General features: G+C 73.4%; 57 protein-coding genes (2 of these 57 only partly in view). 25 read left to right on the top strand and 32 right to left on the bottom strand.

What is annotated here, in order from left to right; all coding sequences use genetic code 11:
- Window positions 1–257, top strand: the 3' end of a protein-coding gene (locus OHS58_RS19530; protein ID WP_328649335.1) for a LysR family transcriptional regulator. 634 nt of this gene lie to the left of the window's left edge; the window shows 257 of its 891 coding nt (coding positions 635–891); its start codon lies off the left edge, out of view; the stop codon is at window positions 255–257.
- Window positions 258–285: 28 nt separating this feature from the next.
- Here the strand turns inward: OHS58_RS19530 and OHS58_RS19525 are convergent, their stop codons facing one another.
- On the bottom strand, window positions 286–1,062 hold the full coding sequence (locus OHS58_RS19525; RefSeq protein WP_328649334.1) for an SDR family oxidoreductase: 777 nt from the start codon (window positions 1,060–1,062) through the stop codon (window positions 286–288).
- A gap of 170 nt (window positions 1,063–1,232) precedes the next feature.
- Here OHS58_RS19525 and OHS58_RS19520 point away from each other — a divergent pair, with 170 nt between their 5' ends.
- Window positions 1,233–1,946, top strand: coding sequence for a VOC family protein (locus OHS58_RS19520; RefSeq protein ID WP_328649333.1), 714 nt, complete (start codon window positions 1,233–1,235; stop codon window positions 1,944–1,946).
- Here the strand turns inward: OHS58_RS19520 and OHS58_RS19515 are convergent.
- Window positions 1,924–2,682 (bottom strand): SDR family oxidoreductase, encoded by a 759-nt coding sequence (locus tag OHS58_RS19515; RefSeq protein WP_328649332.1) that lies wholly within the window; start codon window positions 2,680–2,682, stop codon window positions 1,924–1,926. The genes OHS58_RS19520 and OHS58_RS19515 overlap by 23 nt on opposite strands.
- Window positions 2,683–2,830: 148 nt before the next feature.
- Between OHS58_RS19515 and OHS58_RS19510 the strand changes: the two genes are divergently transcribed.
- Together OHS58_RS19510 and OHS58_RS19505 are read left to right on the top strand one after the other, a co-directional pair.
- Window positions 2,831–4,066, top strand: a complete 1,236-nt coding sequence (locus OHS58_RS19510) for an NAD(P)/FAD-dependent oxidoreductase (protein WP_328649331.1) — start codon at window positions 2,831–2,833, stop codon at window positions 4,064–4,066.
- Between the two features lie 77 nt (window positions 4,067–4,143).
- Window positions 4,144–7,005 (top strand): AfsR/SARP family transcriptional regulator, encoded by a 2,862-nt coding sequence (locus tag OHS58_RS19505; protein ID WP_328649330.1) that lies wholly within the window; start codon window positions 4,144–4,146, stop codon window positions 7,003–7,005.
- On the opposite strand, the gene OHS58_RS19500 is transcribed toward OHS58_RS19505, so the two are convergent.
- Together OHS58_RS19500 and OHS58_RS19495 are read right to left on the bottom strand one after the other, a co-directional pair.
- A complete protein-coding gene (locus OHS58_RS19500) occupies window positions 6,985–7,617 on the bottom strand; it encodes a dihydrofolate reductase family protein (protein ID WP_328649329.1) in 633 nt (210 codons plus the stop codon). The genes OHS58_RS19505 and OHS58_RS19500 overlap by 21 nt on opposite strands.
- A 64-nt stretch (window positions 7,618–7,681) precedes the next feature.
- Entirely contained in the window at window positions 7,682–8,512 is an 831-nt protein-coding gene (locus tag OHS58_RS19495) for a helix-turn-helix domain-containing protein (RefSeq protein WP_328649328.1), read from the bottom strand.
- Between the two features lie 48 nt (window positions 8,513–8,560).
- Between OHS58_RS19495 and OHS58_RS19490 the strand changes: the two genes are divergently transcribed.
- On the top strand, window positions 8,561–9,073 hold the full coding sequence (locus tag OHS58_RS19490; protein ID WP_328649327.1) for a GNAT family N-acetyltransferase: 513 nt from the start codon (window positions 8,561–8,563) through the stop codon (window positions 9,071–9,073).
- Here OHS58_RS19490 and OHS58_RS19485 read toward each other — a convergent pair.
- Window positions 9,054–10,181, bottom strand: coding sequence for an ROK family transcriptional regulator (locus OHS58_RS19485; protein ID WP_328649326.1), 1,128 nt, complete (start codon window positions 10,179–10,181; stop codon window positions 9,054–9,056). The two genes, OHS58_RS19490 and OHS58_RS19485, sit on opposite strands and share 20 nt — an antisense overlap.
- 59 nt (window positions 10,182–10,240) lie before the next feature.
- On the opposite strand from OHS58_RS19485, the gene OHS58_RS19480 reads away from it, so the two are divergent.
- Together OHS58_RS19480 and OHS58_RS19475 are read left to right on the top strand one after the other, a co-directional pair.
- Complete coding sequence (locus OHS58_RS19480; RefSeq protein WP_328649325.1) at window positions 10,241–11,485, top strand: MFS transporter; 1,245 nt, start codon at window positions 10,241–10,243, stop codon at window positions 11,483–11,485.
- Complete coding sequence (locus OHS58_RS19475; RefSeq protein WP_328649324.1) at window positions 11,482–11,946, top strand: hypothetical protein; 465 nt, start codon at window positions 11,482–11,484, stop codon at window positions 11,944–11,946. Before OHS58_RS19480 ends, OHS58_RS19475 begins: the two co-directional genes overlap by 4 nt.
- Here the strand turns inward: OHS58_RS19475 and OHS58_RS19470 are convergent.
- Window positions 11,943–12,770, bottom strand: coding sequence for an SGNH/GDSL hydrolase family protein (locus tag OHS58_RS19470; protein WP_328649323.1), 828 nt, complete (start codon window positions 12,768–12,770; stop codon window positions 11,943–11,945). The genes OHS58_RS19475 and OHS58_RS19470 overlap by 4 nt on opposite strands.
- Entirely contained in the window at window positions 12,767–14,101 is a 1,335-nt protein-coding gene (locus OHS58_RS19465) for an MFS transporter (RefSeq protein ID WP_328649322.1), read from the bottom strand. Before OHS58_RS19465 ends, OHS58_RS19470 begins: the two co-directional genes overlap by 4 nt.
- Window positions 14,102–14,213: 112 nt before the next feature.
- On the opposite strand from OHS58_RS19465, the gene OHS58_RS19460 reads away from it, so the two are divergent.
- Window positions 14,214–14,870, top strand: coding sequence for a TetR/AcrR family transcriptional regulator (locus tag OHS58_RS19460; RefSeq protein WP_328649321.1), 657 nt, complete (start codon window positions 14,214–14,216; stop codon window positions 14,868–14,870).
- A 30-nt stretch (window positions 14,871–14,900) separates the two neighbouring features.
- Here the strand turns inward: OHS58_RS19460 and OHS58_RS19455 are convergent, their stop codons facing one another.
- Together OHS58_RS19455 and OHS58_RS19450 are read right to left on the bottom strand one after the other, a co-directional pair.
- Window positions 14,901–15,293 (bottom strand): hypothetical protein, encoded by a 393-nt coding sequence (locus OHS58_RS19455; RefSeq protein WP_326948384.1) that lies wholly within the window; start codon window positions 15,291–15,293, stop codon window positions 14,901–14,903.
- Window positions 15,294–15,378: 85 nt separating this feature from the next.
- Window positions 15,379–16,284, bottom strand: a complete 906-nt coding sequence (locus OHS58_RS19450; protein ID WP_328649320.1) for an aldo/keto reductase — start codon at window positions 16,282–16,284, stop codon at window positions 15,379–15,381.
- Window positions 16,285–16,362: 78 nt separating this feature from the next.
- Between OHS58_RS19450 and OHS58_RS19445 the strand changes: the two genes are divergently transcribed.
- The 5 genes from OHS58_RS19445 (at window position 16,363) to OHS58_RS19425 (ending at window position 19,507) form a co-directional block, all read left to right on the top strand.
- A complete protein-coding gene (locus OHS58_RS19445; protein WP_326948386.1) occupies window positions 16,363–16,944 on the top strand; it encodes a TetR/AcrR family transcriptional regulator in 582 nt (193 codons plus the stop codon).
- Between the two features lie 97 nt (window positions 16,945–17,041).
- A complete protein-coding gene (locus tag OHS58_RS19440) occupies window positions 17,042–17,446 on the top strand; it encodes a DUF6069 family protein (RefSeq protein WP_326948387.1) in 405 nt (134 codons plus the stop codon).
- Between the two features lie 20 nt (window positions 17,447–17,466).
- The gene (locus OHS58_RS19435; RefSeq protein ID WP_328649319.1) at window positions 17,467–17,937 is read left to right on the top strand and encodes a polyketide cyclase; all 471 of its coding nucleotides are present in this window, start codon (window positions 17,467–17,469) and stop codon (window positions 17,935–17,937) included.
- A gap of 10 nt (window positions 17,938–17,947) precedes the next feature.
- Window positions 17,948–18,301 (top strand): YciI family protein, encoded by a 354-nt coding sequence (locus tag OHS58_RS19430; RefSeq protein WP_328649318.1) that lies wholly within the window; start codon window positions 17,948–17,950, stop codon window positions 18,299–18,301.
- Window positions 18,302–18,307: 6 nt separating this feature from the next.
- Window positions 18,308–19,507 carry an RNA polymerase sigma factor gene (locus tag OHS58_RS19425; protein ID WP_328649317.1) on the top strand — a complete coding sequence of 400 codons (1,200 nt, stop codon included), beginning with the start codon at window positions 18,308–18,310 and terminating at the stop codon, window positions 19,505–19,507.
- A 378-nt stretch (window positions 19,508–19,885) separates the two neighbouring features.
- Here OHS58_RS19425 and OHS58_RS19420 read toward each other — a convergent pair whose 3' ends face one another.
- Window positions 19,886–20,758, bottom strand: a complete 873-nt coding sequence (locus tag OHS58_RS19420) for a LysR family transcriptional regulator (protein ID WP_328649316.1) — start codon at window positions 20,756–20,758, stop codon at window positions 19,886–19,888.
- 92 nt (window positions 20,759–20,850) lie between these two features.
- Here OHS58_RS19420 and OHS58_RS19415 point away from each other — a divergent pair, with 92 nt between their 5' ends.
- Both OHS58_RS19415 and OHS58_RS19410 read left to right on the top strand, forming a co-directional pair.
- The gene (locus OHS58_RS19415) at window positions 20,851–21,678 is read left to right on the top strand and encodes a TIGR03620 family F420-dependent LLM class oxidoreductase (protein WP_328649315.1); all 828 of its coding nucleotides are present in this window, start codon (window positions 20,851–20,853) and stop codon (window positions 21,676–21,678) included.
- Window positions 21,679–21,743: 65 nt separating this feature from the next.
- Window positions 21,744–22,238 carry a winged helix-turn-helix domain-containing protein gene (locus OHS58_RS19410; RefSeq protein WP_326954281.1) on the top strand — a complete coding sequence of 165 codons (495 nt, stop codon included), beginning with the start codon at window positions 21,744–21,746 and terminating at the stop codon, window positions 22,236–22,238.
- Here OHS58_RS19410 and OHS58_RS19405 read toward each other — a convergent pair.
- The 13 genes from OHS58_RS19405 to OHS58_RS19345 all read right to left on the bottom strand — a co-directional run bounded on the left by OHS58_RS19405 (window position 22,225) and on the right by OHS58_RS19345 (window position 34,313).
- On the bottom strand, window positions 22,225–24,459 hold the full coding sequence (locus tag OHS58_RS19405) for a molybdopterin-dependent oxidoreductase (RefSeq protein WP_328649314.1): 2,235 nt from the start codon (window positions 24,457–24,459) through the stop codon (window positions 22,225–22,227). The two genes, OHS58_RS19410 and OHS58_RS19405, sit on opposite strands and share 14 nt — an antisense overlap.
- Entirely contained in the window at window positions 24,456–25,520 is a 1,065-nt protein-coding gene (locus OHS58_RS19400; protein WP_328649313.1) for an LLM class flavin-dependent oxidoreductase, read from the bottom strand. The genes OHS58_RS19405 and OHS58_RS19400 overlap by 4 nt, the downstream gene beginning before the upstream one ends.
- Window positions 25,517–25,870 carry a ferredoxin family protein gene (locus tag OHS58_RS19395; RefSeq protein WP_328649312.1) on the bottom strand — a complete coding sequence of 118 codons (354 nt, stop codon included), beginning with the start codon at window positions 25,868–25,870 and terminating at the stop codon, window positions 25,517–25,519. The genes OHS58_RS19400 and OHS58_RS19395 overlap by 4 nt, the downstream gene beginning before the upstream one ends.
- Complete coding sequence (locus OHS58_RS19390) at window positions 25,867–27,357, bottom strand: FAD-binding protein (RefSeq protein ID WP_328649311.1); 1,491 nt, start codon at window positions 27,355–27,357, stop codon at window positions 25,867–25,869. Before OHS58_RS19390 ends, OHS58_RS19395 begins: the two co-directional genes overlap by 4 nt.
- The gene (locus OHS58_RS19385; protein ID WP_328649310.1) at window positions 27,354–28,073 is read right to left on the bottom strand and encodes an ABC transporter ATP-binding protein; all 720 of its coding nucleotides are present in this window, start codon (window positions 28,071–28,073) and stop codon (window positions 27,354–27,356) included. Before OHS58_RS19385 ends, OHS58_RS19390 begins: the two co-directional genes overlap by 4 nt.
- Complete coding sequence (locus tag OHS58_RS19380; protein WP_326948399.1) at window positions 28,070–29,038, bottom strand: NrtA/SsuA/CpmA family ABC transporter substrate-binding protein; 969 nt, start codon at window positions 29,036–29,038, stop codon at window positions 28,070–28,072. The genes OHS58_RS19385 and OHS58_RS19380 overlap by 4 nt, the downstream gene beginning before the upstream one ends.
- Before the next feature lie 10 nt (window positions 29,039–29,048).
- A complete protein-coding gene (locus OHS58_RS19375) occupies window positions 29,049–29,879 on the bottom strand; it encodes an ABC transporter permease subunit (protein WP_328649309.1) in 831 nt (276 codons plus the stop codon).
- Entirely contained in the window at window positions 29,876–30,847 is a 972-nt protein-coding gene (locus tag OHS58_RS19370; RefSeq protein WP_328649308.1) for an ABC transporter substrate-binding protein, read from the bottom strand. The genes OHS58_RS19375 and OHS58_RS19370 overlap by 4 nt, the downstream gene beginning before the upstream one ends.
- Window positions 30,848–30,984: 137 nt before the next feature.
- Window positions 30,985–31,686: a hypothetical protein gene (locus OHS58_RS19365; RefSeq protein WP_328649307.1), complete on the bottom strand. Its 702-nt coding sequence runs from the start codon at window positions 31,684–31,686 to the stop codon at window positions 30,985–30,987.
- A 3-nt stretch (window positions 31,687–31,689) separates the two neighbouring features.
- Window positions 31,690–32,118 (bottom strand): cupin domain-containing protein, encoded by a 429-nt coding sequence (locus OHS58_RS19360; protein WP_326948403.1) that lies wholly within the window; start codon window positions 32,116–32,118, stop codon window positions 31,690–31,692.
- A 10-nt stretch (window positions 32,119–32,128) separates the two neighbouring features.
- Window positions 32,129–32,548, bottom strand: coding sequence for an RrF2 family transcriptional regulator (locus OHS58_RS19355; protein ID WP_326954273.1), 420 nt, complete (start codon window positions 32,546–32,548; stop codon window positions 32,129–32,131).
- An 8-nt stretch (window positions 32,549–32,556) separates the two neighbouring features.
- Window positions 32,557–33,207: an alpha/beta hydrolase gene (locus OHS58_RS19350; protein WP_328649306.1), complete on the bottom strand. Its 651-nt coding sequence runs from the start codon at window positions 33,205–33,207 to the stop codon at window positions 32,557–32,559.
- The gene (locus tag OHS58_RS19345) at window positions 33,204–34,313 is read right to left on the bottom strand and encodes an LLM class flavin-dependent oxidoreductase (protein ID WP_328649305.1); all 1,110 of its coding nucleotides are present in this window, start codon (window positions 34,311–34,313) and stop codon (window positions 33,204–33,206) included. The genes OHS58_RS19350 and OHS58_RS19345 overlap by 4 nt, the downstream gene beginning before the upstream one ends.
- 163 nt (window positions 34,314–34,476) lie before the next feature.
- Here OHS58_RS19345 and OHS58_RS19340 point away from each other — a divergent pair, with 163 nt between their 5' ends.
- The gene (locus tag OHS58_RS19340) at window positions 34,477–35,619 is read left to right on the top strand and encodes an acyl-CoA dehydrogenase family protein (protein ID WP_328649304.1); all 1,143 of its coding nucleotides are present in this window, start codon (window positions 34,477–34,479) and stop codon (window positions 35,617–35,619) included.
- A gap of 39 nt (window positions 35,620–35,658) precedes the next feature.
- Here OHS58_RS19340 and OHS58_RS19335 read toward each other — a convergent pair whose 3' ends face one another.
- A complete protein-coding gene (locus tag OHS58_RS19335) occupies window positions 35,659–36,060 on the bottom strand; it encodes an ATP-binding protein (protein WP_328649303.1) in 402 nt (133 codons plus the stop codon).
- A gap of 94 nt (window positions 36,061–36,154) precedes the next feature.
- On the bottom strand, window positions 36,155–37,102 hold the full coding sequence (locus tag OHS58_RS19330; RefSeq protein WP_328649302.1) for a collagenase: 948 nt from the start codon (window positions 37,100–37,102) through the stop codon (window positions 36,155–36,157).
- A gap of 290 nt (window positions 37,103–37,392) precedes the next feature.
- Between OHS58_RS19330 and OHS58_RS19325 the strand changes: the two genes are divergently transcribed.
- From OHS58_RS19325 to OHS58_RS19305, 5 genes are all read left to right on the top strand, one after another.
- Window positions 37,393–40,053 (top strand): LuxR C-terminal-related transcriptional regulator, encoded by a 2,661-nt coding sequence (locus OHS58_RS19325; protein WP_328649301.1) that lies wholly within the window; start codon window positions 37,393–37,395, stop codon window positions 40,051–40,053.
- Between the two features lie 286 nt (window positions 40,054–40,339).
- Window positions 40,340–41,281, top strand: a complete 942-nt coding sequence (locus OHS58_RS19320; protein WP_442792285.1) for an ABC transporter permease — start codon at window positions 40,340–40,342, stop codon at window positions 41,279–41,281.
- On the top strand, window positions 41,281–42,276 hold the full coding sequence (locus OHS58_RS19315; protein WP_328649300.1) for an ABC transporter permease: 996 nt from the start codon (window positions 41,281–41,283) through the stop codon (window positions 42,274–42,276). The genes OHS58_RS19320 and OHS58_RS19315 overlap by 1 nt, the downstream gene beginning before the upstream one ends.
- Window positions 42,277–42,358: 82 nt before the next feature.
- A complete protein-coding gene (locus tag OHS58_RS19310; protein WP_328649299.1) occupies window positions 42,359–44,032 on the top strand; it encodes an ABC transporter substrate-binding protein in 1,674 nt (557 codons plus the stop codon).
- Window positions 44,029–45,771, top strand: a complete 1,743-nt coding sequence (locus OHS58_RS19305; RefSeq protein ID WP_328649298.1) for an ABC transporter ATP-binding protein — start codon at window positions 44,029–44,031, stop codon at window positions 45,769–45,771. The genes OHS58_RS19310 and OHS58_RS19305 overlap by 4 nt, the downstream gene beginning before the upstream one ends.
- Here OHS58_RS19305 and OHS58_RS19300 read toward each other — a convergent pair.
- The 3 genes from OHS58_RS19300 to OHS58_RS19290 all read right to left on the bottom strand — a co-directional run bounded on the left by OHS58_RS19300 (window position 45,768) and on the right by OHS58_RS19290 (window position 48,802).
- Window positions 45,768–46,481 (bottom strand): DJ-1/PfpI family protein, encoded by a 714-nt coding sequence (locus OHS58_RS19300; protein WP_328649297.1) that lies wholly within the window; start codon window positions 46,479–46,481, stop codon window positions 45,768–45,770. The genes OHS58_RS19305 and OHS58_RS19300 overlap by 4 nt on opposite strands.
- 69 nt (window positions 46,482–46,550) lie before the next feature.
- Window positions 46,551–47,822: an LLM class flavin-dependent oxidoreductase gene (locus tag OHS58_RS19295; RefSeq protein ID WP_328649296.1), complete on the bottom strand. Its 1,272-nt coding sequence runs from the start codon at window positions 47,820–47,822 to the stop codon at window positions 46,551–46,553.
- On the bottom strand, window positions 47,819–48,802 hold the full coding sequence (locus OHS58_RS19290; protein ID WP_328649295.1) for an LLM class flavin-dependent oxidoreductase: 984 nt from the start codon (window positions 48,800–48,802) through the stop codon (window positions 47,819–47,821). Before OHS58_RS19290 ends, OHS58_RS19295 begins: the two co-directional genes overlap by 4 nt.
- A gap of 143 nt (window positions 48,803–48,945) precedes the next feature.
- Here OHS58_RS19290 and OHS58_RS19285 point away from each other — a divergent pair, with 143 nt between their 5' ends.
- Window positions 48,946–49,125 (top strand): hypothetical protein, encoded by a 180-nt coding sequence (locus tag OHS58_RS19285; protein ID WP_326948416.1) that lies wholly within the window; start codon window positions 48,946–48,948, stop codon window positions 49,123–49,125.
- A gap of 32 nt (window positions 49,126–49,157) precedes the next feature.
- Entirely contained in the window at window positions 49,158–50,360 is a 1,203-nt protein-coding gene (locus OHS58_RS19280) for a cytochrome P450 (protein ID WP_328649294.1), read from the top strand.
- Here the strand turns inward: OHS58_RS19280 and OHS58_RS19275 are convergent.
- From OHS58_RS19275 to OHS58_RS19265, 3 genes are read right to left on the bottom strand one after another with little or no spacing between them, the layout of a single operon-like run.
- A complete protein-coding gene (locus tag OHS58_RS19275) occupies window positions 50,350–51,801 on the bottom strand; it encodes an MFS transporter (protein WP_328649293.1) in 1,452 nt (483 codons plus the stop codon). The two genes, OHS58_RS19280 and OHS58_RS19275, sit on opposite strands and share 11 nt — an antisense overlap.
- Window positions 51,798–52,271, bottom strand: a complete 474-nt coding sequence (locus tag OHS58_RS19270) for a MarR family winged helix-turn-helix transcriptional regulator (RefSeq protein ID WP_328649292.1) — start codon at window positions 52,269–52,271, stop codon at window positions 51,798–51,800. The genes OHS58_RS19275 and OHS58_RS19270 overlap by 4 nt, the downstream gene beginning before the upstream one ends.
- A 38-nt stretch (window positions 52,272–52,309) precedes the next feature.
- Window positions 52,310–52,513, bottom strand: a complete 204-nt coding sequence (locus OHS58_RS19265) for a hypothetical protein (RefSeq protein WP_328649291.1) — start codon at window positions 52,511–52,513, stop codon at window positions 52,310–52,312.
- Between the two features lie 108 nt (window positions 52,514–52,621).
- On the opposite strand from OHS58_RS19265, the gene OHS58_RS19260 reads away from it, so the two are divergent.
- Entirely contained in the window at window positions 52,622–53,617 is a 996-nt protein-coding gene (locus OHS58_RS19260) for an iron-containing redox enzyme family protein (protein WP_328649290.1), read from the top strand.
- A 2-nt stretch (window positions 53,618–53,619) separates the two neighbouring features.
- On the opposite strand, the gene OHS58_RS19255 is transcribed toward OHS58_RS19260, so the two are convergent.
- Entirely contained in the window at window positions 53,620–53,820 is a 201-nt protein-coding gene (locus OHS58_RS19255; RefSeq protein WP_328649289.1) for a CDGSH iron-sulfur domain-containing protein, read from the bottom strand.
- Window positions 53,821–53,867: 47 nt separating this feature from the next.
- Here OHS58_RS19255 and OHS58_RS19250 point away from each other — a divergent pair, with 47 nt between their 5' ends.
- Window positions 53,868–54,825, top strand: partial view of a carboxylate-amine ligase gene (locus OHS58_RS19250; RefSeq protein WP_328649288.1) — the 5' portion only. The gene runs 194 nt beyond the window's last position; 958 of the gene's 1,152 nt are visible here — the first part of the coding sequence; the start codon lies at window positions 53,868–53,870; its stop codon lies beyond the right edge, outside the window.

The raw sequence follows: 54,825 nt of genomic DNA, 5'->3' as shown, positions 1-54,825 counted from the left end.
ACGTGACGCCGAGCGCGGTCGCCCGCGTGTCCCAGACGGCGACGGCCGTGCGGTGGGCCGCCGCCGGGCTGGGCGTGACGCTCGTCCCGGCCTCGGCGGTGCCCGAGGGCCACGCGCACCTCGTCCGCCCGGTCTTCCCGGCCGTGACCCAGCCCGTTGTCGCCGTTCTCCGGAAAGGCCCGGGACCGGCGGAAACGGCGTTGCTCGAACTGCTGCGCCGGGAGACCTGGTCGCATTCTTTTGCGCCGGTTTCCTGACGGCCGGGAACAATTCCCCGGAACGGCGTCAGCCCATCGGGAATTCCCCGCCGTCCACGATGAGGTTCCGTCCGGTCAGCCAGCTCGCCCGGTCGGACGCGAGGAACAGCACCGCGTCGGCGATGTCCCCGGGCCGGCCGTCGCGCCCCAGCGGCGTGGTGTCCCCGGCGTTGGTCTCGGCCGGCGCCACGCTCAGGCTCGCCCACTGCTCCCGCGTCGCTTCACCGCCGGGAGTGGCGGTGCGGCCCGGGGAAACGGCGTTGACGCGGATGCCGAGCGGGGCCAGTTCCAGTGCCAGGCCCCGGCTGTAGTTCTCCAGCGCCGCCTTCGCCGCCGTGTAGTGCAGGAACGGCCCGACCGGGGTGAGCACCGCGGCCGAGGAGACGTGCACGATCGTCCCCGCGCGTCGGTCCCGCATTCCCGGCAGCAGCAACGCATCCAGCCGGACCGAAGCCAGGTAGTTCAGGTCCAGCGCGTCCTGCCACTCCTCGTCGGTGATGGCCGACGAGTCCGCGTGCGGTCGCGCCCCGCCCGCGTTGTGGACCAGGACGTCCACCCCGCCGAGCACCTCCTGCGCGGCCGCGGCGAGCGCTTCCGTGCCGGCCCGCGTCCGAACGTCGGCCGCCACAAAGGAAGCTCCGTCCGGCACCGTGCTCGTCGCCGAGCGGGCGGTCGTGAGCACCTCGGCGCCCGCGTCCAGGAACTGCCGCACGACGGCCGCGCCGATGCCGCGAGTGCCACCCGTGACCAGGGCTCGTTTTCCCGCGAGTTCCCGCGGTCCCGATCCGTTTCCGATCGTGGTCATGCCACCGGTCCTTTCTTTCCGTGTTCGTCTTGGTCACGGTAGGTCCGGAAAAGCGCGGGAAGCAAAGACGAATTGTCAGCAGCCGCTATAGGGAACGCCTATGGCGTCATCGCGGGCAACCGGATCGATATTGCCTTGCCCTCGCCTGGGGCGGTGTCTACGTTCCGGTGATGCGTTCGAGACTGCTTGCGGTGACCTTCGAGGCGGACGACCCGGCTGCACCGGCCCGGTTCTGGGCCGGGCTGCTCGGCCGGGAGGTCGTCGAGGATGACGGCGGTGTGCTGCTCCCGGGCAGGGACGCCCAGCTCGGCCTGCGGTTCGTCCCGGGCCGCGCCGGCCGGCTCGGCGCGAACCGGATGCACCTGCACCTGACCAGCGCCGACCTCGACGACCAGCGGCACACGGTGGACACGGCGATCGGGCTCGGTGGCCGTCACGTCGACGTCGGGCAGCGACCCGAGGAGCGGCACGTCGTCCTGGGCGACCCGGCCGGTTACGAGTTCTGCGTGATCGAGCCCGGCGACGATTACCTCGCCGGGTGCGGCCCGCTCGGTGAGCTCACCTGTGCCGGTTCCCGGCAGGTCGGCCGGTTCTGGAGCGAGGCGCTGAGCTGGCCCCTGGTGTGGGACCAGGGCGAGCAGACCGCGATCCAGTCACCGCGCGGTGGCACGAAACTCGCGTGGGACGTGTGGGATGGCACGCCCGAGGAGCCGGACCGGCAGCGCTTCGAGCTGCTCCCGGCGGACGGCGACCAGCGGGCGGCGGTCGACGAGCTGATCTCCCTCGGCGCCGCTCGGCTCGGCGTCCGCGACGACGGCAGCGTCGTGCTGGCGGATCCGGACGGCACCGAGTTCCGCGTGCTCAGTGGGGATCGGTCTGGTTGAGCGTCGCGACGACCTGGTCGTAGTCGCCGCGGGCTTCGCCGTAGCGGAGGAACTTGACGCGCTCGACCTGGATCTCCTTCGCCTCCGGCCGGGTCTCCAGGATCGTCATGACCTCGGTGACGAACTCGTCGAGCGGCATGGCGTGCTCGCTCTCGGCCTGGCCGGGCAGCAAGTCCGTCTGCACCGAAGGCGGCACCAGTTCCAGCACGTCCACGGTGGTGTCGGCCAGCTGCAGCCGCAGGGATTCGCTGAGCATGTGGATCGCCGCCTTGGACGCGTTGTAGCTCGGAGTGACCTTGAGCGGGGTGAAGGCCAGTCCGGACGAGACGGTCACGATGGTGGCGACCGGCCGGCTCCGCAGGTGCTCGACGAACGCGGCGATCAGCCGGATCGGGCCGAGCACGTTGGTCGTCACGACCTCTTCGGCCGACTCCAGGAACGACTCCGGCCGGTGCCAGTCCTCGACGCGCATCACGCCGGCCATGGTGACGAGCACGTTCAGCTCGGGGTAGCGGGCGAGCACGTCCTTCGCGGCGGCCTGGATGCTCGCGGCGTCGGTGGTGTCGATCCGCACGGTGCCGATGCCTGGGTACTCGGCGGCGATCTTCTCCAGCCGGTCGGTGCGCCGGCCGCCGACGATCACGGTGTTGCCCCGCTCCCGGAGGGCGAGCGCGAGCGCCAGCCCGATACCGCTGGTGGCGCCAGGGATGAAGAGGGTGTTTCCGGTGATGTCCATGCTCCGAGCATCACGCACCCGCCCGCGCGGTGGCAGAGAGCGGACATCGGGGGACCGGCGATCCCCGCCTCGCGTGGGTGAGGTTCGCGACCGGCGCGGTTGGACTCGGCCGGGCCGGGAACCCCGCACCGTGACGAAGGGAGCGCGGATGGCCGGGGAATCGGGTGTGATCGTCGTCGGAGGTGGGCTGGCGGGGCTGAGTGCCGCGGCGCGGCTGCACCGGGCCGGGATCGGGACCACCGTGCTGGAGGCGGGCGACGACGTCGGCGGCCGGGTCCGCACCGACGTGGTCGACGGGTTCCGGCTCGACCGCGGGTTCCAGGTGCTACTGCCCGCGTACCCCGCGGTGCGGCGGCTGGTCGACGTGAAAGCGTTGCGGCCCAAGCCGTTCACCCGCGGCACGATCGCCGTGACCGAGACGGGCCGCCGGTGGCTGGCTGGCCCGTGGCACGGGCTGCCCGCGGTGGGCGGGGCCGCCGGGTTCGCCGCCGGCCATCCCGGTGACGCCGCGCGGATGGCGGCCCTGGCCGCCCGGGACCTGCTGGCGCCGGACGCGACCGTCCGGGCCGACGCCGGGCGCAGCACCGCCGAGGAGCTGCGGCGCTGGGGCCTGAGCGCGGCCACGGTCGAGCAGGTGCTGCGGCCGTTCCTCGCGGGGGTGTTCCTCGACCCGTCGTTGCGGACGTCCGCGCGGATGTTCCACCTGCTGTGGCGCAGTTTCCTGCGTGGCGGCGGGGTACTGCCGGCCGAAGGCATGCAGGCCCTGCCGCGTCAGCTGGCCGACGGCCTGCCGCCCGGCACGGTCCGCACCGGCGTCGAGGTCGCCGAGATCACCGCCGACGGCGTCCGCACCGGCGACGGCGAGCACCTGCCCGCGCGAGCCGTGATCGTGGCGACCGACGGTGACACCGCCGCCCGGCTGCTGCCCGGCGTCGAAGCGCCCGCCTGGCACGCGGTGACGACGTTCTACTACCGCGCCGCGGCGACGCCGTTGCGGTCGCCGACGCTGCTGGTCGACGGGCTCGACGAGCTGCTGCTCAACACCGCGGTGCTCAGCGAGGTCGCCCCGGGGTACGCCCCGAGCGGGTCGGCGCTGATCTCCGCGTCCGTGCCCGATCGCGCCGATCCCGGCCTGGAGCCGCAGGTCCGGCGCCGGCTGGCGCGGATCTACGGCACCGAGACCGGCGGCTGGGACCTGCTGGCCGCCTACGCGCTGCCCCGGGCGTTGCCGGTGTTCGGGCCCGGCGCGCCGCTGCGACTTCCGGTGCGGCTCGCCCCCGGCCGCTACGTCTGCGGCGACCACCGCGACACGCCGTCGGTGCAGGGAGCGCTGGTGTCCGGGCAACGCGCGGCGGCCGCGCTGATGGCCGACTTGACCGGCTGACGAACAGGCGGTGCCGAGCCTCTGACTGAGCGTATACGCTGTGTCCGGTTTCCGTGACGCTCGGGGAGGTGAGTGCGGTGCTGCGGTTGTTGGGGGAGGTGGCCGCGTCCGTCGACGGCGTTCCGGTGGACCTCGGGCACCCGCGGCAGCGGTGCGTGCTGGCCGCGCTGGTCGTCGAGCGCGGCCGGGTCGTGTCGACCGACCGGCTCGCCGAGCGGGTGTGGGGCGCCGCGGTGCCGTTGCGCGGCCGCGAAACCGTGCACAGCTACATCTCCCGGCTGCGCCGCGCCGTGAGCGCGGTGCCGGGGGTGAGCCTCGTCCGCCGGTCCGGCGGCTACGCGCTGATCGCCGACGCCACACCGCTCCCGGTCGACTTGTACGTCTTCCAGGACCTCTGCGCGCGGGCCGGTGCGGACAGCGACGACGCGCGCGTGGTCTCGACCCTCACCGAAGCGCTGGCGTTGTGGCAGGGACCGGCGCTGACCGGCCTGACCGGCGACTGGGCCGACGCCGAGCGCGACCGGCTGGAGCGGGCCCGGCTGGCGGCGCAGCTCGACCTGGCCGAGACGCGGCTGCGGCTGGGCGAAGGCACCGAGCTGGTCGCCGGGCTCGCCGCCCTGGCCACCGGGCACCCGTACGACGAGCGCATCGCCGGCCTGTACATGACGGCCCTGCACCGGGCCGGGCGGACGGCCGACGCCCTCCAGCACTACCGGGAGGTCCGCGCCCGGCTGTCCGAAGACCTGGGCATCGACCCGACCGCCGCGTTGACGGACACGCACCGGCGGCTGCTCGGGCGGGATCGCGAAGCGCGTCCGCCTGCCAGTGCAGGAAAGAACCCGGCCCGCCGCAACTGCCTGCCCCGCGATCTCCCGGACTTCACCGGGCGGGCCGCCGAGCTCGCCCGCCTGGTGACGTCGACCGGCGACCGGGCCACCGTCTACTCGGTCGACGGGATGGCCGGGGTCGGCAAGACGGCGTTCGCCGTTCACGCCGGGCACCTGCTGGCCGACCGCTTTCCCGACGGCGTCGTCTTCGTGGACCTGCAGGGGCACAGCGCGGGGAAGACGCCGCTGACCGCGGACGAGGCACTGGACGTGCTGCTGGGCCAGCTGGGCCTCGCGGCGACCGGCGACGCCAAAGCGCAGTGGCGGGCGAAGACCGCGGCGCTGCGGCTGCTGGTCGTGTTCGACAACGCCGTGGACGAGACGCAGGTGGCCGCGCTGCTGCCCGCCGGTCCCGGCCTCGTGATCGTGACGAGCCGGGCCCGGCTGCCGGACCTCGCCGGCGCCCGGCCGATCTCCCTGGCCGTCCTGCCGGAGGAAGAAGCCACGGCGTTCTTCGCCCGGCTGGTGGGCACCGACCGGGCGGCCGCCGAACCCGAGGCCGTGGCGCGCATCGTCCGCCTGTGCGCGGGCCTGCCGCTCGCGCTGCGGCTGTCCGGCGCCCGGCTCGCGCACCGCACCGCCTGGCCGATCGCGTACCTGTCGGCGCAGCTGGCCGACGCGCGCCGGCGGCTGCCGAAGCTGTTCGCCGACCGCGAGGTGGCGCTGGCGTTCCGGATGTCCCACGAGCACCTGCCCCCGGAAGACCAGCAGCTCTTCTACGCGCTGGGCCGCCATCCCGGCGCCGACGCGGACACCGCCGTCCTCGCGGCGATGACCGGCACGCCGGTGGGCCGGGCCGACGACGCCCTGCAGCGGCTGGTCGACGTCCACCTGGCCGAGGAGGCCGTGCCCGGCCGGTACCGCCAGCACGACCTGCTGCGCCAGTACGCCCGCGGGCTCTCCGACGACCCGCGGATGACCGGGAAGATGCTCGACCACTACCTGGCGGCCGTCACCGACGCCGCGGCCAGCTTCGAGGCCGGCGGCCCGGAAGCGGCGGCGGCGCACGCCTGGCTGCTGGCCGAGCGCGGCAACCTCCTGGCCGCGACGCGCTGCGCCGCGGCCGAGGGCTACGGCACCCACGCCTGGCAGCTGGCCATCTCCTTCTGGCACTTCCTGGAGCGCGACCTCGGCGGCGACCCGATCGAGCTGCTGGAGCAGAGCCTGGCCGCGGCGCAGGAGACGGCCGAGGGCGGCGAAGGCCTGCTGAGCACGCTGCTGGCGCTGGCCCACTGGTCCGCCGGCCACACCTCGCGGGCCTTCGACCTGCTGACGGCGTCGGCGAAGCAGCCGGAGAACACCGAGTCCCACGCGCACACCCTCGCCCTGCTCGGCTTGATGCACCTGCAACGCGGCGACCACGAGCCGGCGGCGCGGCACGCGCAGGCGGCGGCCGACGGGCTGGCCGGCCTCGCGCGCCTGTCCCCGCTCGGCATCGACGCGCGGATCATCACGTGCTGGACCCGCGGCGTCGTCCGCTGGCTGAACGGCGACTACGAGCCGGCGCTGGCCTTCCTGCGCACGGCTTACGCGGGCTGCGAAGAGCTGGGCCGGTTCAGCCCCAACGACCACGTGCTCACCGCGCTGGCCCGGTGCCTCATCGCGCTCGGCGACGGCGAAGAGGCTCTCGGCCACCTCCGCCAGGCCTGTGACCTGCGGCAGCGGATCGCCGACCGGGAAGGCGAAGCCGAGGCCCTGGTGCTCATCGGCACGGCCCACCGCGCGGCGGGCCGCGTCCACGACGCCCTGGAGCCGCAGCGCGCCGCGGTGACCATGCTCGACGACGACGTCCGCCTCCAGGCCTACGCCCGGATCGAACTGGGCCGGACCCTTCTCGCGCTGGGCCACGGAACCGAGGCCGTCGAGCAGTTCACGATCGTGGTCCGAGGCGAGCACCTTCACGAACGAGCCCAGGCCCACGCCGAACTCGCCCGCACCGGCGACGACCCGTCAGCGGCGCGGGACCACGAGCGGGCCGCCGCGGACATCGCCGCCCGGCTCGACCTGGACCGGCCGAAGTCGTTGCCCCACCTACGCCCCGCCGGCTGGTGAGCGGCGCACCTTGAACTTCAGGTGCAGCACCCGGTCGCCCTGGATGACGACGTGCGGGTCCTCGAGCAACTGCTGCCCCTCGATGCCGGCGAAGAAGCGTTTGCCCGACCCGAACACCACCGGCACGACGTCCATCGCCACTTCGTCCACCAGACCGGCGGCGAAGATCCGGCTGCCCGCCTCGCCCGCGTTCACCGCGATCGTCCGGTCCCCGGCCAGCTCCTGGGCCTTGGCGATCGCCGCCTTCGCGCCGTCGGCGAAGTGGTAGGACGCCTCGGGGTGCCAGCCCGCCGGCTTGGGCCGGTGGGAGACCACGACCACGTGCTCACCCGCCGGCGGCTTCCCCTCCCAGCCGTTCACCAGGTCGAACAGCGTGCGGCCCATGACGATCACGCCGATGCTCTCCCACATCGCCCGGACGTAGGGCGCCGACGCGCTCGAGACCCGGAAGCCGTCGCCCGTCCCGGAATGGTCGAACTCCTCGTCGGGTGGCGTCTCGGTGATCGGGGTGTCGCCGGAGAAGTACCACTCGTGCAGCGGGCCGACGTCGTCGTGCTCGTCGGCGATGAAGCCGTCCACCGACACCACGTTCTGCATGATCACCGTGCCCACGGGCCCTCCTCGGGTCGTCTCGCCCCGATCTTGGCGTCCCGGGCCGGGCCGCGCTTGTAAAAAATCACTCGGCGGGCATCGGCGGGAACGGCCCTTCGGCGGGGAACCGGCGCCGCAGGGCCAGGAACTCCGTCGGGGTGTGGCCGGTGAAGTCCTTGAACTCCTTGCCGAAGTGCGCCTGGTCGAAGTAGCCGACGCGGTGCGCGAGATCCGCCCAGCCGGCCGGGCCCAGCGCGTCCACCGAGAGGATCAGCCGCGCGAAGCGGTAGATCCGCGCCACCCGTTTCGGGGTGATCCCGACGTGGGCCTTGAACTGCGCGGCCAGGTGGTTGCCGCTCACCCCGGCGGCCTCGGTCAGCGCGCCGACCGGGACCGCGCCGTAGGAGGTCGCCAGCCGTCCGCCGGTGTGCCGGACCAGGTCGAGACCGCGCGCCGGCGCCTCGGCGAGCCGGGCGCGCAGCTCCTCCTCGACCACCCGCAGCGTCTCGCCGGCCGACGCGAGCTCCCCGAGCCGGTCGCGGATCCGGTCGAGGGACCGGTGCCAGACGGCGTCGACCGGCACCCACCGGTCCCGCAGCTCACTGGCCGGCACGCCGACGAACGGCGACAGCCCCCACGGCTTGAAGTGCACCCCCACGAGCCGCACCCGCGCGGGGAACTCGACGCGGAAGCGCCGGGTCCACATCCCCATGAACCACCCGTCGGCGAACACCGCCGGCGGCACCGAAGGGTCGGAGTCGTACAGCCGGACGGGCGCGCCCAGGTTGAGGAACAGGTGCGCCGACGGCATCGGCGGGACGGTCATCAGCCGGTGGCCCGGCACGCCGGTCTGGTAGTAGACGTCGTCGACGAACCGGTCGAGCGGCGGGGCGGGCACCTGGCCGACGTACTCCATGAGCCCAGTGTGGCCGGGCCGGTCCGGCCCGCGCGATAGGTTGCCGCCATGACCGAGCCCGGACCCTGGCCCCCGGCCCCGATCAGGACCGAGCGGCTCGTGCTGCGCGAGTCCGAAGCCCGGGACCGCGCGGCGTTCGTCGAGCTGTTCGCCTCGCCCGAGGTCGGCACCTACATCGGCGGCGCGCAGCCACGCGACGAGCTGGAGCGCACGGTGGCCGCGGTGCCCGGGCGGCGCTTCGGCCTCTTCGTGGCCGACCTCGACGGTGCGATGATCGGCATGATCACGCTCGACCCGCACGACGCGGAGACCGAGCTCGGCTACCTGTTCCTGCCGGACGCGTGGGGCCGTGGGTACGCCACCGAGGCGTGCGCGGCGGCGCTGGACTGGTTCGCCGGCGCTCGTCCCGGTGAAACGGTGGCGCTGCGCACCCAGACCGCCAACGTCGCCTCGATGCGGCTCGCGGCGAAACTGGGGTTCACCGAGGTGGAGACGTACGAGGCGTACGGCGCCCAGCAGTGGCTCGGCCGGTGGTCGCCGGTCAGGCCGGCCGGCCGGTGAGCGGCTGCAGGCCCGCGGGGTCGGGCAGGCCGTAGCGGGTGTTGAGCACCTGCATGGCCGCGCCGGCCGCGACCACGTCGGTGCCCAGCGTCGTCAAGCTGACTTCCACGGTGAGCCAGTCCGCGCCGGGGAGCTGGGTGCGCACCGCGTGCTCGACGGCGTCCCGGTAGACGTCGCCGTGGCGGAGCAGGTCGGCGCCGCCGAGGACGATGTGGCCCAGGTCGAGCGTCTGCAGCAGGTTCACCACGCCGGTCGCGAGCACGGCGGCGGCCGCGGCGGGGTCGGCGGCCCGTTCGTGGACGGCTTCCAGGCAGCCGTGCCGGCCGCACGCGCACCGCGGCCCGTCGAGCTGGACGACCGTGTGGCCGAACTCGCTGGCGTTGGTGTGCGCGCCGCGGTGGGCGGCGCCGCGCAGCCACAGGCCGGCCCCGACCCCGGCGTCGACCACCACCAGGGCGGCGTCGCGGAAGGCGGGGCCGCGGCGCCAGGCTTCGGCGGTGACGCCGGCCGTGACGTCCTTGTCCACCACCACCGGCAGGCCCAGCTCGCGCTCGGCGAGCTCGGCCAGCGGGACGTCGCGCCAGTGCCGCAGCCGGTGCGCGCCGCGGACGGTGCCGCTCGACTGGTCGAGCGGCCCGATCATGCCGACGCCGACACCCGCCAGGATCCGGGCCGGGTCCGCGCCGGCGGCCGGCTCGGGCGCGCTCAGGCGGTGTTCGGCGATCATCGTCGTGACGCCGGCGGCGAGCCGGACCAGCAGCTGCTCCGGGGTGAAGTCGTCCGGCAGCGGGGTCGTGGCGGACGCGCGGACGGTGCCGGCCAGGTCCGTCAGGGCCAGGCGCAGCTCGCGGCGGGTGACCTGCGCGCCGATCGCCCAGCGGCTTTCGGGGACGAGCCGGTAGACCGCGGCCGGCTTGCCCAGCGCCGGCCGCCGCACGCCGGCCGGGGCGAGCAGGCCCTCCTCGACCAGGCGCGCCAGCACCTTCGACACCGCCTGCGGGGTCAGCCCGGTGACCTCGGCGACCGTGCCCCGCTCGAGGGTGGGCAAGGTCCGCGCCAGCGCGATCACCAGGGCCTCGTGGTAGTCCCGCAGGAAAGCCAGGTGCACCGCGTCACCTTACCGCCGGTGTCTGGAACTAACGCAACAGCGTTGCTAAAGTCGCCGGAATGGAGGATCTCACCCGCCGGCGCCGCTGGGCCGCGCTGCTCGCACTGGCCCTCGGCTCGGTCGCGATCGGGCTGACCGAGTTCGTGCCGGCCGGGTTGCTGCCGGACATCGCGCGCAGCGTGCTCGGGGCCGAGTACGCCCGGTCCGAACCGGACGCCGTCGCGCACGCCGGCTGGATGATCACCGCGTACGCGCTGGGCGTGGTCGTCGGCGCGCCGCTGATCGCCACGATCACCGCGCGGCTGGGGCGCAAACGCCTGGTGCTCGGGTTGCTGGTGCTGTTCGTGCTCGGCACCGCGGCGTCCGCGCTGGCCTCGACGTTCGGGCTGGTCCTGGCGGCCCGGTTCGCCGCCGGGCTGCCGCACGGCGCGTACTTCGGGGCGGCCGGGCTGCTGGCGGCGTCGCTGATGGGGCCCGGCAGTGAGGGCCGGGGGTTCGCGGTGGTGCTGAGCGGGCTGACCGTCGCCAACGTGGCCGGCGTCCCGGTGATCACGCGGCTGGGGCAGGCCGTCGGCTGGCGGACGGCGTACCTGGTCATCGCCGGGGTGTTCCTGCTCGCGCTGCTGGCCGTGGCGCTCACGGTGCCGGACGCGCCGGCCTCGGGCGGGTCGCCGGCCGACGAGCTGCGGGCGTTGCGACGGCCCCAGGTGTGGCTGGTCGTGGCGACCGCGTCGATCGGGATCGCCGGGTTCTTCGCGGTGGACAGCTATCTCGCGCCGATCACGACGTCGGTCACCGGGCTGTCGTCCGGGTCGGTCGCCTGGGTCCTGGTCGCCGTCGGGCTGGGCATGACCGTCGGCAACGTCCTGGGCGGCTGGTCCGCCGACCGCAACCTGCACCGGGCCATGGTGGCGGGCTTCGGCGCGGTGATCGTCGCGAACGTCTACTTCGGACTGACCGCCGGCTCGGCGTTCGGGCTGTTCACCGGCGCCTTCCTGATCGGCGGGACGATCCTGTTCCTGGGCCCGGTCCTGCAGGCGCGGCTGATCGCGGTGGCGCCGGGCGCCCAGCTGATGGGGGCGGCGCTCAACCAGTCGGCGTTCAACGCGGCCAACAGCATCGGCGCGGCGCTGGGCAGCGTGGTCATCGCGGTCGGCCTGGGCTACCGCGCGACGGCGTGGGCCGGCGTCGTGGTGAGCGCGATCGGGTTCGCGCTGGCCGTGGTGGGCTTGGCGGTGGAGCGCCGTCGGGCCGCCCGGCCGGCGGCGGTCGCGGAAGGGGACCGGATAGGGTCCGGCGGGTGAAATACCCGGAACTGGAAACGGCGATCCTGAACCTCGTCATCGCGGCGAGCGACGAGAGCGCCGCGGCGTTCGGCGCCGCGACGATCACCCGGCTGCTCCGGGAAGAAGCCGTGGAAGACGCCGTACCGGACGAACTCAGCGAAGACGCCTGGGCCGCGCTGGCCGCCGCCCGCGCGTCGATCCTGACCGTCGACGCCGGTGAGCTGGGGGCCCTGATCGAACGGATCGACGCGGGGATCCTGGTCGACGACGACCTCGACCGCGGGATCGTCGCCGCGCTGACCGCCCTGATGCACTGGAACAGCTACCTCCAGGGCGGCCGGCGCGGCGAGCTCTACGAACTGGCGATCCGCTCGATCGAGGACGTCGACTTCCAGGTCTCCGCCGATCTGGACGACATGCTGGCCACCCCCGAGATGGCCGCGGAGTACGACCGGATCCGCGGCCTGCTCACCTCCTAGCGGGCGACCCCGGCGGCCGCGATGATCGCGGCCGCCGCGGCCATGCCCGCGGCGTTCGGGTGGTACGGGTACGCCGGGGACGCCGGCACCGCGCCTTCCAGCCACCGGGTCGCGGGTGCCGCGCACAAACCGTGCCGGGCACTCGGGTTCCGGATGTCCACATAGGACGCCTTGGTACGGGCCGCCTGGCCGGCCAGCATCACCATCAGCCGGTCGAACGTCGCCTGGATGTAGTTCGCGTCGGCGGCGGTGTACGGGTCGGCCGGGTAGCAGCCACCCGGTTGCCAGTAGGTCAGGTAGCCGACGACCACCACGCGGGCGGCGGGGGAGCGGCGGTGGATCTCGGCCAGCGCGGCGGCAACTTTCGGTGCGGTGGCGGCGATCCGCGCCTGGAACTGGTCGACGCCGCCGGTGGTGTACTGGTCCCGGCACGATGGGACGACGGGCCCGTCCGGGCTCGCGCACGTCACGAACGCCGAGCTGAGGACGATGTCGTTGGCGGCGATCGCGAGCGTGACGAGGTCGGTGTCCCGGCGCAGCGCGTCGAACTGCGGTGCGACGATCCCGGCCTGCCGCCCGCTGAGGTCGGCGGTCGTCGCGCCGGAGCACGTCACGTCGGTGAGCGTCGCGCCCAGCCGGCCGGCCAGGACGTGCGGCCAGTTCCTGTTGGAGCGCAAGCACGTCGCGTCGATCTGGTCCGGGATCAAGGGACCCGCGGCCGACGAGTCGCCGAGCGCCACGTACCGGATCCGCCCGCTCGCCTCCGCCGGTGCGGCGGCCAGGCAGGCCAGCAGCACCAGCACCAGCACCAGCACATACCTCACTGGACCGGCTGCCCTTCGCGCGCCGTGACGGCCCGGTCCTGCACCGCGGCGCGCCGGATCGACATGCCCAGCACCGGCACCAGGGCGACGGCGACGCAGGCCGCGGCGGCGAACACGTAGTAGGGCGCGACGAGGCTGTCCGTGGAGCCTTCGATGAGGCCGTAGACGTACGGCCCGACGAAGCCGCCGGTGATCCCGAGCATGTTGATGAACGCGAGCCCGGCCGCGGCCATCAGGCCGGACAGGCGTGACATCGCGACCGACCAGAACAGCGGCAGCGTGCCGAAGGCGAAGAAGTTCGAGATGAAGAGCAAGCTGATGCTCCACACCGGGTTCCGCGACACGAGGAAGCCCACGAGGACCAGCAGCACGGCGCCGGCGCAGATCCCGATGAGCGTCACCTCGTGGCCGTACCGGCGCTTGAACCAGGGGAAGAACAGCACCCCGGCCAGCCCCGAGATGCCGCCGCTGCCCGCCACGAGGCCGATCAGGAACGGGCTCTGCAGGCCGAGCGACTGGATGTAGGCGGGGAAATTGAAGCCGATCCCGCCGCCGATCGACTGGTTGATCAGGTAGATCGCGCCGAGCAGCAGCACGGTCGGGTGGCCGAACGCCCGGCGCAGGTTCCCGCGCACCCGCGTCGGCGACGCCGCGGTGTCGCCGACGGCCCGCTCCGAGAGCATGGCCGCTTCCTCCGCCGTGAGCCACTTCGCGTCCGTGGGCCGGCTGGGCAGCGCGAACCAGACGACGATGCCGATGAGGACGGTGACCAGGCCTTCGACGAGGAACATCCACTGCCAGCCGCGCAGTCCGGCGACGCCCTGCAGTTCCATCAGCGCGCCGCCGACGGGGGAGCCGATGATGACCGCGACGCAGGGCGCGACGTAGATCAGGCCGACGATCGTGACGCGGTGCTTCTGCGAGAACCACTGCGTGACCATGTACATCATCGCCGGGAACAGGCCCGCCTCGGCGGCGCCGAGCAGCAACCGCAGGATGTAGAACGAGACGTCGTCGCCCACGAACATCATCGCGGCGGAGACGATGCCCCAGGTGATCGCGATGCGCGTGATCCACAGGCGCGCGCCGACGCGGTAGAGGATCAGGTTGCTCGGCACCTCGAGCAGCGCGTAGCTGATGAAGAACAGGCCGGCGCCGAGCCCGTAGGCGGCCGCGCTGAGGCCGATGTCGGCCGCGAGCGAGGTCTTGGCGAGCGCGACGTTCGTCCGGTCCACATAAGACATGAAGTAGGCGAGGCCGAGCACCGGCAGCAGCCGGGTCACGGCCTTCTTGGTGGCGAGTTCGTGCAGGAGGTCTCGTGCGTTCGTCATTGGACGCCTTTCAGGTGACTTCTCACGCTGATACCGTCTGACCTGCAATACTACGGAGTATCACGGTAGGGTTCGGCGCGTGTTGGTGTCAACAGCCCGGGCCGGACATGGGATGATGGGACACCTGAAGAACGAGGAGGACGACCAGGTGAGCGCGAGCCCCGACGTCGAACCCGGTGCGCGGAGCAGGATCCTCGACGCCGCGGCGGAGGCCTTCATGGCGACCGGGTTCGCCAACGCCACGATCGACGACATCGCGCGCGACGTGGGTGCGACCAAAGGCCTGGTGTACTACCACTTCCGGTCGAAGTTCGACATCTTCCTCGCCGTCTACGAGGAGGCGATGGGGCGCGTGCGCGAGCGGATCGAGGTGCTCGCCCACGGCGACGGCACGGGCCGCGACCGGCTCGTGGCGATGTCGGAGGCGCACGTGGTCAACCTGATGCAGGACCTGGCCTACCACCACGTCGTCCACCAGGCGGTGCGCGGCCAGGTGGCGACCGCGCTGAAGGCGCGCCAGGTCGAGGCGCTGCAGGAGCTGAACCAGCTGCGCAGCGACTACGAGCAGCTGTTCCGGAAGGTGGTGGAGGCCGGCCTCGCCGACGGCTCCCTGCGCGCGGTCGACGCGTCACTGGCCACGCGGACCCTGCTGAGCAACCTCAACGCCGTCGACACGTGGTTCCGGCGGATCGAGGGCCAGCCGGCCGAGGAGATCCACGCACTGGCACGCGGCGTCGTGGACCTCCTGATCGGCGGCCTGGCCGGCTGACCCCGGCCACGGCCGCCTACCAGCGCGGGATCAGAACTCGTCCGCTTTGGTCAGCTCGTGCTCGAAGGCGTCCGCCCGGGCGACGAGCGTCTTGAGGGGACGCTCGAACTCGAGCTCGATGCTGAGGTCCTCCAGGGGCAGCGTGTGCTTGAGCAGCGCGACCCCGTCCACGACCGCCGCGCCGCCGGCGGCCGCGGCCCCGGCCAGCTCCAGCAGCTGCCGCAGGTCGATCTTGTCGGCCCAGCCGACCGGCGAGGAGATCTCGACCCACGCGCCGCCGTCCAGCTCGGGCAGGTGGTGCACCGTCGCCTGCTGCGTCCGGTCCTGCGGCCCGGCGAGGCGGAACCGCAGCCAGTCGCCTTGCTCCTCCAGGACTTCGTACCGCGTCCGGACAAAGTTGATCACATCGGTCCAGGTGGTCACCCGCTCCGCCTCTCGCCTAAGGCCTTCCAGCGAGAGGAGCATCTCACGCCGCGGTCGGGCCCGGCACTCCGGACATACCGACGGCTCAGCCGAGCGCCATGTCCTGGGAGCGCGACGGGACGGCGTCGAGGATGGCGAGCGTCGCGTCGTCGAACCCGATCGAACCGGCGGCGACGTTCTCCTCGAGGTGCCCGGCCGTCGCGGTGCCGGGGATGAGGTGGACGTTCGGCGCGTGGTGCAGCAGCCAGGCCAGCCCGATCTGCGACGCCGTGGCGCCGAGGGACTCCGCGACGGTGTGCACGGCCGGCTCGTCGGTCACCTTCGGCAGGCCCGGGAACGCGCCGCCGAGCGGGAAGAACGGCACCCAGGCGATGTCCTCGGCGAGGCAGAGCTCGAGCATGTCCTCGTCCTCGCGGCTCACCAGGCTGTAGGCGTTCTGCACGCAGGCGATGCCCGCCGGGAGCGCCCGGTGCAGGATCTCCAGGGTCACGCTGCTGAGCCCGATCGCGCCGATCTTGCCTTCGTCGCGCAGCGCCGTCATGACCTCGAGCTGGTCGTCGAGGTCGACCAGCTGGTCGCCTTCGGCCTTCAGGCCGGGCCGGGTGTCCAGGCGGCGCAGGTTCACGACGCCGATCTGCTCGGTGCCGAGGGTCCTGAGGTTGTCCTCGACGCTCGCGCGCAGCTCGTGGGGGCGCTGCGCGGGGCGGAGCCGGATCGGCCCGCCGGGGTTGGGGTCGGCGCCGACCTTGCTGACGACCAGCACGTCGTCCCCGGGCCGGAGCGCGTCGCGGATGACGCCGTTGACGAAGGCGTTGCCGTAGAACTCGGCGGTGTCGAGGTGGTTCACGCCGAGGTCGATCGCGTGGCGCAGGAGCGTGACGGCCGCGTCGCGGTCGTCACGCAGGCGTTCGAGCTGCATCGCCCCGTACCCGACGCGGTTGACGGTGCGGCCGGCGAGCGGAGCGGTGGTGGCGATGGGGGGCATGGGCATCCCGTCAGTCGTGCGATGATGGCGAAGCGGAGGAACCTCCGTTAAGTCGACCGTAGCACAACCGGAGGTGCCTCCGTTTTGTCGTCACCCGATCCGGCCGCCGCCGACCGCCCGGTCCGCTCCGACGCGCGCCGCAACCGCGAGAAGCTCGTCGCCGTCGCGCAGGCCGCTTTCGCCGGCGCCGACGGCCCCGTCGCGCTCGAAGCGATCGCCCGCGAGGCCGGCGTCGGGATCGGCACGCTCTACCGGCACTTCCCGACCCGCGAAGCCCTCGTCGAAGCCGTCTACGCCGCCGAGCTCGACGACGTCGCCACCAGCGCCCCGGCGCTGCTCGGCAAGCTCCCGCCCGAGGCCGCCCTGCGCGCCTGGCTGGACCGCTACGCCGCCTTCTTCCAGACCAAGCGCGGCATGGGCGACGTCTTCCGCGCCGGGGTGGCGTCCGGGCGCATCGCCACCCCGGTGACGCGCAAGCGCATCACCGGCGCGATCGGCACGATCCTCACCGCCGGGGCGGCGGCCGGCGTCTTCCGCGCCGACGCCGACCCCGAAGACTTCACGCTGATCGTGCTCGGGATCTTCCTGTCCACGGTGGAGGACCGCGACCCGGAGCGGATCGGGCGGCTGCTCGACCTCGTCGTCGACGCCCTGCGCCCGAAGTAGATTTCTTTTCGCGGCGATGTCGAATGGGGCCGCGGTCGTTCGTCGCCCCAGTGAGAGACCGGCACCGGGCCGGTCGCCCCCACACCGGAGGCCCGCGATGTCCGTCATCACCGTCACTCCCGCGAAGTCCCTGCTCACCGGCGGTCTGACCGCCGTGGCCGCCGCCACCGCGGCGACGTCGCTCCTGGCCGCGGCGGCCGAGTTCGCCGGCATCGGCGCCGTGGTCGCCGGTGCGCCGATCCCGGTGACCGGGTTCGCCGTGCTGACCGCCGTCTTCTCCACGGTGGGCGTGCTGCTCGCCCTGGTGCTGGCCCGCACGGTGCGCCACCCGCGTGCGGTGTTCCTCCGCACCACGCTCGCGCTCACCGCGCTGTCGCTGGTCCCGGACGTGCTCGCGGACGCGCCGGCGAGCACGAAGGTGCTGCTGATGCTGGCCCACGTGGTCGCCGCCGCGATCGTCATCCCGGCCGTCGCCCGCCGCACCCCCGCCGCGCGGGCGTGACCGCCGTGAACCACGAAAGCGTGAGTGCCACCTTGACGATCGCCGAGCCCGCCGCGACGGTGTTCGCCGTGCTGGCGGACCCCGCGGCCCACGCCGCGATCGACGGCACCGGCTGGGTCCGGGAGCCCGTCGAACAGGCGCCGTTGACCGCGGTGGGGCAGATCTTCCGGATGGACATGCACCACTCCGGCCACCCGGACGGCGACTACCAGGTCGTCAACAAGGTCGCGGTGCTCGACGCGCCGCGCGCCATCGGCTGGCTCACCGGGTCCGCCAGGGGCGACGGCGAGGTGGAGTACGGCGGCTGGATCTGGCGCTACGACCTGACGCCGCGCGGCCCGGCCGGCACCGAGGTCACGCTCACCTACGACTGGTCGGGGGTGCCGCGGTTCGTCCGGGAGCGCGGCATCCGGTTCCCGCCGTTCGGTCCCGCACACCTCATCGACTCGCTGCACCACCTGGCCGACCTCGCCCACCGCGTGTCCGTTTAGGAGTTTCGCCATGACGCAGTACCTGCTCGCCGTCCAGCTCGACGAAAGCGTGCCGGAGACCGAAGAAGAGACCCGGACGCAGATGGCGCGGACCGGCCGAGTCGTCGACGACATGAAGGCCGCCGGGGTGTGGGTCTTCGTCGGCGGGCTGAAGCCCTCGCACGCCTCGACCGTCGTCCGCCCCGCCGGCGGCACGACCACGATCACCGACGGCCCGTTCGCCGAGACGAAGGAACAGCTCGGCGGGTTCTGGGTGATCCGGTGCGCCGACCTCGACCAGGCGCTGGCCTGGGCCGGGAAGTGCGCGCTCGCCTGCGGGCAGCCGATCGAGGTGCGCCCGTTCGACGACTTCTCGCAGGACTGAGCGCGGATGGACCTCGACAGCGTCTACCGGGCCGAGTACGGCCGGTGCGTGGCCACGTTGACGCGGCTGCTCGGGGACATCGGGCTCGCCGAGGAGGCCGTCCAGGACGCGTTCGCCGTCGCCGCCGTGAAGTGGGCCGAGGCGCCGCCGGCCAACCCCGGTGCGTGGATCGTGACCACCGCCCGCCACCGCGCGATCGACCGCCTGCGCCGGGAGTCCACCCGGGAGGCCCGCCACGCGCAGGCCCTGCTGCTGCACCAGCCCGACGAGCCGGAGGAGGCCGGACCCGTGCGTGACGACCAGCTCCGCCTGATCTTCACCTGCTGCCACCCGGCGGTGTCGCCGCTCGCGCGGACCGCGCTCACGCTGCGCCTGCTCGGCGGGCTGGAGGTGGCGGAGATCGCGCGGGCCTACCTGGTGCCGGAGGCGACCGTCGCGCAGCGGATCGTGCGAGCCAAGAAGAAGATCCGCGACGCCGGCATCCCGTACCGGGTACCCGGCGCCGCGGAGCTGCCCGAGCGGCTGGGCTCGGTGCTCACCGTGCTGTACCTGGTGTTCAACGAGGGGTACACCTCGACGTCGGGGGAGCTGCTGCGGACGGACCTGTGCCTGGAGGCCGTCCGGCTGACGCGGGCGCTCGCCGGCCTGATGCCGGACGAGCCCGAGGTGATCGGGCTGCTGGCGCTGCTCCTGCTCACCGAAGCCCGCCGGCCGGCGCGGGTGGGGCCGGCGGGGGAGCTGGTGGTGCTCGCGGAGCAGGACCGCTCGCGGTGGAACCACGAGCTGATCGCCGAGGGGCACGACCTGGTGCGCCGGTGCCTGCGCCGTAACCAGCCGGGGCCGTACCAGATCCAGGCCGCGATCAACGCCGTGCACACGGACGGCCCGGCCACCGACTGGACGCAGGTGCTGGCGCTCTACGACCAGCTGCTGCAGCACACGCCGACACCGATCGTGGCGCTCAACCGCGCGGTCGCCGTCGCCGAGGTCCACGGCCCGGCACTGGCCCTCGCCATGATCGACGAGCTGGACCTGCCGGGCTACCACCTGCTGCCCGCCACCCGCGCGGACCTGCTCGCCCGCCTCGGCCGCACGCCGGAGGCGATCGCGGCCTACGACGCGGCGATCTCCTTGGCCACCAACGAAACGGAACGAACCTTCCTGAAGACGCGCCGGGCGCGCGCGGCTGGGGTTGGGATGTCCTGAAGGGCACCCTCAGGGACGTGTGGTCCCTGGGGGTGCCCTTCAGGGCGTTGAGCCCCGGGTCGGGCGATCAGGTACCAGGGATCGTCCGCCAAGCCGGGGCACCGGGCAGCTCGCCGGGTGCGGGCACGGCTACCGGGCGCTGCGACGCGGCCATGCTCCCGGTGTACCGGAACGGGAGTCGGCTGATTCCCCTTGCACCGAAACGTAAGTCGCGATGGAGCCGAGCGCCTTGCCGGTCGAGGCGTTCATGATCACCGCGCCGCCGCGGAGTGGCCGACCAGGACGATCGGGCCGGGGCGGGTGGCCGGGAACGACCGGTGGCCGGCGCCCCGAGGCCGTGACCGGCCCGGCACCCGGACGGCGGCGACGCGAAAGGCGTCAGGTCGTCACCGCGTCGCGGAAGGCCTCGACGTGGGCTGCGGCGCACTCGGTCGGGAGGTCGGCGGGGATGACGACGCTGCCGGTGATCGTCATGGCCGGCTTGAGCGGGATCGCGCTGACGCGGGTCGAGCCGATCTCGGCGACCTGCCCGGCGGGCAGCACCGCCCAGCTGCCCGGGTCGGAGCCGACCTCGACGATCGTGTCCTGGGTCGTGCCCACCGGCCGGCCGAGCCGGGGGCTCACGCCGGCCTCGCGCAGCGCGGCGGTGAGGGCGTCGTGCAGCGGCGGGTCGTGCTGTCGCGACGGGAGCCGCAGGACGCTCTCGGCCAGTTCGGTGATGCCGACGACCGTCCGGTCCGCGGCCGGGTGCTGCCGGGACACGACCGCGAACAGCGGTTCCGTCCAGGTCGGCAGCACCTTGAGCCCGGGGGCCGAGAGCACGCCCCGGGCCAGCGCGACGTCCAGTTCACCCTGCCGCAGCGCGTTCAGGCGGGCGTCGAGCGGCAGGTCGACGAGCACGACGTCGAACGGCGAGCCGGCCTCGCGCAACGCGTCGATGCCGCGTTCCAGCCGCGTCGTGAACCCGGCGGCCGTGCCGATGCGCATCGTGCCCGCGGACGTCGTGGCGGCGAGCCGGACCTGGTCGGCGGCCGCGAGGGCGGCCCGCGCCGCGTCGAGCACGCGGCGGCCGGCCGCGGTGAGCTGGACCCGGCGCGGCGAGCGGTCGAACAGCCGGACGCCCAGCTCGCGTTCCAGCCGGGCGATCTGCTGGCTGACCGCGGGCTGCGCGATGTGCAGCCGCTCGGCGGCCCGGCCGAAGTGCAGCTCGTCGGCGACGGTGACGAAGTACCGCAACGCCCTCAGTTCCACTGGTCCTCCCACCTGCGACGATAAGGCCACCTTATCGCTGCGCGTGCGCACTGGACCTGGTTCGCCGCGGGGCGTGGTGCTGAAGTCGTCCCATGAGTATCGACCTGGGTTTGCTCGGCGCCCACCTGCGCGAGCACGAGGTGTCCCCGGAACGGGCCGCCGAACTGGAGGAGGCCGGTTACGGCACGCTGTGGCTGGACGCGTCGCCGCCGGCCGACCTGAAACTGGTGGAGGAGCTGCTCGACGCGACCACCCGGCTGGCCGTCGGGACGAGCGTGGTGAACGTCTGGACCGCTGACGCGGAGACCGTCGCCGCGTCCTATCACCGGATCGTGGCTCGGCACCCCGACCGGTTCCTGCTCGGCGTGGGCATCGGGCACCGCGAGGTCGACACCGGATACGCGTCGCCATACGAGAAACTGGCGTCCTATGTGGACACCTTGACCGCGGCCGGCGTACCGGCCGACCAGGTGGTGCTGGCCGCGCTCGGCCCGAAGATGCTGCGCCTGGCCGGTGAGCGCGCCGCCGGGACCGTCCCGTGCATGATCACCACCGAGCACACCCGGCGGGCCCGGGCCGCCCTCGGCGCGGGGAAGCTGGTGCTGCCCGGGCACTTCGTGCTGCTGGACGACGACGTCGACCGCGCCCGCGCGACTGCCCGCTCCGCCCCGCCGGGGACGGCGCTGGTGGTCACCAACTACGTCGCCAACCTCCGGCGGCTCGGCTTCACCGACGACGACTTCGCCGGCCACGGCAGCGACCGCCTGATCGACGCGCTCGTCCTGCACGGCGGGCCCGCCACGATCGTCGCGGGCGTGCGCGCGCACCTGGACGCGGGCGCGGACCACGTCGGCATCTACCCCCTCGGCGACGACCCGATCGGCACCCTCCGCGGGGTCGCCGAGGCCGTGTTGGCCTGATCCGTTCGTGTTCCGCTCCCTGGACGCGCTGGCCGGACGCGGGGGCGGGTGTCCAGAATGCCCGCATGACAGCGTGGACGGACGAAGTCCGGACCGACGAAGCCCGGCCGGCGGTCGAGCTGACCGTGGCCGTCCGGATCCGCATCGACCCGGGGCACGCGGCCGGCCTCACCGCGCGGCTGCTGGAGTCCTTTGAGGACACTCTCGGCGTCCGGTTCGACGAGCGCCCGGACGCGCAGGTGGTGGACCTGGCGACGCGCCGCCCGGCCGTCCGGATCGAGGCGGGCTCGCGACGGGTCCTGGTCCGTGGGACAGCGCTGGAGCTGACGCGGCTGGAGTTCGAGCTGCTGCTGTTCCTGGGCCGCCACCCGGACGTGGTGTTCAGCCGCCGCACGCTGCTGACGGAGGTCTGGGGCGCCCCCCACCACGGCGGCGAGCGCACGGTGGACGTCCACGTCCGCAAGCTGCGCCACAAGTTCGAGCCGGAGCCGGCCCCGATCACGACGGTCCGCGGGGTCGGCTACCGCTTCGACAGCTCCGCGGAGGTCATCGTGGTGTGAAGTGTGGTGGCTGCAGCGCCGTGACCTCCGGGACCGGGCCCTCGAACCGCTCGACCTCCACCGCCGCGTGCTGGCCCGCGCAGCCCTGCGACAGCCGGGACGACGGTATGTCCGCCGTCAGGACGTTCGGGTTGCCGTGGGCGCACAACGGGCCCGTGGGGTGGTTCTCGACCGGGTCGAACCACGCTCCTGTCGGGAGCTGGACCACGCCCGGGCGCAGGGCGTCGTCCAGGACCGCGCCCGCCAGGCACGCGCCGCGCTTGTTGAACACCCGGACCACGTCGCCCGTGGCGATGCCGCGCGCCTCGGCGTCGGACGGGTTGAGGCGGATCGCCTCGCGGCCCGCCACCTTGCCCGCGCGGCTGACGTCGCCGCCGTCGAGCTGGCTGTGCAGGCGCGTGCGCGGCTGGTTCGCGATCAAGCACAGCGGCCCGGATTCCCGTGGTGGCAACCAGACCGGGTGCCCGGGGCAGTCGTCGTACCCGAAGCCGGCCACGACGGCCGACGTGATCTCGATCCGGCCGCTGGGGGTCTTCAGCGGGTGGGCGAGCGGGTCGGCGCGGAAGTTCGCCAGCAGCGTGTGGTGCGTCGGCCCCGGCGGGAGCCGCAGTTCGCCGGCCGACCAGAACTCGGCGAACGGCGGCGCACCGGAAGAAAGCCGCCAGCTCTCGTAGAGGTGTTCCAGCCATTCCCGCGGCGAGCGTCCTTCGGTGAAGGAAGCGGCGACGCCGAGCCGGGCCGCGAGACCCGCGAAGATCGCGTAGTCGTCACGCGCTTGCCCGGCGGGCTCGGCGATCCGGTGCATCGCGATCAGGTGCGTGTCCCGGCGCCCGGACCCCAGGTCCTCGCGCTCCAGGGTCGTCGTGACCGGCAGGACGACGTCGGCGTGGCGGGCGGTGGCCGTCCAGAACGGTTCGTGCACCACCACCGTGTCCGGCCGGGTGAACGCGCGCCGCAGCCGGTTGAGGTCCTGGTGGTGGTGGAACGGGTTGCCGCCCGCCCAGTAGACGAGCCGGGTGTCCGGGTACCGCCGGACATCGCCGTTGTAGTCGTAGGCCGCACCGGGGTGCAGCAGCAGGTCCGCGATCCGGGCGACCGGGATGAACTCCTTCACCGGGTTGACGCCCCGGGGCAGGTACGGCGTCCGGACCTCCGGGCCGGTGTCGCCGACGTCGCCCATCGAGCCGTAACCGTGGCCGAACCCGCCGCCCGGCAGGCCGATCTGCCCGAGCATCGCGGCCAGGGTGATCCCCGCCCACACCGGCTGCTCGCCGTGTTCGATGCGCTGCAGCGACCACGTCACCGTGACGAGCGTCCGGTGCGCGGCCATCTCCCGGGCGAGCGCGACGATGTCGGCGGCGGGGATCCCGGTGATCCCGCTCGCCCAGCGCGCGTCCTTGCCGGTGTCCAGCAGGTACCGTTCGAAGGTCGCGTACCCGACGCAGTACCGGGCCAGGAAGTCGCGGTCGTGCAGGCCTTCCACGACCAACGTGTGCGCGAGACCCAGCATCAACGCCGTGTCGGTCGCCGGCCGGACCGGGTACCAGCGGGCGTCCACTGTGGACGGCAGGTCGTCGCGCAACGGGCTCACGAGCGCGACCCGGGCGCCCAGCCGGGCGAGGTGCCCGGGCGTCCCGTGCTCGGTGACGCCGCCGGGCGTGACGAACACGTTCTTCTCCGGAACCCCGCCGAACGCCACGATCAGCTCGGTGTGCTCGGCGATCGTCGGCCAGCTCGACGCCTGGCGCAGCACGGCGTGCGCGTCACCGACGACGTGCGGCAGCAGCACCGTCGACGTCCCGTTGCTGTAGCTCTCGCGGGACGACGTGTAGCCGCCGATCGTGGTGAGGAACCGGTGCAGCTGGCTCTGCGCGTGGTGGAACCGCCCGGCGCTGGCCCAGCCGTACGAGCCGCCGAAGATCGCCTGGTTGCCGTGCTCGCCCCGGACGCGGTCGAGCTCGGCGGCGAGCCGGTCGAGGACCTCGTCCCACGGCACCTCGACGAACTCGTCCCGCCCGCGCCGCTCATCGGGCCCGGGACCGTCCGCCAGCCAGCCGCGGCGCACCGCGGGCCGGGCGACGCGGGTCGGGTGGTCCAGCGCCGCGGCCAGGTTGCCCAGCAGCGGTGACGGCGCCGGGTCGGCCGGGTGCGGGACCACCCGCAGCCGGCCGTTCTCGACGTCGGCGGAGAACGCGCCCCAGTGCGACGTGCTCGGCCTCATGCCCCGACGGTAACGGCGTCGGCGCGCTCGCGGACCAACCGCACGAGCGTGCCGTAGTCCCGCGCGTCGGCCAGTGGCGAGAACCCGCGGATCAGCAGCGTGCCGACGCCGAGGCGGAGGTAGTCCAGCAGCGAGTCCGCGACCTGCTCGTAGCTGCCGACCAGCGCGGTGGAGTTCCCGGCCGCGCCGGTCGTCTTGGCCACCGCCGTCCAGAGCCGTTCGTCGTGGACCTCGCCGGTCGCCGCGGCTTCGAGCAGCCGCTGCGAGCCGACGGCGGCGGTGGAGTCGCGGACGCCCTTGAACTCGCCCACCCGGTCCTGGGTGAGCCGCAGGATGTCGCGGGCCCGGTCCCAGGCCTCGGCTTCGGTCGCCGCCGGGATCGGGCGGAGGCTGACGCTGAACGCCGGGGTGCGCCCGTGCGGCGCGGCGGCGGTCCGCACCTCTTCGATGCGCTGGGCGATCCCGGCCAGGGGCTCGCCCCAGAAGGCGTAGACGTCGGCGTGCTTCGCGCCGACGCGGATGGCGTCGCCCGACGCGCCGCCGAAGTAGACCGGGATGCCGGCGTCCGGGCGGACGTCCGAACGCGCGCCGCGGACCTGGTAGAACTCGCCTTCGTGGTCGAACGGCTCGGCCGAGTCCCACGTCTTCCGCACCACGGACAGGAAGTCGTCGGTGCGGCGGTAGCGGGTGGGCTTGTCGGTGAAGTCGCCGTCGCGGGCCTGGTCGGCGTCGTCGCCGCCGGTGATCACGTGCAGGGCGATCCGGCCGGGGTGGAACGCGTCGAGCGTGGCGAACTTGCGGGCCAGCTGGGTGGGCGCGACGAAGCCGGGCCGGTGGGCCAGCAGCACGCCGAGCCGCTCGGTGGCGGCCAGCACCTGGTCGGCGAGCACGAACCCGTCCGGGCTGCTGGCGGACTGGGCGATCAGCACGCGGTCGAAACCGGCCGCCTCGTGGGCGCGGGCGACCTCGCGCAGGTAGCCGGGCTGGATGATCGGGCCCTCGGGCGCGACGATCTCGCTGGCCTGGCGGCCGGCGGCGTAGCCGATGAATTCGACGCTCACGGGGTCTCCTGTCCTAAGGCGCGGGCGGTGGCGAAGATGTCGCCCATCCGCCAGCTCTCGTTCGGGTGGGTGCGGCGCGCCCGGCCCCAGCCGGAGTCGCGCCGGTACTGGGCGGGCCAGTCCGTGCCCCGGACGGCTTCTTCGTCCGCCGACACCGGCGTCCGGCAGTCGGGGTCGACGAACAGCGCGTCGACCGGGCAGTACAGCTCGCACAGGAAGCACGTCTGGCAGTCGGTCTGGCGGGCGATGACGGGTGGTGCGTCGGGGACGGCGTCGAAGACGTCGGTCGGGCAGACCTGCACGCACTTGTCGCAGTCGATGCACCGGTCGGCGAGGACCAGTTCGATCACGCGACGGCCTCCTTCCAAGCGGGATCGTCGGTGCGCCAGTGCATGCCCCGGGTCTCGGGCCGGCGCAGGGCCGCCTTCTTGACCCAGCGGCCCATGGCCACCAGCGACGCGGTTTCGCGGGCCGTGACGGCGTCGCGGCCGGTTCCGGTCAGGCCGCCCTCGACGATCGTCCACAAGGGATCCAATGTGGACAAAGAGGCACGGAGACCCGGCGCGTCCCGGAACATGTTCTTGTTGTAAGCGTTCAGCTCCTCGCGCACGACGTCGACCACGCCGGCGGTGTCCACGGTGGCCGTCCGGCCGCTCGGGCGGATCCCCGCGCGGCCCACCGCGTGCAGTGGCGCGGAGCCCGCCGACCGGGCGTGCCGGACCGCGGCCCGCCCGGCCCAGGTGCCCGACGACACGGCCCACGCGGAGTTCGGCGAGCCGCCGCCGGAGATCGCGCCGACCACCGGCACCCGGCTCGCGACGTCGCCCGCCGCGAACAGCCCGGGCACGTCGGTGGTGCAGTCCGGGCCGGTGACGACCAGGCCGCCGACGCCGCGGATCGTGCCTTCGCCGAGCAGCGTGACCTCGAACCGGTCGGTGTAGGGGTCGATGCCGCGCCGGGCGAAGGGCAGCAGGAAGTTCGGCTGCACCACCGGCATCTTCCGGCGCACCCACTCCGGCGTCCGGTCCAGCGTCGTGAACACCGGCCCGCGCAGCAGGGCCGCGCCGAGGACGCGGTTGCGGTCCGGGCCCGGCGGCAGCGCGATCTCCGCGCCGTCGACGTCGGTGTAGGTCCCGAAGAGGTACGACATCGACCGCGCCATCGTCGAGTACGCCGGGGCGAGGGTGTAGTAGTTCGAGAACTCCAGACCCGAGAGGCGCGCCCCGGCCTCGACGGCCATCAGGTGCCCGTCGCCGGTGTTGCCGCGCGAGCCGAGCAGGTTCGAGCGGAACGCCGTCCCGCCGGTGGCCAGCACCACCGCGCCCGCGCGGACGCGCCAGGAGCCCCCGGCCTGACGGCGTACCCCGGCCGCGCCGCCCGCCGAGCCGTCCGGGCGCAGCAGCAGTTCCAGCGCCGGGTGGTGGTCGAGGATCCGGACGCCCGCCCGGTGGATCAGCCCGCGCATCGCGCGCAGGTACTCCGGGCCGCGCACGTTGTTGGTCCGGTCGGGCTGCCCGTCGCGCACCGGGAACGGGTAGTACTTGTCCAATGTGGGCAGCCGCTCCCAGGTGGTGCGCAGGACCCGCAACGCCTGTTCGGGATCCGCGAGGCCGCCGGCGTGCGCGTGCCGTTGCGCGACCGCCTCTTCGTGGCGCTCCGGCGGCACGAACCAGTGCGTCACCCCGGCCGTGGCGGTGACGCCGCTGGTGCCGCAGTACCCCTTGTCCGCGAGGACGACGGCCCCGCCGGCCTGGGCCGCGGCCAAGGCGGTCCAGGTCGCGGCGAGGCCCCCGCCGACGACGAGCACGTCGGCGGCGAGATCGAGGTCGCCGCTCATCGCGACTCCGCCAGCTCGGCGTCGGCGGCGACGCCGAGCTCGGCGAGCAGCCGGTAGCGCAGCTGCTCGAACTCGGGGTTGCGGCGGTTGCGTTCGCCGTCGAAGGCGACGCGGTGTTCGGCGGCGAGCCGGCCTTCGCGCAGCGCGACGACGCGGTCGGCCAGCAGGATCGCCTCGTCGACGTCGTGGGTGACCAGCAGGACGGCCGGGCGGTGGTGCTCGACCAGGCGCCGGACCAAGGCGTGCATCTTGATCCGGGTCAGCGCGTCGAGGGCGGCGAACGGCTCGTCGAGCAGCAGCAGGCGCGGCTCGCGGACCAGCGCCCTGGCGAGGGCGACGCGCTGGGCCTCACCGCCGGACAGCGTCGCGGGCCAGGCGTCGGCGTGGCCGGTCAGGCCGACCTCGGCCAGCGCCCGGGTCGCGGCGTCACGCGCCCCGGCGCGGGGGAGGCCGACCGCGACGTTCTGCCACACCGGCCGCCACGGCAGCAGCCGGTGCTCCTGGAACACCACCGCCCGCTCGGGCGGGGCGGCCAGGTCGCCGCCGTCGGGCTCGTCGAGCCCGGCCAGCAGCCGCAGCAACGTCGTCTTGCCGCAGCCGCTTTCGCCGATCAGGGCGACGAACTCGCCGGGCGCGATGTCGAGGTCGAGTCCGTTGAGGACGGTCCGGTCGCCGAAGCTCTTGGTCAGCGCGCGCACGCGCACGGCGGTGCTCACAGCTTCGCCGAGTGGTCGGCGACGGTGATCGGGCCGGTGAGGATCTTGCGCTGGGTCAGCCAGTCCGCGCCGCGCTGCAGCTGCGCGATGCCGTCGTCGTCGACGAACTTCAGCTTCGTCTGGACGTTGTGCGACGCCATCTTGTCCAGCACCGCCTGCGGATAGTGGGAGACGGCGTTGCCGATGTCCAGGGACTGCTTGTAGTTCTGGTTCTGCCAGTCCTGGTCGGCTTGGAACGCCTTGATCACCTTGCGGATGGTGTCGGCGTTCTGCTCGGCGTACTCGCGGCGGACGAGGTAGCTGGTGAAGTCGATCTGGAAGTCCAGCTCGTCGCCGTCGACGAAGATGGCCTTGGCGCCGTACTGCACCTCGGCGATCTCGCGGAAGCCCTGCCAGATGGCCCAGGCGTCGATCTTCCCGGCGCCGAACGCGGCGGACGCCTCGGGTGGGTTGAGGTAGGTGACCTTCACGGACTCGCGTGGCACTTGGTACTTCTCCAGCGCGGCAACAAGAAGGAACTCGCCGAGCCCGGCTTTGTTGACCGCGACGGTCTTGCCGACGAGGTCCGTGACCTTCCGGATCCCCGTGTTCGCCCCGGCGACGATCGCCGTGGTGCGCGGGGTGGACGCCGCCCAGGCGACGTAGACGAGGTCGGCGCCGGAGAGGATCGCCTGGTCGGCGGGGGTGGTGCTGCCGCCGAAGCTGAAGTCCGCGGTGCCGCCGACGACGGCCTGCAGCGTCGGCGCGTGGTTGGGGAACGGCCCGACCCACTCGACCGTGAGGCCCTGGTCCTTGAGCGTCTTCTCCAGCACGCCGCGGGCCTTGGGCAGCGAGATCGTGCTGTAGGTCAGCCGGACCTTGCCCTGGGTGGCGCCGCCGGCCGAACCGGTGGCGCACGCGGCGAGCGGAGCGGCTACGGCGGCCAGACCGGCCGCGGTCAGGAAGGTGCGTCGGGAAAGCGTCATGGCGGATTCCTCAGGCGGTCAGGCGGGCGTAGGTGGGGTGCCAGCGCAGCAGGCGGCGTTCGAGCAGCCGGGTGACGAGGTCGCAGAGGATCCCGATCACGGCGTAGATGATCACGACGAGGACGATCACGTCGGTCTGCAGGAACTCCCGGGCGTTGGTGGCCATGAACCCGAGCCCGGCGTCGGCGCCGAGGGTTTCGGCGATGACCAGGGCGAGCCAGGCCGCGGTGAGCGACAGCCGCAGCCCGCCCAGGATCGAGGGCAGTGCGCCGGGCAGGACCACCCAGCGGATCTGCGCCGCGCGGCCGAGGCCGACGACGTCGGTCATCTCCAGCAGCTTCGGGTCGATCTGGCGGATGCCGAGCACGGTCGTCAGGTAGAGCGGGACGGCGGAGCCCAGCGAGATCAGGAAGATCTTCCCGGCCTCGCCGATCCCGAACCAGACGATGACCAGCGGCAGGATCGCCAGGAACGGGACCGCGCGCACCATCTGGATGCTGCGGTCGAGCAGCGCTTCGGCCACTTTGGACAGTCCGACGAGCAGCCCGAGCGCGACGCCGGTGCTCGCTCCGATGGCGAACCCGGTGGCCGAGCGCTGCAGGCTGGCCAGCAGGTTCGTCGTGAGCTCGCCGTCGGCGAGCAGGTCGCCCGCCTTGGCCAGGACGCTGCTCGGCGCCGGGAGCACCTGTTTCGGCAGGACGCCCAGCCGCGCCAGCAGTTCCCAGAGCGCGAGCACGGCGACCGGCGTCAGCCACGACGCGGCGCGGTACGGGAACCCGCGGCTGCGGGCGCGCGTACTCGCCGGAAGCGCCGCCGACGGGACGACCACGGCGCGCGTCACCGCGGATCGATCCCGGAGTCGATGTACTTGCTCAAGTCCTTGCCACCCGGGAACAATCCCTGCTGGACCCAGGTGTCGTACGTCTTCTGCAGCTGGCCGGCGAGCGCGGCGTCGACCGGGATGCGCTGGTAGGTCGTCTCGTCCGGGCGCACCTGGGTCGCCACGGCCAGGGGCTGGTGCGCGAACCCGGCGTACCACTTGTCGAACGCGTCGGGGTTGTCCTTGGACCAGGCGTAGCCCTTGTCGACGCGGCTCGCGAAGTCCTGGATCGCGGTGCGCTTGCGCGGGTCGGCGAGCGCGGTGTCGGTGGCGGACAGGACGTTGAGGCCGCTGTTGATGCCCGCGCCGTCGCTGAGCACGCGCGCGCCGAGCTCGCCGCGGGCGCGGGCGGCGTAGACGCTCCAGGTGGCCCAGGCGTCGATGCTGCCGGTCGCGAAGGCGGAGTTCGCCTCGGTCGGGGCGAGGAAGTTAAGCGTGACGTCCTTGTCGCTCAGCCCGGCCTGCTTCAGCGCGCCGATCACGAGGTAGTGCGCGACGCTGCCGCGGGTGGTCGGGGAGACCCGCTTGCCCTTGAGGTCGGCGAGGGTGCGGATCGGGCTGTCCTTGGGCACCAGGATGTAGGTGCCCCTGCCGCCGTTGCTCCAGGCCGCGGCGACCTTGATCTTCGAGCCGCCGGCGATCGCGGTGACGGTGGGGGAGTCGTTGGCGCCGCCGATGTCGATCGCGTCGGCGCGCAGGGCCTCGTGCAGGTTGACGGCCGCGGCGAACTGCGACCACTCGATCTTGTACGGCAGGTTGTCGAGCAGGCCGGCGGCCTTCAGCCGGGACTGCGTGGCGCCGGTCTGGTCGCCGACGCGCAGCACCACCTCACCGGAAGCGTCCGATGTGGACGATCCGCACGCGGTGAGCGTGGCGAGGCCGAGCAGAGCGGCCAGCAGTAGCAGCGCGAGCCGGGGTTTCGAAGGCATGCGGGAACTCCCCAAAACGGTGTCGCCGGAGGAAAAGCCGGTGGCGCGGACCAAATGGTCACCGGCATGTGTCTATTCTGCTCGGTGGCCGGGGAGAGTCAACGCTCCCGGGCGGGTTCCCACGAGCCGGGAAAGCTCTACAGTGGACAGTCGAGCGTGCCGCCGCCCGCCGCGCGCACGGCGTCGGCGTACTCCCGCAGCGGCCGCCAGCCGGGCACGACGAACCGGCCGCCGGGGCCGGTGAAGGTCAGCGTCGGCAGGGCGTAGCGGACGTGGTGCTCGAGGTGCTTCGCGCGGCCGCTGTGCGGTCCGGGCGCGGTGATGTCGAGGACTTCCGGGCACGGGTTCCGGGTTTCGCGCCAGTCTTCGCGCACGGCCCGGCGGACGGCATCGCTCAGCATGGCCGCGTGCAACGCCGCGAGGTCGAGGCCGGGGACACCGTCGACGGCGGCGAGCACGCGATCGGTGTCGTCGGCCGGGGTGCCGAGAACGAACGTCGTCTCGCGCAGCCGGCTCAGGACGAGGTCGGCGACGGTTTCCCCTTGGGCCTCCGCGGCTTTCGCAGCCAGGGAAGCCGGCCAGCTCGTCCGCGCCACCCAAGCCAGGTGCGGCGCCTTCGGAGCGCCCGTGTGCTCGGTGACGCCGTCGATGAACTTCGCGTACCAGGCGGCCTCGGCGGCCGGATCCGGCGCCGGGTCCTCGTCGTCGTCGAAGAGGATGCCGAACACCCGGCGCCACCGGGCGCCGGGGAGGTTTCCGCGCAGCCAGCGGAACTTCGGCTCCGAACCCCACGCCCACGGGCAGGCGGGGTCGGTGTACTCGACGACTTCGAGCGCCACGGGTCAATCCGTGGGGACGTCGACCGGGGACCAGAGACTCGGCAGGTTGACCACGATGCCTTCCTGGCTGCTGCGCGCGATGATCACGACCGCCTCTTCGTCGGTCGGGTTCTCCTCGCGGTGCGGCACGTACGGCGGCACGAAGATGTAGTCGCCGGGCCCGGTCTCCAGGCGGATCTCCTCGTCACCGTCGGCGAAGACGAACACCGGGTGACCGGACTTGACGTAGATCGCCGTCTCGGCTTCGCCGTGGTGGTGGTCGCCGGAGTTGGTCACCGGCGCGACGTGCGTCTCGCCCATCCAGACCTTCTGCGACCCGACGGTCTTGCCGGAGATCGCCTCCAGGCGCTTCATCCCGGTGGTCTGGTCGGTGTCGCCGGTGAGGTCCGCGCCGCGGATGTGGCGCAGGGGCTGGTGCCAGAGGTCGGTCATCGGGATCCCTTCAGGTGACGGCTTCGGCGGCCGCGTCGGTGAGCAGGTCGGCGATGGTCGTCGCGCGCAGGATGGCGGCCAGGCCGGACTCGAGCCCGGACCAGAACGGCGTGAGCCCGGCGGCCGTCCCGTGGTAGGCCAGCGCCGGGCGGGGCTCGCCGCGGACGCTCAGGAACTCGCCGTCGACCGCGACGACGGCGTCCCGCACGGTGATCTCCGCGGCGGCCCTGGCCAGCCAGTAGCCGCCCTCGCAGCCGCGCTGGCTGCGGACCAGCCCGGCCTGGCGCAGGTCGCGCAGCACGGCCTTGATGAACCGCGCCGGGATGTCCTGGGTGGACGCGACGGCTTCGCAGGTGATCGGCCGCGTGGTGTCCGCGGCGAGCTCCAGCAGGACCCTGATCGCGTAGTCCGCCCTGGCCGAGATGCGCATGCCCGCCATCATCCCCGGACCAGCGCCGGTGTGCCCGTTCCAGCCCGCAGCCATTCCAGGAACTGGACGACCTCGGCCGCGACGCTGCGGTGGTCGACGTCGTTGAGCACGTCGTGCCGGCCGCCGGCGACGAGCACGAACCGGCTCTCCGGCAGCTTCGCCGCGTACGCCCGGGCGGCCTCGGGGCCGGCGACCTTGTCGGCTTCGCCGTGCAGGACCAGGACGGGCACCGCGGGCTCCGCGAGCAGGCCTGCGACGGGCGTGTGCAGCTCGCCGCGGGCGAACCGGTCGTCGGCGTCGAGCAGGGCGCGGTGGACCGGGCACGCGGTCCGCGCGTCCAGCTCGTCGTCCCAGCCGGTGGAACCGCCGAGCGGCAGCCCGCTGGCGATCACCGCGTCGACCGGCAGTTTCGCGGCGAGGTCGAGGGCCCGGATCGCGCCGGTGTCGTGGCCGAGCAGCACCACGGGACCCGGGCCTGCCGTGACCTTCACGGGGAGGTCGGCCTCCGGGACGGTGACGCGGTAGCCGTCGAATGCGAGCCGCGTGCCGAGCCGGGCGTAGTGCGCGGCGTGCTCACCCCGCCCGGGCAGCAGCACCACCGTGCCGCGGACCGGGACGCCGTCGGCCGGGGCCCAGCGGATCGCTTCGGCCAGGGTCATACGGCGGCCGCCGCGGCCGGCTGCCGCCCGCGGCGGGCGAGCTCCGAACGGACCAGCGGCAGCAGGTGCCTGCCGTAGTCGATCGTGTCGTCCAGCGGGTCGTACCCGCGGATCAGCAGCGTGGTGACGCCGATGTCGACGTAGTCCAGCAGCGCCTCGGCCACCGTTTCGGGCGTGCCGACGAGGGCGGTGGAGTTGCCGGCGGCGCCGGTCGCCGTGGCCGTGGGTGTCCACAGTGCACGGTCGTGGCGGTCGGCTTTCGCGGCCGCGGCCAGGAGCCGGACGCTGCCGACGTTGGTCGGCGTGCCGCCGTCACGCCACTCGCGGGCCGCCTTCGCCGCGCCGGAGGCGGTGATGGTGTCGAGGATCCGCTGCGCGCGTTCCCAGGCGAGGTCCTCGGTGGGGCCGAGGATCGGGCGGAACGACACGCTGATCCCGGGGAGGGTGAGCCGGCCGGCGGCCTTGGCCGCGGCGCGGACGGCGGCGATCTGCTCGGCCGTCTCCTTCAGCGGCTCGCCCCAGAGCGCGAAGACGTCGGCGTGCTTGCCGCCGACCCGGTAGGCGGCCTCCGAGGAACCGCCGAAGTACACCGGGATCCGCGGGTTCTGCAGCGGCCGGACCTGCGGGGTGTAGTCGTCGAGCCGGTAGTGCTTGCCGTGGTGGGAGAACGCGTCGCCCGACGTCCAGGAGCGCTTGAGGATCTCCAGGTACTCGTCGGTGCGCTCGTAGCGCTCGTCCTTGCCGAGGTAGTCGCCGTCGCGGGCCTGCTCGACGTCGCTGCCGCCGGTGATGGTGTGCACGGCGACGCGGCCGCCGCTGAAGTGGTCGAGGGTGGCGAACGCGCGCGCCGCGAGCGTCGGCGCGACGAACCCGGGGCGGTGGGCGATGAGCAGGCCGAGGCGCTCGGTGTGGGCGGCCGCGTAGGCCGCCACCTGCTGGCCTTCCGGCCAGCCCGCGCCGTAGCCGATCAGCACGCGGTCGAAGCCGCCGTCCTCGTGGGCGCGGGCGAACCGCCGGACGTAGGCCGGGTCGATGACCGGCCCCCTGGCCGGCCGGGTCTCGCTCGCGTCCCGGGTGCCGATCATGCCGACGAACTCGACGGGCATCTGCTTTCCTTTCGCCACAAGACAAACGCAGGCGTCAGGGAACGGCACGAGCACCACTGCTGTCAATTGGGCATCTCCAGGTGTCCATTTGCTGGACGCCCCTGGTCTTCGCTGCGCCGGGCGGCTTATCGTCTCGCCGCACCCGACCCCTCCGGAGGAACTCGTGACCACGAGCGTCGCCACCGTGCCCGCGCCCGACCTGGCCGCGTTGCCCTCGATCGTCGCCGGGCTGGCCGCGCGCGCCGGCGAGCACGACCGCGAGGCGACGTTCCCGCACGAGGGCGTCGACCTGGTGCACGCGGCGGGATTGCTGACGACGACCGTGCACCCGCGTTACGGCGGCCCGGGCGCGGGCGTGCTCGACACGGCGAGGCTGCTGGCCGAACTCGGCCGCGGCGACCCGTCGGTCGCGCTGGTCACGGCGATGACGTTGTTCGTCCACGCCGGCCAGGCGACCGCGCCGTCGTGGCCCGACGACGTCTACCGCGAGGTGCTGGCGGAGTCGGCGGAGCGGCCGGTGCTGATCAACGCGCTGCGCGTCGAGCCCGAACTGGGCTCACCGACCCGCGGCGGCCTGCCGGCGACGATCGCCCGCCGCACCGCGGACGGCTGGCGCCTGACCGGCCGCAAGATCTACTCGACGGGCTCGGTCGGCTTGCGCTGGATGATCGTCTGGGCCCGCACCGACGAGCCCGAACCGCGGGTCGGCGGCTTCCTGATCCGCGCGGACGCCCCGGGCATCACGATCGAGCCGACGTGGGACCACCTGGGCCTGCGAGCGAGCGCGAGCCACGACGTCGTGTTCACGGACGTCCCGGTACCTTCCGGTGCCACGGCCGGACTGTCCACACCGGACACCCAGCGGCCGCCGGTGCTCACGTTTCCGTTGGCCCTCCCGGCGCTCTACCTCGGTGTCGCCCGCAACGCTCTCGAGTGGCTCACCGGCTTCCTGCGCGAACGCGTCCCGAGCGGGCTGGGCAAGCCGCTGTCGACGCTGCCGCGGTTCCAGACCGGGGTGGGGGAGATCGCCGCCCGGATCACCGGCGCGCAGGAGATCCTCTTCGGCCTGGCCGCCCGGGTGGACGAGGGTGCTCCCGACGCCATCGCCCACGCGGGTGTGGCCAAGGTGCTGGCGACCCGGCTGCTCATCGAGGCGGTCGAGCAGGCGGTGGCGCTGGCGGGAAACCCCGGCCTGACGCACGGGAACCCGTTGCAGCGGCACTACCGCGACGTGCTGTGCAGCCGCGTCCACACGCCGCAGGACGACGCGGTGCTCACCGGGCTGGGCCGCTCGATCCTGGGCTGAACCCTCGGCGCGACCGTCGTCCCGAACGCATGAGCGCGCTCAGCTCAGCGCGACCCGCGCCCACACGGTCTTGCGGCCGTCGCGGATCTGCTGGCCCCAGCCCGCGCTGACCGACTTGACCAGCTGCAGCCCGAGGCCGCCGTCGGGGATGGCCGGGCGGGTGCTCTCGTCGACGACCTCGAGCAGCGCGTGCTCCTCGTCGACGGTCAGCCCGATCCGGCGGCGGCCGGCGCCGTGGAGCAGCGCGTTCGAGGCGAGCTCGTCCAGCACGAGCAGCACGTCGACCACGCGGTCCTGGTCGATGTCCGGCAGCTGGCCCTCCAGCACGGCGCGGGTCCACTGGTGCGCCTGCGGCAGGTCGTCCCGGTCGGTCAGGCTCATGTCGCAGTGCACCGCGGCCTGGGCGGTGAGTGGGCTTTCGTACCTGTCGTCGGACGTCACCCGGGTCCCCCTCGTGGTTCGGCAACGCCGGGAGGTACCCACTCCGCGGCCGGTTCAAGCACGCCGGTTCGCCCGGCGTGCCCGAACCGGTTCATCACGTCAGCAGCCAGCGGTACCAGTCGGTGTCGTACCGGGTGCCGATCGTCTGCTTGAGGAAGGTGCGCGCGGCCGTCCAGGCGCCGGTCCGGTAGTAGCCGAGCAGCTTCGTGACGTCGGCCGGGTGGTTCTCGACCATGTACCAGACCGCCAGGTAGCCCCACACGTACGTGCGGGTCTGGTCGTTGCCGGGCGTGTTGTCGAAGACCGTGCTCAGCGCGTACGTCCGCCTCGGCGCTTCGGTGGCGGCCTGGCTGTTGAAGACGCCGCGGTAGCCGTAGCCGACGTACTCGGCCAGCCCCTCGATCCACCACTGCGTCGGCGTGGCGATGTTGGCCTGGTAGTCGCCGTACAGGTCGAAGCGGCCGTCGAGGTAGTGGGTGTACTCGTGGTTGAGGTTCTTGATCTCGAACGCGGGCTTCGTGTCGTCGCGGTAGGCGACGAACCGGGCCTGGTTGCCCGTCGCGGCCGGGTTGCCCTCGAGGTAGACGCCGCCGTTGTCGGTGCTGACGCCGAACATCGACGGCGCGTAGTACTGGTAGTCGGCCCGCGAGTTGAAGACGTCGACCTCCAGCGACGTGTTCCGGTCGCCGGCCACCGGCCCGCTGTCGCTCACCAGCCGGTGGAAGTAGCCGTCCTGCCCGGTGAGGCTCGTGCAGGTCGCCGACAGCTGGGCGGCCGTCATGGCCTGGGCGCGGATCCGCAGCGACGTCGTGCAGGAGCGGGTCACCGGCAGGACGTCCACGGCGGCCTTCGCCGGTGCCACCGCGGTGCCGATGTCGGCGGCCGGGCCGAACGGGTGGGCCGCGGTGGTGGTGGCCGGGACGCCGGGCCGGGCGGTGAGGCTCGACGCCGGCGGAGCCGTGACGAGCGTGAGGGTCGCGCACAGGGCGAGGGTGGGGACGGCGGCGCGTTTCAGGCCGAGGCCCAGTGCCATGCGTTTCATGGACGTGCTCCAAGAGGAGAAGGGGAGGAGAGGGAGTGCGGTGCCCGGCTCGGGGACCGGGCACCGCACCCGGGCACGGATCGCGGTGACGTCGTCGTGCCGGCAGGTCCGGGGCCGCCCGGTCGCGGATCGGGGGGACGGGGTCTTCCGCCGGCCCCGGGACGCTGCGGGACCGATCCTGAACCGCCGTCCGGCCGGTGACCATGCGCGCCGGCGGAACTACGGATACCCAATCAATTCCCCGCCTTTCGTTCGGTGCGCGGGTGTGGCGGCCGATCTAGGCTGCGCCGATGAGCCCGCCCACGGCGCCGGGCGACCTCGTGGCCGAGGCCGTGCGGCGGACCCTCGCCGGGGACCAGGCCCGGCCGCTGCTGCTGCACGTCACCGGGGCCGCGGGCACGGGCAAGACCGTCCGGGCCGCGGGTCTGGTCGCTCTCGCGCGCGCCGCGCCGGTGTCGTCGCTGGACCTGTCGTTCACCTCGGCCGGGAGCCTCGTCGTGCGGTCCGCGTCCGGCGTCGGCCCGCCACCCGACCCGGCGCTGCGCGACGACGCCCGGGAGTGGCGCGACCGGCTGGCGCGCGAGGTGCCCGCGCTGCTGGTGGTGGAGGACGTCCAGCGCGCGCCGGCCGCGTTCGTGGCGCTGGTGCGCGACTGGGTGGAACGCGCGCGGGGCGGCTGCGTCACGGTCGTCACCGCGCGCCCGGAGGAACTCGCGGACCCCGCGCTGCCGCTGGGCGCGGGACTCGCGCCGCCGTCGGCCGTCGTGGTGCGCCACGAGCACCTGGCCGGCTGGGACGGCGACCGCGTCCGCGACGCCGTGCACGACCGGCTGGGTCCGCAGCGCTGCTCGCGCCAGGTCGTGGCCCGGATCGCCGGGCTCTCCGGCGGCAACCCGCAGGTGGTGGCCGACCTGCTCGACCTGCTGGCCGACGCCGGCGCACCGGGGGAGCCGTTCTCGCTCGCCGACGTCGACGCGGCCGGCGTCCCGGCCCGGCTGGCGCAGCTGACGGCCGGCCGGCTGGCGGCGCTGTCGCCGGACGCCCGGGCCGTGACCGCGGTGTCCGCCGTGCTCGGCGGCCCGGCGAGTGGCGCGGACCTGGGCAACGCGGCCGGTCTCGCGCCCGGCGACGGCGAGCGGGCGGTCGCCGAGGCCGTCGCCGCCGCGCTGCTCACCGAAGACGAGCGTGGCTCGTGCGACTTCGCCGTCCCGCTCGCCGCGGCCGCCGTGCGCGCGCGGCTGGGTGGGGCGCAGCGGCGGCGGCTGCACCTGCGGGCGGCGGACGTGCTGTGCCGGCGACGGCCGGTGCCGTGGGTGCACGTCGCCGAGCACCGGCGCCGGGGCGCGTCCCCGCGGGGCTGGCTGCGCGCGGTCGAACGCGCCGCGAGCGACCCGGCCGCGTTCGGCGACCCGGAGTCGGTGATCGACACCGTGCGGCCGGTGCTCGCGTCCACGGAGATCGCCGAGGACGTGCGGGCCCGGCTGGCGCTGCGGGTGTCGCGCAACGCCGTGCTGACGCTGCCGTCGCCGCGCACGGTGGCCGTGCTGCGGGAGATCGTCGGGCAGACGGGTCTCGCCCCGGGCGTGCGCGGCGAGATCCGCCTCGAACTGGGGCTGCTGCTGCACAACCAGCTCAACCAGGCCGAGGGCCGGGCCGAGCTGGAACGGGCCGCGGCGGAGCTGCGGGACCGGCCGGCGCTGCTCGTGCGGGCCATGACGGCGCTCGCCAACCCGTTCCAGGCCGGTGCCGCCCGCGCCGACCACGAGACCTGGCTGGCCCGCGCGGAGGACGTCGCCACCCGGGCCGGTGACGAGACGTCGCGGGCGGCGGTGGAGTCGACGCGGATCACCCTGGATGTGGCGTGCGGGCGGCGGTGCCCCGGCCGGCCACGGGCGCCGCGGGCGGAGTTCGAGGTGCGGCACAACGAATACCTGGCGCGGGGCTTGACGAACACCGCCGTCGCCGCGGTCTTCGCGGGCCGCTTCCGCGGCGCCCAGGCGCTGCTGGACCGGGCGCGGCAGTGCTCGGCCGTGCTGGGTTCGCCGTTCCTGGAGCAGTGCGACCGCGGCACCGGGCTGTTGTTCGACTTCGAGCGCGGCGCGTGGGACGGGCTCGCCGACCGGAGCCGGCGCAGCCTGTCCGACGCGGGTGTCCAGGCCGACGCGCGGCTGGTGCTGGTCCAGCTGGCCCTCGCCCGCGGTGACTGGGCGGAGGCCGAGGAGATCTGGCCGGCGCGGGGCGGGTTCGCGTTCGTGCCGTACGACGCGACGGCGGTCGCGGCGCGGGCGCGCATGGACCTGGCCCAGGGCCGGACGGTCGAAGCCGTGACGGCGGTGGAGGAAGCCTGGGAGTCGATCGCGGCGAAAGACATCTGGGTCTGGGCGGCCCGCCTGGCCCCGGCGGCCGTGCAGGCGTGGCTCGCCGCCGGCCACCACGACCGGGCCGTCGCGGCGGTGGCGCAGTTCGGCCGGGGCCTGCGCGGCCACGACAGCCCGGCGGCGGCCGCCGCACTGCTGTGGACCCGCGCCCTCTTGGCCGACCACGCGAATGACCCGGCCGCTCGCGGCCTGTATGAGCGAGCGTCGGCCCTGTTCGCCCGCTTGCCCGCGCCCTACCCGGCGGCCCTGACGCAGGAGGGCGCCGGCCGGTTCGCCCCGGCGCTGGACACGTTCACCCGCCTCGGCGCGGCGTGGGACGCCACCCGCGTCCGCGGCCGCCTGCGGGCGGCCGAGGTCCCGCCGGGCCGCCACCGAGGCCGCCCGTCCTACCACGACGGTCTTTCCCCGCGAGAGCACGAAATAGCCGAGCTGGCCGCGGGCGGCCTGACGAACCGGGCGATCGCGGAGACGCTGCACCTGTCCCAGCGAACGGTGGAGCACCACGTGGCCCGCGCGATGCAGAAAACGGGAGTGCGATCGCGGCGGGCGTTGCTGGGTGAGGCGCACGCCTGACGTTGATGCCTGTATGCGGCTTCGGTGCGGGGCTCGGGATTCGCCCCAATGTGGCCGTCGGTGTGTCTGACGCACCCAAGGCGGCCCGGGCCGCGCCGCGGAGGCGGGACCCGCGCCTGACAACGTCCGCGTAGTGGACAGAAAATCGGTCATCGACCCCCAAACCGCCACGAAACCACCGCAAGTGCGGGTTACTTCCCGTCCAGATCGTGAGACAGTGGGGCGATCACCGCGAACTTCCTTAAGGTCCCTGATCGTCACTCGATCGGCTGAACTTGAAGGTGCTGTGGCCAACCCTCCGCCGACACCCGCCAGTGGTGTCTCGCCCGTCGCGGCGCGTTCTCTGCCGTCCGCGGTGTGGCGTGCCGTCCGTTCCGGGTGGTGGACCTCCACCTGTGCGGTCCTGATCGTCCTCATCGTGCTGCTCGCCGCCGCGGCCGATCTGTTCGTGCTGGCCGAAGGGCAGAGCCTGAACCCGGACATCGCCACCCTCGGGCCGACCGGGCTGCCCGCCGGGACGCTCGGCGGCGTCAGCGGTGCGCACTGGTTCGGGGTCGAGCCGCTGACCGGCGTCGACCTCTTCGCGCTCGCCGCCCACGGCGCCCGGACGTCGCTGCTCGTCGGGCTCGGCGCCACCGTGCTGGCCACCGCGCTCGGTGTCGTGATCGGCGTCAGCGCCGGGTACCTCGGCGGCTGGTGGGACCGGCTGGTCACCTGGACCGCCGACGTCATCCTCGGCTTCCCGTACCTGATCTTCATGATCGCGCTCGGCGCGGTGCTGCCGGTCGACTTCCCGCGGCAGTTCACGCTGGTCGTCGTCCTCGGGCTCTTCGGCTGGCCGCGCGTCGCGCGGATCGTCCGGTCCCAGGCCCTCACCCTCGGCAAACGCGACTTCGTCGCCGCGGCGCGGGTGATGGGCGGCGGGCCGTGGCACGTGTTCACCAAGGAACTGCTGCCCAACCTGTGGGCGCCGATCATCGTCGTGGCCAGCCTGTCCATCCCGTCGATGATCGGCAGCGAAGCCGCGCTGTCGTTCCTCGGCGTCGGCGTGCTGCCGCCGACCCCGAGCTGGGGCCGCACGATCAGCACGGCCATCGACTTCTTCGAGACGGACCCGATGTACCTCGTCTTCCCCGGCCTGCTGCTGTTCCTCATCACGCTGGCGTTCAACGTCGTCGGCGACGCCATCCGCGACGCGCTCGACCCGCGGTCCGGGGGCGCGGCCTGATGCGCACCGCCCGCTTCGTCGCGACCCGGTTCGCCGGGATGCTGCTGGTCCTGTTCGTCGTCGCCTTCGTGACGTTCGTGGTCTTCTACGTCCTGCCCGCCGACCCGGCCCGGATGGCCTGCGGCCGCCCGTGCTCGCCGGAGAGCCTCGCGATGGCGCGGGAGTTCATGGGTTACAACAGCCCGTGGTACCAGCAGTTCTTCGACTTCCTCGGCGGCATCTTCGGCGGCCGCACGTTCGGCACCGGCGTCTCCGCGATCCACTGCACCGCGCCGTGTTTCGGCTACGACTTCCAGAACAGCGTCGACGTCCTCAGCGAGATCGGCGGCCGGATCGGGGTCAGCTTCTCGGTGGCGCTGGGCGCGGCCGTGATCTGGATCGTCCTCGGCGTCGGGCTCGGCGTGCTTTCGGCGCTGCGCCGCGGTTCGGCCGTCGACCGGATCACCATGGCCGCCGCGATGGCCGGGGTGTCCATGCCCGCCTACCTGGCCGGGATGATCGGCATCACGATCTTCGCGTTCGCCCTCGACGTCGTGCCGAAGAACGGGTACGTGCCGCTGACCGAGGATCCCGCGCAGTGGGCGTGGCACCTCGTGCTGCCGTGGCTGGTGCTCGCGTTCCTGCACGCCGCGATCTACGCCCGGCTGACCCGCGGGCAGATGCTGGAAACCCTCGGCGAGGACTACATCCGCACCGCGCGGGCGAAGGGCCTCACCGAGCGCAAGGTGGTGGGCCGGCACGCGCTGCGCAACGTCCTGCTGCCGGTGGTCACCGTGTTCGGCGTCGACCTCGGGGCGCTGCTGGCCGGCACCGTGATCACCGAGCGGATCTTCGGCATGGCCGGGGTCGGGCGGCTGCTGGTCGACGCGATCGCGGCGCTCAACCTCCCGGTGCTCCTCGGCGTGACGCTGTTCTCCGCGCTGCTGGTGACTTTCCTGAACTTCCTGGTCGATCTTTGTTATGGCGCGCTCGATCCGCGAGCCCGCCTCGTCTGAAGGGGAATCGATGAAACGGGGACATGGGCAGCTTTTCGGGGGCTCCGGGTGGCGGAGCCCCCGGCTCGGGGCGAAGCCCCGGTTGTCACAGCTGCGGTTCGCCGCGGGGGTGAGCGCCGCCGTCCTGCTGCTGACGGCGTGCGGGGCCAACGACACGCCCGCCACCCAAGGCGGTTCCGTCAAGCCGGGCGGGGACCTGGTCCTGCTCAACGACGCGCCGTCGATCACCTGGGACCCGGCGAAGAGCTCCAACCTCGTCGTGACCACGCTCGGGCTGGTCCACCGGCGGCTGACGTCGTGGGACGTCGCGCCGGGCAAGGACACCACGGTCGTGCCGGACCTGGCCACCGACACCGGGCGCCCCAGCGACGGCGGCAAGACGTGGACGTTCACCCTCAAGGACGGCCTGAAGTACAGCGACGGCACGCCGATCAAGTCCGAGGACGTCAAGTGGGGCCTGGAGCGCTCGTTCGCGCCCGCGTTCTCCGGTGGCCTGTCCTACCACAAGGACCTGCTTTCGCCGGGCCTGGCGTACAAGGGCCCGTTCGACGGCGGCAAGGAGCTGGACTCCATCCAGACGCCCGACGCCAAGACGATCGTCTTCCACCTCGCCCGCGCTTACGGCGACTGGAACTGGGTCGCCAGCACCCCGGCGTTCTCGCCGGTGCCGAAGGGCAAGGGCGCCGAGGCGAACTACGGTGACCACTCGATCGCGTCCGGCCCGTACCAGATCCAGAGCTACGAGCGCGGCAAGTCCGCGAAGCTGGTCCGCAACCCGAACTGGGACCGCGCGACCGACCCGACGCGCAAGGCGAACGCCGACACCGTCGACTTCGAGCTCGGCCAGGACACCAGCGTCATCTCCAAGCGCCTGATCGACGACACGGGCAAGGACCGCAACGCCTTCGGCATGTCCTTCGCCTCGCCGGCCCAGCTGGCGCAGATCCAGGGTAGCCCGTCGGCCAAGGCCCGGCTCGTCACGTCGGAATCCGGGGCGCTGTCGTACCTTTCGCTCAACACGCAGCGCGGCAAGCTGGTGGACCCGAAGGTGCGCCAGGCGTTCCAGTACGCCGTCGACAAGGCCGCCTACCAGGTGGCCAGCGCGGGCAACGCCCAGCTCGCCGGCGACGTCGCCACGACGCTGATCACGCCCGGCCTGCAGGGCCGCGAACAGTACGACCTCTACCCGGCGCCGCCGTCCGGTGACCCGGCGAAGGCCAAGCAGCTGCTCGCGGACGCGGGCCTGCCCAACGGGCTCGACGGCCTGGTTCTCGCCACGCACAACGAGAACGGCTACCCGGAGAAGGCCGCGGCGATCCAGGCCTCGCTGGCGCGGGCCGGCATCAAGGTGACGATCAAGCCGCTCGACGAGGACACCTACACGTCCGAAGTGGACACCAAGGGCCTGTCGGACTACGACCTGACGCTCACCTCGTGGCAGCCGGACATCCCGTCGGCCAACGCGAACATCCAGCCGCTGTTCCAGTCGACCGAGATCGGCAACGGCGGGTACAACGAGTCGCGCTACAGCAACCCCGACGTCGACCGCCTGATCGCCGAGGCGCAGGCCACCATCGACCCGGCCGAGGCCGGCAAGAAGTGGGCGGCGCTGGACAAGAAGATCCTCGCCGACTCGCCGGTGGTCCCGCTGCTCTACAACCGCAACTCGTTCCTGCACGGGTCGAACGTCGGCGACGTCGAGATCGGCAAGTTCCCGGCCTACGTCGACTACCGCAAGTTCGGGATCGTCTCGTGACGGCGGCCTCGCCGGCCGAGCCGGTCGGTCCGGCCGGCGGGGCCTTGCTATCGCTGCACGACGTCGCCGTCCGTTTCGGTGACGTGGAAGCCGTCCGCGGGGTCGGGTACGCCGTCCGCGCGGGCGAAGTCGTCGCCGTGGTCGGGGAGTCCGGCTCGGGCAAGACGGTCACCGCGATGTCCCTGCTCGGCCTGCTCCCGCCCACGGCGAAGGTGTCCGGCCGCGCGGAGCTGGCCGGGCGCGATCTCTACGCCATGGCCCCGGCCGAGCTGCGGGAGGTCCGCGGCGGCGACGTCGGCATGGTGTTCCAGGAGCCGATGAGCGCGCTCAACCCGGTGTTCACCATCGGCGACCAGCTCGTCGAGGCGATCCGCACGCACCAGCCGCTGACCCCCGCGGCGGCCCGCGAGCGGGCGATCGAGCTGTTCGGCCTGGTCGGGCTGCCCGCGCCCCGCGAGCGGTTCCGATCATACCCGCACGAGCTGTCCGGCGGGCAGCTGCAGCGCGTCGTCATCGCCATGGCCGTGGCCAACGACCCGAAGCTGCTGATCGCCGACGAGCCGACCACGGCCCTGGACGTCACCGTCCAGGCCGAGATCCTCGAGCTGCTGCGGGACCTGCGCTCCCGGCTCGGCACGGCGATCCTGCTCATCACGCACGACATGGGCGTGGTCGCCGACCTGGCCGACCGGGTCGTGGTGATGCACGACGGCGTCGTCGTCGAGCAGGGCGACGTCCGGACGGTCTTCACCGCGCCCGCCGAGGCCTACACGCGGCAGCTGCTCGGCTCGGTCGTCTCGCTGAGCACCGCGGCCACGACCGGGCTCCAGCGGGCGCTGGCGGCCGACATCGAGGTCTCGCCGGGCCACGTCGCGGCGGCCGCACACCCGGCGGTGGCGTCGGTCCCGGACGTCCCGGCCGAGACACCGTTGCTGCGCGTGGAAGATCTCGCCGTCACCTACCGCGGCCGGTTCCGGGCGATGGCCGTCCACGCCGCCGAAGGCGTGAGCCTGCACGTCGAGCCGGGGGAGGTCCTCGGCCTGGTCGGCGAGTCCGGTTCGGGGAAGAGCACGGTCGCCCGCGCGGTCACCGGCCTGCTCGCGCCGACGGCGGGCTCGGTCCGCATCGGCGACGTCGACATCACCCGGGCGCGCGGCCGGGCCGCGAAGGCGTTGCGGCGGCGCATCGGCGTCGTGTTCCAGGACCCGCTGTCCTCGCTCAACCCGCGCACGACGGTGGGGGAGAGCGTCGCGACGCCGTTGCGGCTGCACAAGGCCGTGCCATCATCCCAAGTGGACGGACGGGTCGCCGAGCTGCTGTCGGCGGTCCAGCTGTCGCCGTCGCTGCGCACGCGTTACCCGCACGAGCTGTCGGGCGGGCAGCGCCAGCGCGCCTGCATCGCGCGGGCGCTGGCGCTGCGCCCGGACCTGCTGGTCGCCGACGAGCCGACGAGCGCCCTCGACGTCACCATCCAGGCCCGCATCCTGGACCTGCTGCGCGAGCTGCGGCACGAGTTCGGGTTCGCGTGCCTGTTCATCAGCCACGACCTCGCGGTGATCGAGCAGCTGGCCGACCGCGTCGCGGTGATGCACCGCGGCCACGTCGTCGAGCAGGGCCCGACCAAGGAGGTCCTGACCGCGCCCGCGCACGCGTACACGCGCCGGCTGCTGTCGGCGGCCCCGGTGGCCGACCCGGACGCGCAACGGCTGCGCCGGGAAGCCTGGCGGCTGCTGCGTTAGGGGCGGCGCCAGACCGCGCCGCGCTGCTCGTACTCCAGCACCGACTCGACCCCGACGGCCACCGCGGCGCCCAGGTACCGCGTGACCAGCCAGAGCGCGAGATCCAGCCCGGACGTGACCCCGCCCGCGGTGACCAGGTCCCCGTCGTCGACGACGCGGGCGTCGACCACCCGGCCGCCCTGGGCGGCGAGATCCGCCTTCGCGAGGTGGTGGGTGGTGCACGGGCGGCCGCGGGTCAGGCCGGCCGCGGCGAGCGCCATGACGCCGGTGCAGACGCCGGCCACCAGGACACCCGACCGCTGCGCGCGAACCAGGCCGCGCAGCACGCCGGGCTGCTTGATCAGGGCGTTCACGCCGGGCCCGTCCTTCGCGGCATAACCGCCGCCGGGGACGACGAGGACGTCGCCCGCGGCCGGGTCCCAGGTGCCGGGCACGGCGAGCTTCGTCCCGAACGTGCCCGCGACCTCGCCGGGACCGCCGGGCTTGACCAGGGTGAGCCGGACCTTGCCGCCCGCGTGGCCGGCGTGACCGAACACGGCGACGGGACCGACGACGTCCTGCTCCTCGACGCCGTCGTACATCAGGATCTGGACCGTCAGCGGCCCGGAGCGGGCCTGACCGGCGGACGCCGTCCCGGCCGTGGCGAGGCCGCCGAGGGCCGCGGCCCCGGTCGAGGCCGCGGACACCCGGAGGAAGTCCCTGCGTTCCATGTGTTCTCCCCGTGGTCGAAGTACTCCTCCCACAGGTCGTGCGCGGCGGGGCCGTGGTTCCCGCCGGCGTCAAACCAGGTCCAGGTGCTCCCGCAGCGTCGTCCCTTCGTACTCCGTGCGGTACACGCCGCGGTTCTGCAGTTCCGGGACCAGCCGGTCGACGATGTCGTCCAGGGCGGCCGGGACCAGGTGCGGGCTGATGTTGAAACCGTCGACCGCGCGGGTGTGGACGTAGCGGGCCCACTCGTCGGCGATCTGGCCCGGGGTGCCGACGAAGCCGTGCTGGCGCGGCTGGACCTCCAGGACGAGCTGGTGGATGGACAGCTTCTTCGCCTCGGCCAGCTCGCGCCACTGCCGGATCCGGTCGAGCTTGCCGGTGCGGTCGGCGATCGAGATCGTGCCGCGGGACGGGTCCAGCTCGCCGTCGATCGGCTCGACGTCGGGGAGCGGGCCGTGCGGGTCGTAGCCCGACAGGTCCTGGCCCCAGTACTGCTCCAGGAACGCGACCGCGCGCTGCGGCGAGATCTGCCGGCGCCGGATGTCCTCCGCGCGCTCCGCCGCGTCCGCCGGGGTGTCGCCCAGGACGACCGTCGCCCCGGGCAGGATCCGGACGGCGTCGGCCGGCCGGCCGTGGCTGGCGAGCCGGGCACGCAGGTCCTCGGCGTAGGCGAGCGCCTTGTCGTAGGCCGTGTTGGCCGAGAAGACGACGTCCGCGTACTTCGCCGCGAGTTCCCGGCCGCCGGCGGAGTCCCCGGCCTGGAACAGCACCGGCCGGCCCTGCGGGCTCGGCGGCACGGTCGGCGTCGCCCGCAGGCCGACGAGGTCCGTGTGCCGGGCGACCGGGCCGGTCGCCGACCACAGCGCGAGGGCCGCTTCGACGAACTGTTCCGCCCGCTCGTAGCGGCGGTCGTGGTCGAGCCAGCCGCCGCGGCGGAAGTTGGCGCCGGTCCAGGCGTTGTCCGTGGTGACGATGTTCCAGCCCGCCCGGCCGTCGGAGAGGAAGTCCAATGTGGACAGCCGGCGGGCGAGGTCGGCCGGGAAGTTGTACGTCGTGTTCTGCGTCGCCACCAGGCCGATCCGGCTCGTCGCCGCGGCGAGCGCGCTCAGCTGGGTGATCGCGTCCGGGCGGCCGGCGACGTCCAGCGCGTGCACCCGGCCGCGGTTCTCCCGCACCCGCAGGCCTTCGCCGAGGAAGAAGGCGTCGAACAGGCCCCGCTCCAGGGTCCGCGCGACCGACACGTACGTCTCGATCGCGGTGTGGTCCGCGTTCGCCGGGTCGTCCCACAGGAACTGCGGGCCGACGCCGGTGTAGAACACCCCGAGGTGCAGCCGGGCGCTCATGCCGCACCCGCCGCGAACACGCTCGCCGGGCGCGGCAGGCCGAGCGACGCGCGCAGCGTCGCCCCGGGTTCCGGGGGGACGAGCAGATTTTCCTTGCGCAAGGCCGGAAGCACCTCCTCGATCAGCCGGGGAAGGTCCGTCGTGTGCAGCCGGACGCCGTCGACGCTCGTGGCCAGCCAGCCCAGCAGCTCGGTCAGGCCGGCCGCGGATCCGGTGTAGCGCAGCCGATCGTGCGGCCGGCGGCCGGTGGGCACGTCGGTGTCGAGCAGGACCTCCACCTCGGCGAAGACGAGCGGCGCGCCGGATTCGCGGGCCCGCTGGGCGCGGCGCCGGACGTCCTCGAGTCCCGTGCCACCGATCAGCACGACGTCGGGGCGCACCGCCTCCGCGAGGTCGTCGGGCGCGAGGACGACCGGCCGCCCCTGCGGCGGCCGCGGCGTGATCAGCGGGCCCTTGACCGAAAACGTGGCGCCGGTGAAGTCGACGTGGTGCACCCGGTCCGGGTCGAGGTAGCGGCCGGTCGCGACGTCCTTGACGACGGCGTCGTCGTCCCAGGAATCCCACAGCCGCCGTACGGCTTCGACGACGTCGGCGGCTTCGCGGTGCAGTGCGGCCGGGTGGAGCTTGCTCCCGCCGATCGTGGCGAGGGCTTCGGCGGAGCCGTCCGCGGCGACGATCCAGGCGGCGCGGCCGCGGGAAGCGTGGTCGAGGCTCGCGAGCTGGGCGGCCAGGTGGAACGGCTCGGCTGTCGTGACGTTCGACGTCGCCGCGAGCCCGACCCGGTCGGTCAGGGTCGAGACGTAGGCGGCGCGGCCGGTGGCGTCGAGCCGGAAACCGCCGCCGGGCGGGAGCGGCGAGTCGTCGAAGGTGACCAGCGTGAAGCCGCTGGATTCGGCGGCGGTGACGGCGTCGGCCAGTGCGCGCGGAGACACCCGCGCGCCGTCGCCGTCGAGTTCCACCGCGAGGTGCAAGCTGGTCATGAACCCCCCTTTTCGTTCCCTTCCACAGGTATCGGCTCCGGAACCCGGCCGCACGCGCGTTCAGGATGTGGACGGCCTGTCCGGCGCCCGCCGCCGCGCCGACAATGACCCGCATCCGGCTCGCCGGCGGGAAAGGGGTGGCCATGCGCATCCTCCGGGCCTTCGCGAGGGCCTTCACCGCGTTCGGCTGGGTGCTGACACCCCCGGCCGGGCCGTACGACATCGGCACCGTCGTCCCGCTCCCACGCCCGGACGCCGACGTGCCGAGGGTGCCGCTGAGCGCGCGCGAACGCGAAACGTTCTGGAGGATCGTGGCAAGCTGAGGCAACGCGATCGACGACGAAGCGGGTGGGAAATGACCGAGGCGCCGGAAATGCCCCTGCACATGCGGCGAGTCCGGTTCGATCCGGTCCCGGAGCTCGCGCGGGTGCGCGACGGCGACGGCATCACCCGCGTCACGACCCCGTTCGGGCTGTCCGCGTACCTGGTGACCAGGTACGACGACGTCCGTGAGGTGCTGGCCGACTCGACGCGGTTCAGCAACGCGATGACGCGGCGGATGCGCCCGCCCGGCATGCCCGACATCAGCGCCGAAGAGCTCGAGGAGCTGCGGGCCGGGCAGATGCTCGGTTTCGACCCGCCCGAGCACACCCGGCTGCGCAAGATGCTGACGTCGGAGTTCACCGTGCGGCGCATGCGGCGGCTGGAGCCGCGGATCACCGAGATCGTCGACGCCGCCCTGGACGACCTCGAACGCGCGGGCACGCCGGGCGACCTCGTCGCGAACTTCGCGCTGCCGGTGCCGTCCCTGGTCATCTGCGAGCTGCTGGGCGTGCCCTACAGCGACCGCGCGGAGTTCCAGCACCGCACCGGCCGGCTGCTCGACGCGTCGCTCCCGGTCGAGGAGCGGATGAAGATCCAGCGCGAAAGCCGCGAGTACATGGCGGGGCTCGTCGCGCAGGCCCAGGCCGAGCCGGGCGACGACATGCTGGGCATGCTGGTGCGCACGCACGGGGCCGACCTGAGCACCGCCGAGCTGATCGGCATCGCGTCACTGCTGCTGGTGGCCGGCCACGAGACGACGTCCAACATGCTCGGCCTCGGCACCCTGGCGCTGCTGCGGCACCCGGAGCAGCTTGCCCTGGTGCGCGACGACCCGGCCGCGGTCGAGCCCGCGATCGAGGAACTGCTGCGCTGGCTCTCGATCGTGCACTCCGGCGTCCCGCGCACGACGACGACCGAGGTCGAGATCGCCGGGCACACCATCCCCGCCGGCGAGCAGCTGGTGCTGGCCCTGCCCGCCGCCAACCGCGACCCGGCACTCACCGACGACCCCGAACGTCTCGACGTCACCCGCGAGGTGGCCCGCCACGTCGCGTTCGGCCACGGCGTGCACCACTGCCTGGGCGCACCGCTCGCCCGGATGGAGCTGAAGATCGCGTTCCCCGCCCTGCTGCGGCGGTTCCCGGAGCTGTCGCTAGCGGTGCCTTACGAGGAGATCGGGTTCCGGGCGTTCCACGTCGTCTACGGACTGCACGAACTGCCCGTCACCTGGTGAGCGGACCGGCCGGCGCTTCCGCGGCCGGCTCCGTGGGCAGGTCGACGTCGTCGGGGCGGGCTCGGCGGGGGAAGAGCGGGGAGATCAGCAGGAACAGCCCGATGACCACCGCCTGGACCACGAGGGCGTCGCGGAAGCTCTCGGTTACCCGGCCGGCCACGGCGCCGGCGAAGAACACCGTGCTGAACACCGCGACGCCGACCGAGCCGCCAATCGACTGGACCGCCGACAGCACGCCGGAGGCGGAGCCGACCTCGTCGTCGGCGACCGCGCCGAGGACCGTGTTGAAGACCGCCGCGATCACGATGCCCGCGCCGATTCCGGTGACAACGCTGCCTGGCACGATCCGCCAGATCGTGAAAGCGCCGTCGCCGGCCAGGGCGAACCACAGCCAGGCGACCCCGGCCAGCTGGACGACCGCCCCGGCCTGCAGGACGCGCCGGCCGAGCTTGGCCGCCAGCAGCCCGCCGCTGATGCCGCCGCCGACGGCGGTGCCCAGCGCGATCGGGAGGTTGCCCAGCCCGGCCTGCCCGGCGGTGAAGCCCTCGCCGAGCTGCAGGAAGAACGTCAGCACCAGCTGGGTGCCGATCAGCCCGCCGAAGAACAACGCGATCGCGACCAGCCCGACGGTGAAGGCGGACTTCCCGAACAGCGTCGGGGTGACCAGGGGAGTGCGGTCCCGGCGCACGATCCGGCGTTGCCACAGGGCGAACGCGACGTAGCCGAGCGCCGCGGCGGCCAGGGAAAGCCACGTCCACAGTGGCCACCCCGACGACTGGCCCTCGTTGAGCGGCAGGACCAGCAGCGCGGAGGCGCCGGCGACGAGCGCGGCCCCGGCGACGTCCACCCTCAGGCCCCGGGTCCGGCCGCCGTGGGGCACCAGCCGCCGGGCCAGCACGAACGCCGCGAGCCCGATCGGCACGTTGACCAGGAACACCAGCCGCCAGCCGAGGCCGAACAGGTCCCAGTCGACGAGCGCGCCGCCCAGCACCGGGCCCAGCACACCGCCGAGCCCGAGCACCGGGCCGAAGACGGCGAGGGCCTTGGTCAGGTCGCGGGGCGTGAGGTTGTCCCGCAGGATCCCCAGCCCCTGCGGCAGCATCATCGCCCCGGCGACGCCCTGGATCAGCCGGAAGGTGATCAGCAGCCCGATGCTCGGCGCGAGCGCGCACAGCAGTGACGCGAGCGCGAAGGCCGCGAGGCCCACGAGGAACATCGGCCGCCTGCCGTAGCGGTCGCCGAGCCGCCCGCCGAGCACGAGGCCCGCGCCGAGCGTCAGGGCGTACCCGCCGATCACCCACTGCAGCCCGACCGGGCTCGCCCCGAGGGAGCGTTCCAGCGCCGGACCCGCCACGTTGACGATCGTCGAGTCGAGCAGGTCCATCAGCTCGACGACGAGGACCGTGGCCAGCAGCCACCACATCGTCTTCTTCTCGGTCATGAGGTGCTCCCCAGGGAATCGGCCGTCCCGGCGTAGATCCGTACGACACCGGCCAGGAAGTTCTCGACGACGTCCCGTTCGCCGGGGCTCAGCGCCCCGACGAGGCCCTCGACGCCGCTGAGCAGCGGGTGCAGGTGCCCGAAGATCCGCGTCATCGACTCCGGCACCGGCTCGACGAGCACCTTGCGGCGGTCGGTGGCGTGCGGGCGGCGGGTGATGTGCCCAGCCTGCTCGAGCCGGTCCACGATGTGCGTGCTCGCCGCCGTCGAGACCCGCAGCCGGTCCGCGAGCTCCTTCGCGGTCAAGGGGCCTTCGCTGGTGAGGTGCTCCATCGCCGCGAGGTCCGTCGGGTTGACGCCCAGGGCGCCGCTGAGCCGTTTCTCGATGACGCGTGTCAGCGCGCCCACCTCTTGGAGGCGCTCCATCACCGCGTTGCCCACGCCAGGGGCGTCGACGTGCCAGGAAGTCATGACAAGAAGACTACTGAAGAAGTTACTAACTAGGTTAGCTAAATACTGTGGTCCTCGACACCCACGCCCGGTCCAGCCGGGGGTGGAGCACCTCGCGCAGGAGCAGCAGAACCGCCGACCACGCCCAGCAGCGCGCCGCCCAGGATCACCGCGACCACCAGGATCAGGATGTTGGTCAACGCGCTGAAGACGGCCTGGCCGGCACCCGGCAGCCCGCTGGGCAAGGCCGACCATCCGGCCACGCCGGCACCCGGCCGGCGACGGTCGCGCTCAGGTCGGCGCCCCCGCCGAGGCGTGGGGTGCGCGGTCACGGGGTATCCGCAGATTTCCTGCACCTATCTGGAGGTCCGATGCGCCTGCCCGCCACCCGGGGGCCCGTCAGCGAGCAGGTCGTCCGCCTCCTGCGCGGTGCGACCCCGGTCGAGGACCTCGACCACGGGCCCGCACAGCCGGCCGTGCACGACGAGGACCTGCAGCTGTCCCTGTGGATCTGTTACGAGCTCGGCTACCGCGGTTTCGACGACCTCGAACCGGACCAGGACGGCGGGCTCGCGCTCCACGCCCTCCGGAAGGACCTCGAAAGACGGTGGCTGGCCGGGCTGACCGACCTCGTCGCGCCGGTCACCGCCGACCCCGCCGACGTCCCGCGGGCGCTGGCCCGGCTGGTCGCCGCCGACGACGGCCCGCCGTTGGCGAAGTTCTTGCAGCGCAAGGCATCCGCCGCGCAGTTCGGCGAGTTCGTCGCGCACCGGTCGGTGTACCACCTCAAGGAGGCCGACCCGCACAGCTGGGCCATCCCGCGCCTCAGCGGGCGGGCGAAGGCCGCACTGGTCGAGATCCAGGCCGACGAGTACGGCGGCGGGCGCGTGGAACGCATGCATTCGGAGCTGTTCCGCACGACCATGCGGTCACTAGGATTGGACGACACCTACGGCCACTTCGTCGACGACGTGCCGGCCGTCACGTTGGCGGTGAGCAACCTGATGTCCCTGTTCGGGATGAACCGGCGCTGGCTCGGCGCCGCGCTCGGGCACCTCGCGGCGTTCGAGATGACGTCGTCGCTGCCGAACCGCCGCTACGGCAACGGGTTGCGCCGCCTCGGCGGTGACCCGGTGGCGACCCGCTTCTTCGACGAGCACGTCGAGGCCGACGCGGTGCACGAGCAGATCGCGGCCCACGACCTTTGCGGCGGCTACGTCGCGGAACACCCGGAAGCCGCCGGGGACGTCCTGTTCGGGGCCGCGTGCGCGCTGGCGGTGGAGGCCGAGTTCGGGGCGCGGCTGCTGGACCGCTGGGCGGCCGGGGTCCCGAGCCTGCGCACCCGCGCGCTCTCCGGTGCGGCGTGAGGTCACTTCCCGCGGCTGGGCACCTTGTGCGTCCCGTCGCAGAACGGTTTCACGGCCGAGCGGCCGCACCGGCACAGGGCGACGACGGTGCCGCCGGGGCGCAGGACTTCGCCGTCCTGCGACCGGACTTCGACGTCGCCGCGGACCAGCAGCGGCCCGTCTTCGTAGGGCGTGATGGTCGCCGGGGCGGGTTCGTGGTTCATCGGCGGCGGTTACCCCGGCGCGCCGGGGCCCAACCGGCGGGCGCCCGATGACCGCCCGCGGTCCGGGCACCACGATCGGCGTCGAGGAGGAGTTTCTGTTCGTCGACACGGGGTCACGGCGTCCCGTGCCGACGGCGGCCGCGGTGCTCGCCCGGCTGGACGGCGACGCCGGCGGGATCAAGCCGGAGCTGTACGAGTCGCAGGTCGAAGCGGTCACCCCGGTGCTGACGAGCCTGGCCGACGCGGCCCGGTCGCTGGTCACGAGCCGCGCGTCGCTCGCGCGCGCGGCGGCGGCGGAAGGGGTGGCCGCGGTCGGCGTCGGCACGCCGGTCCTGGCCGGGCCGCGGCCCGTGCTGTCCACCGGCGACGACCGGTACCGGCTCGTCGCCGGGACCTACCAGGGAGCGTTCGCCGACTACGAGGCCTGCGGCTGTCACGTCCACGTCGGCGTGCCCGGCGGCGACCTGGCCGTCGCGGTGGTCGACCACCTCCGCCCGTGGCTGCCGACGTTGCTGGCGCTGTCCGCGAACTCGCCGTTCCACCACGGCCGCGACACCGGGTACGCGAGCTGGCGGACGATCGACCAGGCCCGGTTCCCCGGCGGCGGGGTGCCGCCGCGCTTCGGTGATTTCGCCGGTTACGAGCGGTGCCTGGACCAGCTCGTCGACTGCGGTGTCCTGGTCGACGAGCGCATGACGTTCTGGGCCGCCCGGCCCTCGCCGCGGTACGCGACGGTCGAGGTCCGGGTCGCCGACGTCGCGGCGTCGCCGGACGGCGCGCTGCTGCAGGCCGCCCTCGTCCGCGGCCTGGTCCGCGCCGCGCTCGACGACCTCTCCCACGGCCGCGAAGCCCCGGAGGTCGACGGCCAGCTCGCCGCCGGCGCCCTGTGGTCGGCCGCCCGCTACGGCATCCACGGGCACGGGATCGACACGATCGGCGGCCGCCGGGTGCCCGCCCGCACCCTGCTGGCGGCCCTGCTGCGCCGGGTCCGCCCGGCGCTGGAGG

Source organism: Amycolatopsis sp. NBC_00348, assembly GCF_036114655.1.
Lineage (GTDB): Bacteria > Actinomycetota > Actinomycetes > Mycobacteriales > Pseudonocardiaceae > Amycolatopsis.
This window is presented reverse-complemented; position numbering and strand designations above follow the sequence as displayed.

Bases quoted from the DNA above. Each gene is read 5' to 3' on its own strand.
- OHS58_RS19515 (WP_328649332.1), bottom strand. From the start codon at position 2,682: ATGGACATCACCGGAAACACCCTCTTCATCCCTGGCGCCACCAGCGGT.
- OHS58_RS19520 (WP_328649333.1), top strand. From the start codon at position 1,233: ATGCGTTCGAGACTGCTTGCGGTGACCTTCGAGGCGGACGACCCGGCT.
- OHS58_RS19450 (WP_328649320.1), bottom strand. From the start codon at position 16,284: ATGCCCATGCCCCCCATCGCCACCACCGCTCCGCTCGCCGGCCGCACC.
- OHS58_RS19315 (WP_328649300.1), top strand. From the start codon at position 41,281: ATGCGCACCGCCCGCTTCGTCGCGACCCGGTTCGCCGGGATGCTGCTG.
- OHS58_RS19300 (WP_328649297.1), bottom strand. From the start codon at position 46,481: ATGGAACGCAGGGACTTCCTCCGGGTGTCCGCGGCCTCGACCGGGGCC.
- OHS58_RS19410 (WP_326954281.1), top strand. From the start codon at position 21,744: ATGACAGCGTGGACGGACGAAGTCCGGACCGACGAAGCCCGGCCGGCG.
- OHS58_RS19525 (WP_328649334.1), bottom strand. From the start codon at position 1,062: ATGACCACGATCGGAAACGGATCGGGACCGCGGGAACTCGCGGGAAAA.
- OHS58_RS19360 (WP_326948403.1), bottom strand. From the start codon at position 32,118: ATGACCGACCTCTGGCACCAGCCCCTGCGCCACATCCGCGGCGCGGAC.
- OHS58_RS19260 (WP_328649290.1), top strand. From the start codon at position 52,622: ATGCGCCTGCCCGCCACCCGGGGGCCCGTCAGCGAGCAGGTCGTCCGC.
- OHS58_RS19255 (WP_328649289.1), bottom strand. From the start codon at position 53,820: ATGAACCACGAACCCGCCCCGGCGACCATCACGCCCTACGAAGACGGG.
- OHS58_RS19495 (WP_328649328.1), bottom strand. From the start codon at position 8,512: ATGGAGTACGTCGGCCAGGTGCCCGCCCCGCCGCTCGACCGGTTCGTC.
- OHS58_RS19280 (WP_328649294.1), top strand. From the start codon at position 49,158: ATGACCGAGGCGCCGGAAATGCCCCTGCACATGCGGCGAGTCCGGTTC.
- OHS58_RS19510 (WP_328649331.1), top strand. From the start codon at position 2,831: ATGGCCGGGGAATCGGGTGTGATCGTCGTCGGAGGTGGGCTGGCGGGG.
- OHS58_RS19350 (WP_328649306.1), bottom strand. From the start codon at position 33,207: ATGACCCTGGCCGAAGCGATCCGCTGGGCCCCGGCCGACGGCGTCCCG.
- OHS58_RS19465 (WP_328649322.1), bottom strand. From the start codon at position 14,101: ATGACGAACGCACGAGACCTCCTGCACGAACTCGCCACCAAGAAGGCC.
- OHS58_RS19355 (WP_326954273.1), bottom strand. From the start codon at position 32,548: ATGCGCATCTCGGCCAGGGCGGACTACGCGATCAGGGTCCTGCTGGAG.
- OHS58_RS19390 (WP_328649311.1), bottom strand. From the start codon at position 27,357: ATGAGCGGCGACCTCGATCTCGCCGCCGACGTGCTCGTCGTCGGCGGG.
- OHS58_RS19460 (WP_328649321.1), top strand. From the start codon at position 14,214: ATGATGGGACACCTGAAGAACGAGGAGGACGACCAGGTGAGCGCGAGC.
- OHS58_RS19405 (WP_328649314.1), bottom strand. From the start codon at position 24,459: ATGAGGCCGAGCACGTCGCACTGGGGCGCGTTCTCCGCCGACGTCGAG.
- OHS58_RS19480 (WP_328649325.1), top strand. From the start codon at position 10,241: ATGGAGGATCTCACCCGCCGGCGCCGCTGGGCCGCGCTGCTCGCACTG.
- OHS58_RS19415 (WP_328649315.1), top strand. From the start codon at position 20,851: ATGAGTATCGACCTGGGTTTGCTCGGCGCCCACCTGCGCGAGCACGAG.
- OHS58_RS19270 (WP_328649292.1), bottom strand. From the start codon at position 52,271: ATGACTTCCTGGCACGTCGACGCCCCTGGCGTGGGCAACGCGGTGATG.
- OHS58_RS19290 (WP_328649295.1), bottom strand. From the start codon at position 48,802: ATGACCAGCTTGCACCTCGCGGTGGAACTCGACGGCGACGGCGCGCGG.
- OHS58_RS19275 (WP_328649293.1), bottom strand. From the start codon at position 51,801: ATGACCGAGAAGAAGACGATGTGGTGGCTGCTGGCCACGGTCCTCGTC.
- OHS58_RS19295 (WP_328649296.1), bottom strand. From the start codon at position 47,822: ATGAGCGCCCGGCTGCACCTCGGGGTGTTCTACACCGGCGTCGGCCCG.
- OHS58_RS19370 (WP_328649308.1), bottom strand. From the start codon at position 30,847: ATGCCTTCGAAACCCCGGCTCGCGCTGCTACTGCTGGCCGCTCTGCTC.
- OHS58_RS19440 (WP_326948387.1), top strand. From the start codon at position 17,042: ATGTCCGTCATCACCGTCACTCCCGCGAAGTCCCTGCTCACCGGCGGT.
- OHS58_RS19325 (WP_328649301.1), top strand. From the start codon at position 37,393: ATGAGCCCGCCCACGGCGCCGGGCGACCTCGTGGCCGAGGCCGTGCGG.
- OHS58_RS19490 (WP_328649327.1), top strand. From the start codon at position 8,561: ATGACCGAGCCCGGACCCTGGCCCCCGGCCCCGATCAGGACCGAGCGG.
- OHS58_RS19430 (WP_328649318.1), top strand. From the start codon at position 17,948: ATGACGCAGTACCTGCTCGCCGTCCAGCTCGACGAAAGCGTGCCGGAG.
- OHS58_RS19330 (WP_328649302.1), bottom strand. From the start codon at position 37,102: ATGAAACGCATGGCACTGGGCCTCGGCCTGAAACGCGCCGCCGTCCCC.
- OHS58_RS19285 (WP_326948416.1), top strand. From the start codon at position 48,946: ATGCGCATCCTCCGGGCCTTCGCGAGGGCCTTCACCGCGTTCGGCTGG.
- OHS58_RS19380 (WP_326948399.1), bottom strand. From the start codon at position 29,038: ATGACGCTTTCCCGACGCACCTTCCTGACCGCGGCCGGTCTGGCCGCC.
- OHS58_RS19345 (WP_328649305.1), bottom strand. From the start codon at position 34,313: ATGCCCGTCGAGTTCGTCGGCATGATCGGCACCCGGGACGCGAGCGAG.
- OHS58_RS19425 (WP_328649317.1), top strand. From the start codon at position 18,308: ATGGACCTCGACAGCGTCTACCGGGCCGAGTACGGCCGGTGCGTGGCC.